The organism is Streptomyces sp. APSN-46.1 (assembly GCF_022815725.1).
Taxonomy (GTDB): Bacteria; Actinomycetota; Actinomycetes; order Streptomycetales; family Streptomycetaceae; genus Streptomyces.
Genome location: NZ_JALGRF010000006.1, coordinates 223,945 through 281,615 on the forward strand (window position 1 = coordinate 223,945; position 57,671 = coordinate 281,615).

The following is a 57,671-nucleotide window of genomic DNA, read 5'->3' on the forward strand; positions in this document are numbered from 1 at the left end:
TGATGTCGCAGTTCGTGGGCTCGGTGCGGGACGAGACGACCGTGCGCGACCTGCTGGTCTCGGTGGCCCAGCCGCGGATCCGGGAGGCCGCCGAGGCCGTGGACCGCGCCGAGCACCTGATCCTGACGGTGGACGACGAGGCCGCGCAGATGGCGTACGCGCAGGCGCTCAGCGACTGGGCCGACGTGCGGGGCTACGAGGCCGAGACGCTGTGGGACGTCTGCACGATGGCCGCGCTGGCGATCCCGTACGACGCGGCGCAGTTCCGCGAGGTGCGCACGCTGTCGGGCGGTGAGCAGAAGCGCCTGGTGCTGGAGGCGCTGCTGCGCGGGCCGGACGAGGTGCTGCTGCTCGACGAGCCGGACAACTACCTGGACGTTCCGGGCAAGCGGTGGCTGGAGGAGCAGCTGAAGGCCACCCGCAAGACGGTGCTGTTCGTCAGCCACGACCGGGAGCTGCTGTCCCGCGCCGCCGAGAAGATCATCAGCCTGGAGCCGAGCCCGATGGGCACGGACGTGTGGGTGCACGGCGCGGGCTTCGACACGTACCACGAGGCCCGCAAGGAGCGCTTCGCGCGCTTCGAGGAGCTCAAGCGCCGCTGGGACGAGGAGCACGCCCGTCTGAAGGCGCTGGTGCTGCGGCTGCGGAACCAGGCGGCGAGCAGCCCCGACATGGCCTCGCGCTACCGGGCGATGCAGACCCGCTTCCAGAAGTTCGAGGAGGCCGGGCCGCCGCCGGAGCCGCCGCGCGAGCAGGACATCCGGATGCGGCTCAAGGGCGGCCGTACGGGCGTCCGCGCGCTGACCGTCGAGAACCTTGAGCTGAGCGGCCTGATGAAGCCGTTCTCGCTGGAGGTGTTCTACGGCGAGCGCGTCGCGGTGCTCGGCTCGAACGGCTCCGGGAAGTCCCACTTCCTGCGGCTGCTGGCCGGCGAGGACGTCGAGCACACGGGCACGTGGAAGCTGGGCGCCCGCGTGCTGCCCGGGCATTTCGCGCAGACCCACGCCCACCCGGAGCTGTTCGGCCGCACGCTGGTCGACATCCTGTGGACGGAGGCCGCCAAGCCGCTGGGCGCTGCGATGGGCGTGCTGCGCCGCTACGAGCTGGAGCGCCAGGGCGACCAGCTGTTCGACCGGCTCTCGGGCGGCCAGCAGGCGCGCTTCCAGATCCTGCTGCTGGAGCTGGCGGGGACCACGGCGCTGCTGCTGGACGAGCCGACGGACAACCTGGACCTGGAGTCGGCGGAGGCCTTGCAGGACGGGTTGGAGTCGTACGAGGGCACTGTGTTGTGTGTCACGCACGATCGCTGGTTCGCGCGCACATTTGACCGTTACCTGGTCTTCGGTTCGGACGGTGTCGTGCGGGAGACTCAGGAGCCCGTCTGGGACGAACGCAGAGTCGAACGCAAGCGGTAAGCGGCAGGAGCGAGGGGGAGGCGTGGTGGGCCTGCGGCCTAGCATCTGGCTCATGAAGTGGGACCACACCTCCGGCAACCGGCTCGTCGAACGGCTGCTGCGGCCCGCGTCCCGGCCCTGGCAGCTCGTCTCTCTCGCGGTGGTCCTGGGGATCTGCGTCTCGACGAGCCTGCGGGAGAACTGGGGCTCGGACAACGCCTTCGTGGTCAAGGCCGCGCAGACGCTGCTGGCGGGCGGCTCCCCGTACGAGGACAAGCGCTTCCTGTACCTGCCGAGCGCGGTGCTCATGGCGGTTCCGGAGGCGCTGCTGCCGCAGACGGCCCTGAGGTGGCTGCTGCCGGTCGGGATGTCCGGGCTGCTGGGCGCCGGCTGGCTGGCCGCGCTGCGGCTGTTCTCGGTGCCGCTGCGCTCGCGCCTGGCGGTCGGCGGCTTCGCGGTCCTGGCCCTGGCCTACAAGCCGTACGTGAACCTCGTGCTGATCGGGAACTGGACGGCCATCTCGGCGGCCGCGCTGCCGGTGGCGCTGCTCCTCGCGCACCGCAGGGCGTGGGGGGCGGCCGGCCTGGTGGTCGGGCTGGCGATCGCCTGCAAGCCGATGCTGGTGCCGATCGGGCTGCTGTTCCTGCTGGCCCGGCAGTGGCGGGGGCTGGCCGCGGCCGTGCTGGTGCCGCTGGGACTGTCGCTGGCCGGCGCGCTGATCATGCCGAGCCCTTCGCTGTTCTTCACCAAGACGCTGCCGTTCCTGCTGAACGGGCAGGACGCCTACGCGCTGCCCTGGGACGCCTCGCCGATCGCGGTGCTGCCACGGCTGGGGGTGCCGGAGCCGCTGGCCGCGCTGGTCGCCTTCGTGGGGGCCGGGGTCGGGCTGTGGGGCGCCTGGCAGCGCTGGCGGCGCCCCGACGAGTCCGACGAGGGGCAGCTGCGGCTGGCGGAGACGGCCTGCATGGTGATGCTCGCCGCATTCCTGGTCTCCCGGCCGTCCTTCGACCACTACCTGCTGGTGGTGCTGCCGCTGCTGCTGGCCTCGGTGGTGCGGGCGGGCTCGATGCCGCGCTCGCCCTGGTTCTGGCTGGCGCTGACGCCCCAGGTGGCCCTGATCCCGTGGCCCTCGGAGCTGGCCCACAAGCGGCGCGCCTTCAAGGACTGCGCCACCCTGTGCGGGCTCGCCATCCTGCTGGCGCGTCGTGCGCTGCGCTCCGGTCGGGTTACTCTGGGACCCGTAACAACTGCGGGGTCCCCACCCAGGACCGAACCGGAGTGCGCCGCGACGCCAGCAGAATCGGCATCGCGGACCGCGTTTTGACCCGTAAGGGTCTGCTTGGGTACCCTGCTGGTTTGTTATGCGTATTGGCTTTCTCATTCTCACGTGAAAGGGCCTTACGCCGGTCCACCGGACCGATGACCAGCGGTTCACACGGGTTGCGTCCCCGATGTGGACGAGGGCTGTCGTGATCGTCCGTGGTGACCCTGTCAGGACCTTCCCGCTGGGCTTGCGCCCTTGGGATACCACCACTGAAGAAGCGAAGGCATACGCGTGCGTACGTTCAGCCCCAAGCCCGGCGACATCTCGCGCCAGTGGCTCGTCATCGACGCCCAGGACGTTGTCCTCGGCCGTCTGGCGACCCAGGCCGCTGCCCTCCTGCGGGGTAAGCACAAGCCGACTTACGCCCCCCACATGGACATGGGCGACTTCGTCATCATCGTCAACGCCGACAAGGTTCACCTGTCCGGCAACAAGGCGTCCCAGAAGATGGCGTACCGCCACTCGGGCTACCCGGGCGGTCTGCGTTCGGTGCGCTACGACGACCTCCTGGCGAACAACCCGGAGAAGGCCGTCGAGAAGGCCATCAAGGGCATGCTCCCCAAGAACACCCTGGGCCGTCAGATGCTCTCGAAGCTGAAGGTCTACTCGGGCGACCAGCACCCCCACGCTGCCCAGCAGCCGGTGCCGTTCGAGATCACCCAGGTCGCGCAGTAGTTCCGGCCACACCCCCTAAGACGTAGAAAATTCTGAGGAGCATCGTGGCCGAGACCACCGCCGAGACCCCCGTCGAAGAGTTCGAGGGCGTCGAGGAGTACACCACCGAGTCCGAGGTTGTCGTCGAGGGCGACTACACCTCCGAGTCCCTTGCCGGCCGTTTCGGCGAGCCCCAGCCGGCCGCCGGCCTGGGCCGTCGCAAGAACGCCATCGCCCGCGTCCGGATCGTTCCGGGCACCGGCAAGTGGAAGATCAACGGTCGCACCCTTGAGGACTACTTCCCCAACAAGGTGCACCAGCAGGAAGTCAACGAGCCGTTCAAGCTGCTCGAACTCGACGGCCGCTACGACGTCATCGCCCGCATCGCGGGTGGCGGCGTCTCCGGCCAGGCCGGCGCCCTGCGCCTCGGTGTGGCCCGCGCGCTGAACGAGGCGGACGTGGACAACAACCGCCCGGCGCTGAAGAAGGCCGGCTTCCTCTCCCGCGACGACCGTGCGGTCGAGCGCAAGAAGGCCGGTCTCAAGAAGGCCCGTAAGGCTCCGCAGTACAGCAAGCGTTAATCTGCGCCTGCTGTTCTGCAACGAAACCGCCCCGGCAGCACGCTCCGTGCTGCCGGGGCGGTTCGTTTACCGCCACAAGCGGCACATACCTTTCACAGCGGTCACAGACAATGAGTGAACTCGGGAGGACAACAGTGGGACGACTCTTCGGGACGGACGGTGTACGAGGCGTTGCCAACGCGGATCTGACGGCTGAGCTCGCGCTCGGCCTCTCCGTGGCGGCGGCGCACGTACTGGCCGAAGCGGGCACCTTCGCGGGCCACCGGGCGACGGCCGTGGTCGGCCGTGACCCGCGGGCCTCCGGCGAGTTCCTTGAGGCCGCGGTCGTCGCGGGCCTCGCGAGCGCGGGCGTGGACGTCCTGCGCGTCGGTGTGCTGCCCACCCCGGCGGTGGCGTATCTCACCGGTGCGCTGGGCGCCGACCTCGGCGTGATGCTGTCGGCCAGCCACAACGCGATGCCCGACAACGGCATCAAGTTCTTCGCGCGCGGCGGCCACAAGCTCGCCGACGAGCTGGAGAACCGCATCGAGTCCGTCTACGAGGAGCACCGCACCGGCGCTCCCTGGGTCCGGCCCACCGGCTCCGGCGTCGGCCGGGTGTCCGACTACACCGAGGGCTTCGAGAAGTACGTCGCCCACCTCATCGGGGTCCTCCCCAACCGCCTCGACGGCCTGAAGGTCGTCCTGGACGAGGCGCACGGCGCGGCCGCGTACGTCTCGCCCGAGGCCTTCGCCCGGGCCGGCGCGGAGATCGTCACCATCGGCGCCGAGCCGGACGGCCTGAACATCAACGACGGCTGCGGCTCCACCCACCTCGGCCTGCTCAAGGCGGCCGTGGTCGAGCACGGCGCCGACTTCGGCATCGCGCACGACGGCGACGCCGACCGCTGCCTCGCGGTGGACGGCACCGGCGCGGAGATCGACGGCGACCAGATCCTCGCGGTGCTGGCCCTGGCCATGCGCGAGGCGGGGCAGCTACGCGGGAACACCGTGGTCGGCACCGTCATGTCCAACCTGGGCTTCAAGCTGGCCATGGAGGGCGAGGGCATCCAGGTCGTGCAGACCGGGGTCGGCGACCGGTACGTCCTGGAGTCGATGAAGGAGCACGGCTACGCGCTGGGCGGCGAGCAGTCCGGCCACGTGATCATCCTCGACCACGCGACCACCGGTGACGGCACCCTGACCGGCCTGCTGCTGGCGGCCCGCGTCGCGGCCACCGGCCGGTCCCTGGCCGACCTGGCCGGGGTCATGCAGCGGCTGCCGCAGGTCCTGGTCAACGTCCCGGACGTGGACAAGTCCCGTGTCACGACCTCGGCCGAGCTGGCCGTGGCCGTCACCGAAGCCGAGCACGAGCTGGGCACCACCGGCCGGGTGCTGCTGCGTCCGTCCGGTACGGAGCCGCTCGTACGGGTGATGGTCGAGGCCGCCGACATCGAGCACGCCCGCGCGGTGGCCGGGCGGCTCGCGGACGTCGTGAAGTCGGCGCTGGGCTGACCTGGCCCTGACGTCGGTGTGGTGCGGAGGAGGCCGGGGGCTCAGCCCCCGGCCTCAGCTGTTGGCCTCAGCCCTTGGCCCCGCGGACCCAGCGGCCCTGCTGCGTCCGCCACAGCGCTTTCTGCCCGTACAGGGTCAGGATGCCCGCCAGCATGATCCCGCCCAGGTTCAGCAGGAGCTGCTCCGCCGAGCCCCACATCTGGCCGAACTCTCCGTAGCTGAGGGCCACGGCGGCGTTCGCGCCGGCCGGGACGGTGGTCACGGAGATCGCCACGCCGACCAGCGCCCCGGACTTCGCCGAGGTCAGGGAGAGCACCCCGGCCATGCCCGCCAGCAGCGAGACCACGAAGGAGAACGGGTCCGGCTGCCAGATGAAGCCGGTGTTCGGGCGGGGCCTGTCGAGCATGCCCGCGTGGAACTGGCCGATCGCGTCCATGCCGAGGCTGAAGACGGTGGTGGCGATGATCGCCGCGGCGAAGCCGATCAGCAGGGCGCTCAGCGACCGCAGGGCGAGCCGCGGCTCGCGCTGCACGACCCCGACGCACACCCCCGCGAGCGGGCCGAACTCCGGGCCGACCGCCATCGCGCCCACGATCAGGATCGCGTTGTCGAGCACCACACCGCAGGCCGCGATCATGGTCGCGAGGATCATGAACGCGCTGTAGGTGATGGTGAGGGTGGACTCCTCGTGGGTGGCCTCGGTCAGCTGCTCCCACAGCACGGCGTCGGCGGCCTCGCCCGGTGCCTCCTTCTCGGCTTCGTCGGCCCGCCGGGACATGGACAGGTCGATGTTCTCGACGGCGATCGAGCCGTCCTTCTCGATGCCCAGCTCCTGGAGCTCGTGGAGCAGCTCGTCCCCCGCCTCCCGCGCGACATCGCACAGCACCAGGTCGCCCCGGGGGTCGCGGGCGGCGCCGGGCAGCACGACGAGATGGGCGGTGCCGACCGTCGACTCGATGACCGATACGGCGGCCTCGGTCCGGTCTGCCGGGATGATCAACCGAAGGTGCAGCATGCCCGCACCCTAAAGGGTGAGCGGTCAGAGCTTGCGGAGGCTGAGCTTTTGCACCTTGTGGTCCGGACCCTTGCGGACGACGAGCGTCGCGCGGCCGCGGGTCGGGGCCACGTTCTCCAGCAGGTTGGGCTTGTTGATGGTGCGCCACATGGTCTGCGCGTACTCCAGGGCCTCCTCCTCGGAGACCTGGGTGTACTTGCGGAAGTAGGAGAAAGGATTCTGGAACGCGGTCTCGCGGAGCTTCCGGAACCGGTTGAGGTACCAGCGCTCGATGTCCTCGGGACGCGCGTCCACGTACACGCTGAAGTCGAAGTAGTCGGCGAGGCCGACGCGGGTCCGGCCGTCCGTGCCGGGCAGGGCCGGCTGGAGGACGTTGAGCCCCTCGACGATGAGAATGTCGGGGCGGCGCACGACGAGCCGCTCGCCCGGGACGATGTCGTAGATCAGGTGCGAGTAGACCGGGGCCGTGACCTCGTCCTTGCCGGCCTTGATGTCGGCGACGAAACGGGTGAGCGCGCGGCGGTCGTAGGACTCGGGGAAGCCCTTGCGGGCGGTCAGGCCGCGCCGCTGGAGCTCCTTCATGGGGTAGAGGAACCCGTCGGTGGTCACCAGCTCGACACGGGGGTGCTCGGGCCAGCGGGCGAGCAGGGCCTGGAGCAGACGGGCCACGGTGGATTTGCCGACGGCCACGGAGCCGGCGACGCCTATGACGAAGGGGGTGCCCTGCTGGGCGCCGTGGCCGTTGCCCGCGTCCCCGAGGAAGGTGTTCAGGGTGCCGCGCAGATTGCTGGTGGCGCCCACGTAGAGGTTGAGGAGGCGGGAGAGCGGGAGGTAGACGTCCCGGACCTCGTCGAGGTCGATGACGTCTCCGAGCCCGCGCAGCCGCTCGACCTCGTCGGCGGTGAGGGGCAGCGGGGTCCGCTCGCGCAGGGCGCTCCACTCGGCCCGGGTGAGGTCGACGTAGGGGGAGGCGTCGGGCGTCCGGCGGGGACCGGGGCGCTCGGGCCGGTCGGGACGCTCCGTTGCGCTGTCCGACGTGCTTCGTGGCGGCGAAGTGATCACAGGGCCATTGTCGGGGCTCGCGGGCGGTTGTGGGTGGTGGGGTCTGTCACGTACGGGGGCCCTGTGGGGCCCCGCGGGTGGGTGGTAGGGGGTGGGTCTCGATGGGGAAGCCGCTGGATCTCGCGTGCATCACGATTGAGGGGGATGGACGGAAATCGGCCACCTGGGGTCCGGTTTTACCCGTACATTGCGATCACCGCAGCTCAGAGGGCGCCCCCGCCGTGCGTGGGGTGGTGCTCACGGCTGCCCGGTCGCTGTCATGCCGCTGTTCTGTCGCCTTTTCGCGCCTTCCGGGGGAGATCTTCCGTGCGTACCGCTCTTGTCCGTCGTGCCGTCCTGACCGCTTCCGCGGCCTCGCTGGCGCTGCTCGCCACCGCCTGCACCTCCTCCGGCGAGGCCGGCCCCAAGGCCGACGCCAAGGCCTCCGCCAAGCCGTCGCCCTCCGCCTCGCCGACGCCCGAGGCCAAGGCGCTCACGGCCGCCGAGCTGGAGAAGGCCACGCTGGCCGACGGCGACGTCCCGAAGGTGAAGATCGAGAAGGCCGGCGCCGACGACGTGGCCAAGGCCGCCGAGGTCAGCAGCGACAAGCCGGAGTGCCAGCCGATCGCGCTGGTCGGCAGCCTGGCTCCGGTCGGCAAGCCCGTCACCACCACGGAACGCGTCGGCGCGACCGAGCCGACCGACCCCACCAACCTGTTGAGCATGACCATCACGGCGGTCCAGCTCCAGTCGTACGACGGCAAGGGCGCCGAGGAGGCGCTGGCCTCCCTGAAGACGGCCGGCCAGGCCTGCGCCGGCGGGTTCGTCGTCACGGCCAAGGGCGAGAAGACCACGATCAAGTCGCTGGTCCCGGCCACCGACGCCGCCGGCGACGACTCCGTGGCGTGGACCGTCACCATGGTCCAGGACGGCGAGACCATGAACAGCCGGCTGGTCGTCCTGCGCAAGGGCAACAACCTGGCGTCCATCCAGCAGGTCAAGTTCGAGGGCAAGGCCCAGACGCCGCAGGACTTCATCGACGCCCAGCTCAAGAAGCTCGGCTGACCTTTCCCAACTGGGCGTCAACCCCGCTCCGGCGCATTCGCCGGGCGGGGTTTTCGTCTTGTTCAGGTACCTGGCCAGAGCCCAACGGGGGCGTACCCTGCGGCGTATGTGCGGAATTGTGGGTTACGTGGGGGCGCAGTCAGCGCTCGATGTGGTCGTCGCCGGACTCAAGCGGCTGGAGTACCGCGGCTACGACTCGGCCGGGGTCGCCGTGCTCGCGGACGGGGAGCTCGCCACCGTCAAGAAGGCCGGAAAGCTGGTCAATCTGGAGAAGGAACTGGTCGTGCACCCGATGCCGGCCAGCTCCACGGGCCTCGGGCACACCCGGTGGGCGACCCACGGTGGGCCCACCGACCTCAACGCCCATCCCCATCTCGACAACGCGGGGCGGGTGGCCGTCGTCCACAACGGCATCATCGAGAACTTCGCCGCGCTGCGCGCCGAACTGGCCGAGCGCGGGCACCGGCTGGAGTCCGAGACGGACACCGAGGTCGTGGCCCACCTGCTGGCGGAGCGCTTCTCCGCCAGCGGGGACCTGGCGGAGGCCATGCGGCAGGTGTGCCGGCGGCTGGAGGGCGCGTTCACGCTGGTCGCGGTGCACGCCGACGCGCCGGACGTGGTGGTCGGCGCGCGCCGGAACTCCCCTCTGGTGGTGGGCGTTGGAGAGGGTGAGAACTTCCTCGCCTCGGACGTGGCCGCGTTCATCGCCCACACGCGGTCCGCGATCGAGCTGGGGCAGGATCAGGTCGTCGAACTCCGCCGCGACGGGGTCTCGGTGACCGACTTCGACGGTTCGCCCGCGTCGGTTCGGGCGTACCACGTGGACTGGGACGCCTCGGCGGCCGAGAAGGGGGGTTATGACTACTTCATGCTCAAGGAGATCGCCGAGCAGCCGAAGGCTGTCGCCGACACCCTCCTGGGCAGGATCGACGCGAGCGGCCTGCTGACCCTGGACGAGGTGCGCATCCCCACCTCGGTGCTCCGGGAGGTCGACAAGGTCGTGATCGTGGCGTGCGGTACGGCGTACCACGCGGGCATGATCGCGAAGCTGGCCATCGAGCACTGGACCCGCATTCCGTGCGAGACGGAACTGGCGAGCGAGTTCCGCTACCGCGACCCGATCCTGGACCAGCGGACGCTGGTGATCGCGATCTCGCAGTCCGGCGAGACCATGGACACCCTGATGGCGCTGCGGCACGCGCGCGAGCAGGGAGCCAAGGTGCTGGCCGTCTGCAATACGAACGGGTCGACGATCCCGCGCGAATCGGATGCCGTGCTGTACACGCACGCCGGTCCGGAGGTGGCCGTCGCCTCGACCAAGGCGTTCCTGACGCAGCTGGTGGCCTGCTACTTGGTCGCGCTGTACCTCGGGCAGGTGCGGGGTACGAAGTGGGGCGACGAGATCGAGGCGGTGATCCGGGAGCTGTCGGACATCGCCGGCGCGGTGGACACCGTACTGGAGACCATGGAGCCGGTGCGGGCGCTGGCGCGGTCGCTGGCGGACAAGAACACGGTGCTGTTCCTAGGGCGGCACGTCGGGTACCCGGTGGCGCTGGAGGGCGCGCTCAAGCTCAAGGAACTGGCGTACATGCACGCCGAGGGATTCGCGGCGGGCGAGCTCAAGCACGGGCCGATCGCGCTGATCGAGAAGGACCTGCCGGTGGTCGTCGTCGTGCCGTCGCCGCGCGGGCGCTCGGTGCTGCACGACAAGATCGTGTCGAACATTCAGGAGATCAGGGCGCGCGGGGCGCGGACCATCGTGATCGCGGAGGAGGGCGATCAGGCGGTGGTGCCGTACGCCGACCACCTGATCCGGATCCCGGCCACGCCGACACTGCTGCAACCGCTGGTGGCGACGGTGCCGTTGCAGGTGTTCGCATGCGAGTTGGCGACGGCGCGGGGGAACGAGGTGGACCAGCCGCGTAATCTCGCGAAGTCGGTGACCGTCGAATAGAGGCTTGTTGTTGTGATTATCGGTGTGGGGATTGACGTTGCCGAGATCGAGCGGTTCGGCGCCGCCCTGGAGCGGACGCCTCATCTGGCGCAACGGCTGTTCATCGACGCCGAGTTGACGCTGCCGAGCGGCGAGCGGCGCGGAGTCGCCTCGCTCGCCGCCCGGTTCGCGGCGAAGGAGGCCCTGGCCAAGGCGCTCGGCGCGCCCGCCGGGCTGCTGTGGACGGACGCCGAGGTGTACGTCGAGGACAGCGGGCAGCCGAGGCTGAGGGTGTCGGGCACGGTCGCGGCGCGGGCGGCGGCGCTGGGCGTGAAGTCCTGGCACATCTCACTGAGCCACGACGCCGGGGTGGCCTCCGCCGTGGTGATCGCCGAGGGGTAAGCGGCCTCGGGGAAGTGGGGCACGCCTCCACGCCGGACGACGCGGAAACGCACCCCACTTCCCCGAGGGGGCTTGGCGGTTCGGGCAGGCTGGTGGCATGCGTACTGCTTACAGCGTGGAGACCGTACGGGCCGCCGAGCGCGAGCTGATGGCCAGGCTGCCGGAGGGCGCCCTGATGCGGCGGGCGGCGGCCGGGCTGGCCGCCGTGTGCGCGGGGCTGCTGCGCAGGGTGTCCGGGGCGCGCGTCGTCCTGCTGGTGGGGCCCGGGGACAACGGCGGGGACACCCTCTTCGCGGGGGCCCGGCTGGCGCGGCGCGGGGCTGGGGTGACGGCCGTCCCCATGGATCCGGAGCGGATGCACGAGGGCGGGCTACGGGCGCTGCTGGCCGCCGGGGGCCGGGTGGCGCCGGCGGTTCCCGGGCGGGCGGACCTCGTACTGGACGGGCTCGTCGGGATCGGCGGGCGGGGCGGGCTGCGGCCGGCGGCCGGGGCGCTGGTGGAGCGGATTCCGCAGGGCGCGGTGGTGGTGGGCGTGGACCTGCCGAGCGGGGTGGACGCGGACACCGGGGAAGTGCCGGGGGCGGCGGTGCGGGCCGATGTCACGGTGACCTTCGGGGCGTACAAGCCGGGGCTGCTGATCGACCCGGGGGCCTCGCGGGCGGGGGCGGTGCGGCTGGTGGACATCGGGCTGTCGCTGCCGGAGCCGGAGGTGGAGGCGTTGCAGCACGCCGAGGTGGCGGGGCTGCTGCCGGTGCCGACGGCGTCGAGCGACAAGTACCGGCGCGGTGTGGTCGGGGTCGTCGCCGGGTCGGCGCAGTACCCCGGGGCGGCGGTGCTGGCCGTGGCGGGGGCGCTGCGGGGCGGCGCGGGCGCGGTGCGGTACGTGGGGCCGGCGGCGGACGCGGTGCTCGCGCGGTACCCGGAGACGCTGATCGGGCGGGGCCGGGTGCAGGCGTGGGTGGTCGGGCCGGGGCTGGGGGCGGAGCGCGCCGCGGAGGTCGCGCGGGCCCTTTCGGACCCGGTGCCCGTGCTGGTGGACGCGGACGGGTTGCGCGGGCTGGACCCGGAGGTGCTGCGGGGGCGGCCGGCGGCGACGCTGCTGACCCCGCACGCGGGGGAGGCGGCGGCGCTGCTGGGGGTGGCGCGGGAGGCGGTGGAGTCCGCGCGGCTGGCCTCCGTACGGGACCTGGCCGCGCGGTACGGGGCGGCGGTGCTGCTGAAGGGCTCGACGACGCTGGTGTCCGGCGGCGGGGTGGTCCGGGTGAACCCGACGGGCACGCCGTGGCTGGCGACCGCCGGGAGCGGGGACGTGCTGTCGGGGCTGGCGGGGGCGCTGCTGGCGACGGGCCTGTCCGCGGTGGACGCGGGGTCGGTGGCGGCGTACCTCCACGGCCTGGCGGCCCGCCACGCGGCCTCCGGCGCGCCGGTCCTGGCTCAGGAAGTGGCCGCCACCCTGCCGGAGGCCTGGCGCCAATTGAGCCTCGCCGGCGTCTGAGCCGCGAGCCCGCACTTATCAGCCCCCGCCGGGCACACCCAGCCTCGCCGGCGTTCGAGGCGCGAGCCCCGGCAATTTCAGCCCCCGCCGGGCATCTTCAGCCTCGCCGGCGAGGCTGGATTTGGCGGACCCCCGGTCAAACACCGGCGAGGCTGGATTTGGCGGAGCCCCGGTCAAACGCCGGCGAGGCTGATTTGGTCGGCGAGGCTGGATGTGCCCGGCGGGTCTCGAACGTTGGCCGGCGGGGCTGGTGGGTTGGTTCGGGCTGTGCGGAGGCGGGGGGCGGGGGTTCTGAGAGACTGTGGGGGATGAACGAGACAGCGACGCGCGTGTACGCCGAGATTGATCTTGATGCCGTACGGCGAAACGTGCGCGCCCTGCGCGAACGGGCGCCCCGGGCCCAGGTGATGGCCGTCGTCAAGGCGGACGCCTACGGGCACGGGGCGATCCCCTGCGCCCGCGCCGCCCTGGACGCCGGAGCGGCCTGGCTCGGGACCGCGACCCCCGACGAGGCGCTCGCCCTGCGCGCCGCCGGGATCGACGCACCCGTCATGTGCTGGCTGTGGACCCCCGGCGGGCCCTGGCGGGAGGCCATCGAGGCCGGCATCGACGTCTCCGTCAGCGGCATGTGGGCCCTGGAGGAAGTACGGGCTGCCGCCCGCGCCGCCGGGCGCCCCGCACGCGTCCAGCTCAAGGCCGACACCGGCCTCGGCCGCAACGGCTGCCAGCCCGCCGACTGGGCCGAACTCGTCGGCGCGGCCGTCGCCGCCCAGGCCGAGGGCACCGTCCACGTCACCGGCGTCTGGTCCCATTTCGCCTGCGCCGACGAGCCCGGCCACCCCTCCATCGGGCTCCAGCTGGCCGCGTTCCGCGAGATGCTCGCGCACGCGGAGAAGGAGGGCGTCGAGCCCGAGGTCCGGCACATCGCCAACTCGCCCGCGACTCTCACCCTCCCCGAGAGCCACTTCGACCTCGTGCGGTGCGGACTGGCCGTGTACGGGGTGTCGCCCGCCCCCGAGATCGGCACCCCCGCCCAGCTCGGGCTGCGCCCGGCCATGACCCTCAAGGCCTCCGTGGCCCTCGTCAAGGCCGTGCCCGCCGGACACGGCGTGAGCTACGGGCACCACCACGTCACGGCGGCGGAATCCCACCTCGCGCTGATTCCCGCCGGATACGCCGACGGCATCCCCCGGCACGCCTCCGGGCGCGGGCCCGTGCTGGTCGGCGGGAAGACCCGTACCGTCGCCGGGCGCGTCGCCATGGACCAGTTCGTCGTCGATCTCGGATCCGACCAGGTCAGAGAGGGTGACGAGGCCGTCATCTTCGGGCCCGGGGACCGCGGCGAGCCCACCGCCGAGGACTGGGCACAGGCGGCCGGGACCATCGCGTATGAGATCGTCACCCGTATCGGGGGCCGGGTGCCCCGGGTGTACCGCAACGGCTGAGTGAGGACGGCGTGGGCGACGGTGTGAGCGAGAACTGGCGCAAGGCCGGCTGGGCCGGCTGGGCCGGCGCCGCCATCGGCGTCATCGCCGCGGGCGCGGCGGCCGGTGTCGCCGTCGAACGGCTCACCGTCGGCCGCGGCATGCGCGTGAAGGCCCGCCTCGCGCTCGACGCCGCCGGGGACTACGGATCCCTGCGCGGCACCGAGGGCATCACCCGCGCCGAGGACGCCACCGAGCTCTACTACGAGATCGACGAGCTGCCCGAGGAGAGCCGGAAGCGGCTGCTGCGCCGCAAGGCCCCGGCCGCGCCGACCGCCGTGTTCTGCCACGGCTACTGCCTCAGCCAGGACGCCTGGCACTTCCAGCGCGCCGCCTTCCGCGGCGTGGTCCGCTCCGTGTACTGGGACCAGCGCAGCCACGGCCTCTCCGCGCGCGGCCTCGCGCAGGCCGACGGCGAGCCGGTGACCATCGAGCAGCTCGGCCGCGACCTGAAGACCGTCATCGACGCCGCCGCCCCCGAGGGCCCGCTCGTGCTGATCGGTCACTCCATGGGCGGTATGACGATCATGGCGCTGGCCGAGCAGTTCCCCGAGCTGGTACGGGACCGCGTGCTCGGCGTGGCCCTGGTCGGCACCTCCAGCGGGGGGCTGGGCGAGCTCACGTACGGGCTGCCGCTGCCGGCGGCCGGGTTGAGCGCCGTACGCCGGATGCTGCCCGGGGTCCTCAAGGCGCTCGGTTCGCAGGTCGAGCTGGTCGAGAAGGGCCGCCGGGCCACCGCCGACCTCTTCGCCGGGACGATCAAGCGCTACTCGTTCGGCTCCCGGGACGTGGACCCGGGCGTCGCGCGGTTCGCCGAGCGGCTCATCGAGGCCACCCCGATCGACGTGGTCGCGGAGTTCTACCCGGCCTTCCAGGTCCACGACAAGTCCGCCGCGCTCCAGCTGTTCGCGGACCTCCCCGTCACCGTCATCGCCGGGGACAGCGACATGATCACCCCGGCCGCGCACAGCGAGGCCATCAAGGCGGAGCTGCCGACCGCCGAGCTGACCGTCCTGGAGTCCGCCGGGCACCTGATGATGCTGGAGTACCCGGAGACCGTGACCGGGCTGCTGGCCGACCTGCTGGCGCGCACCGGAGCCGTGGCCGCAGCGACTAACGTTGGCGGGCATGGAAGAAGTACCGCGAGAAGCACAGCAGGAACCGCAGAAGCAGCAGGAACCGCAGGAGCAGCGGGAACACCAGGTGCCGCCGACAACTCAGGCACCGCAGGGCCCTCAGGCGCCTCAGGCACCTCAGGCGGCGCTGGAAGTACCGCGCAGCCAGGCTCCTGACGCCGCCGCCCAGGCGCGCGTCACCGTCGACTCCCCGGACTCCATGCGGGAACTCGGCCGCAGGATCGCGGGCCTGCTGCGCCCCGGCGACCTCGTGCTGCTGACCGGTGAGCTCGGCGCCGGCAAGACCACCCTGGCCCGGGGCCTGGGCGAGGGCCTGGGCGTGCGCGGGGCCGTGACCTCGCCGACCTTCGTGATCGCCCGGGTGCACCCGCCGCTGGGTGACGGGCCGCCGCTGGTGCACGTGGACGCGTACCGGCTCGGCGGCGGGCTGGACGAGATGGAGGACCTGGACCTCGACGTCTCGCTGCCCGAGTCGGTGATCGTCGTGGAGTGGGGCGACAACAAGGTGGAGGAGCTCTCCGACGACCGGCTGCACGTGGTGATCGCGCGGGCGGTCGGCCACGAGGAGGTCCTGGACGACGTACGGGAGGTCTCGCTGCACGGGGTCGGCGCGCGCTGGGCCGACGGGGCAGGGCTGGAGAGCCTCTCCGTCTCCGTAGCGCTCTCGGAGCAGGCGCCGTCCGCGTAAACGTACCGACAACTCGTCGGGAAGATATTGCGCTGGTGGCAGGCGCCGTGGTCACATGGTACCGAGAGTTCCTTAGGTATACCTAAGTGAGGCGTCCCGGGCCCCCAGGAGGCAGCCATGTCGGCAGACGCAGCAGCGCACGGCGACGCTCGTCCATCCGTTCGGTCCGTTCGGTCCGTTCCGTCCGTGGTGTCCATGAGGGCGCTGCTCGCCGCGGGCACGGCCGCCAGCGCCGTGTCGACGCCGCCCGCGCGGGAGCGGGCATGCGCAGAGGCCGCCGAGGGCACTGCGGGCGCCGAGGGCGCCGAAGGCGGCCCGGAGACGGATCAGGCCGCCTCGGAGTCCGAAGCGGCCTGACGCGTTCCGAAACCCACGTACGGGTGAAGGCCGGTGATGAAGGCCGGGGGTCAAGCCCGGCCGGGCGGCGGCGGGGTCATCCGTCAGGGAACGACAACGATCTTCGAGTTGATCGTCGCGAAGGACCACATCGCGTCGCCGTCCGCGCGGGACATGCGGATGCCGCCGGTCTTCTTGCTCCGGTCGGGCTCCGGCATCGAGCCGTCCACGCGGGCGCTGAACCCGAGCACGACGCCCTCGGCCGTGCCGAACCGTACGACGTGCTCGATCGGCACCCCGTCCGAGCCGGTGCCCGCGCCCGCGCGCGAGCCGACCATGTAGCTGCCCGGCTTCGGGTGCACCGTGCTCGGCATCACCGCGAAGGACTTCGGCTCCCGGCCCGCCTCGCCCACCAGCCACACCCGCCTCAGGCTCACCGAGTACACGACGCGGTGCCCGGTGCCCGAGCCCTCCGGCACCGGCACCGCCTCGGCCGCCGGGCCCGGCTGGGGGGCCGCCGCGGCGGGCTGGCTCGGGGCGGGGCTCGCGGACTGTCCGGCGGCCTTCGGAGGGTGCGCGGGGGCCGAAGCGGAGGCCTGGTAGCCGAGGAAGCCGACGGCGGCGAGTGCCGCGACGGTGAGCCCGGCCACGATTCCCGAGCTGCTGCGTGCCACCTTGCTCCACCTCTCCACGCTGTTCTGCCTTGATCGAGTACCGCACCCGGCACCTCGGTCGAAAGGTAGCAGCCGGGGTGCCCCACGACCGTCCGCGCGGGCACCGGGCCCCGGAGTCGTAGGCTGTTCGCGTGCTCTTGCTCGCTGTAGATACCGCCACGCCCGCCGTCACCGTCGCCCTGCACGACGGCGAGTCCGTCCTCGCCGAGTCGAACCAGGTCGACGCCCGCCGCCACGGGGAGCTTCTGCTGCCCTCCGTGGACACGGTCCTCGCCGAGGCGGGAGTGAAGCTCGAAGCCGTCACCGGCATCGTCGTCGGCGTCGGCCCCGGCCCCTACACCGGGCTGCGGGTCGGCCTCGTCACCGCCTCCACCTTCGCCAGCGTCCTCGGCGTCCCCGTCCACGGCCTGTGCACCCTCGACGGCCTCGCGTACGCCGCGGGCGCCGCCGGCATCGAGGGCCCCTTCATCGTCGCCACCGACGCGCGGCGCAAGGAGGTCTACTGGGCGCGGTACGAGGACCCGCGCACGCGCGTCGGCGACCCCGCCGTGGACCGGCCGGCCGACATCGCCGAGCGGGTCGCGGGCCTGCCCGCCGTCGGCCAGGGCGCACGCCTGTACCCCGAGGTCTTCCCGGACGCCCGCGGGCCCGAGCACACATCGGCCGCCGCCCTCGCGGCCCTGGCGGCGGAACGCCTCGCGGCCGGGGCGGCGTTCGAAAACGCCGACGGCCTGCCCCCGACCCCGCTGTACCTGCGCCGGCCCGACGCCCAGGTGCCCAAGAACTACAAGGTGGTCACCCCGCAGTGACCGCCCAGCCCCCGTCCCCGGCCGTCCTGCTGCGCGAAATGCGCTGGTGGGACATCGAACCCGTGCTGGAACTGGAGCACGAGCTCTTCCCCGAGGACGCCTGGTCCGCCGGGATGTTCTGGTCCGAGCTCGCCCACGCGCGCGGCCCCGGGGCCACCCGCCACTACGTCGTCGCCGAGACCCCGGACGGCCGCCTGGTCGGCTACGCCGGGCTGGCCACCGCCGGCGACCTGGGCGACGTACAGACCATCGCGGCCGCGCGCGACCAGTGGGGCACCGGGCTCGGGGCCCGGCTGCTCACCGACCTGCTGCGCGCCGCCACCGCGTTCGAGTGCGCCGAGGTGCTCCTGGAGGTACGGGTGGACAACACCCGCGCCCAGAGGCTGTACGAGCGCTTCGGATTCGAGCCGATCGGCTTCCGGCGGGGCTACTACCAGCCCGGCAACATCGACGCGCTCGTGATGCGCCTTTCCGATCCCGCCTCCTCCCTCTCCCCGCCCCCGACATTCCAAGACGCCGTAAGAAGTGAGACCCATGGCTGACGAACCGCTCGTCCTCGGCATCGAGACCTCCTGCGACGAGACCGGCGTCGGCGTCGTCCGCGGCACCACCCTGCTCGCCGACGCGGTCGCGTCGAGCGTGGACGAGCACGCGCGCTTCGGCGGGGTCGTGCCGGAGGTCGCCTCCCGGGCGCACCTGGAGGCGATGGTCCCGACCATCGAACGCGCCCTGAAGGAGGCCGGGGTCAGCGCCCGCGACCTCGACGGCATCGCGGTCACCGCCGGCCCGGGCCTCGCGGGGGCGCTGCTGGTCGGCGTCTCGGCGGCCAAGGCGTACGCGTACGCGCTGGGCAAGCCGCTCTACGGGGTGAACCACCTGGCCTCGCACATCTGCGTGGACCAGCTGGAGCACGGGCCGCTGCCGGAGCCGACGATGGCGCTGCTGGTGTCGGGCGGGCACTCCTCGCTGCTGCTGGCCCCGGACATCACCAGCGACGTACGGCCGCTCGGCGCGACCATCGACGACGCGGCGGGCGAGGCCTTCGACAAGATCGCGCGCGTGCTGCAGCTGGGCTTCCCCGGCGGTCCGGTCATCGACCGGCTCGCGCGCGAGGGAGACCCGAGGGCGATCCACTTCCCGCGCGGGCTGACGGGGCCGCGCGACGCGGCGTACGACTTCTCCTTCTCCGGGCTGAAGACGTCGGTGGCCCGTTGGATCGAGGCCAAGCGGAACGCGGGCGAGGACGTGCCGGTGCGCGACGTGGCGGCGTCCTTCCAGGAGGCCGTGGTGGACGTGCTGACGCGCAAGGCGATCCGCGCGTGCAAGGACGAGGGCGTCGACCACCTGATGATCGGCGGCGGCGTGGCCGCCAATTCCCGGCTGCGCTCGCTCGCGCAGGAGCGGTGCGACGACGCGGGGATCATCCTGCGGGTGCCGCGGCCGAAGCTGTGCACCGACAACGGCGCGATGGTGGCGGCGCTGGGCGCGGAGATGGTCAAGCGGAACCGGCCGGCCTCGGACTGGGACCTCTCGGCGGACTCCTCGCTGCCGGTGACGGACCCGCACGTGCCGGGCACCGCCAACGCGCGGGAGCAGGGGGACGGGAACGGTGACGGTCACTCGCACGGACACGGCCACTCTCACGACCATGACCACGTGCACGAGTTGAGCAAGGACAACCTGTACTCATGAGCACCGTCGCGCTGATGTGGGAGGCCCGGGCCGCCGACGGCCGGGGCAACGAGCTGCTGGAGTGGGCCCGTTCCCAGGTCCTCGCCCGGGAGCCGGTGCGCCGCGAGGTGTTCCGGGCCCCGCAGGACCGGGTGCTCGTGCTCACCTGGTGGGAGGCGCCCGAGGGGGTGGCGGCGGAGCTGCCCGAACTCCCCGAGCCCGCCCCCGACTTGATCGCCCGGGCGGTGCACCGCTGGCGCTTCGAGTCGGTGGAGGTCGACGAGGGCTGACGGCCCGGGATGTGGATATGGTCATGCGCATGCCTCGCCGTGACCTGCCGCCTCCGCCGCCCCCCGCGCACCTGCGCGCCTGGCTGGACGGGAACGCCGTACGGGCCGACCGTGCCCGCTTTCTGCGGGACCTCGGGCAACGCGCCCTGGGTGTCGGCCCGTTGCTGCTGCTCTGGGCCGTCTCGGCGGTCTTCGCGTTCGGCTGGTCCTTCGTCGGCATGGCCCTGATGGCCTTCGAGCAGGGGGACCCGTCCTCGTACCTGCTCGGTCTCGTCTTCGCCGCGCTCGGGGCGGGCGTCCTGGTCCCGGCCGGGTTCTGGTTCGCCTGGGGCGCCCGGCGGGACCGGCAGGTCCGGCAACTGCTGTGCGCCTGGGCGGAATCGGACCGGGATCCGGCCGTCGACGCCCTGGTGCGCGCTCCCTGGCGGAGCCTGACCTGGCTGCTGGCCTCCCTCGGGCCGGCCGCGCTCGGGCTCTGGCTGACCTTCGGCGTCGCCGTGTCGGCCCGGCCCGGCTCGGAGACGTACGCCGAGGTCACGTACTACATGGGCCTCGGCATGATCCTGTGGATCACCGGCCTGCTGGGCCTCGGCAAGGCGGGCGCCCACTACCGCTGGGCGGTTCGCGCCTTCGGGGCCCCTACGAGGTAGCCGCGGGAGCGGGGCCGGACGCGGACGCGGGCGCGGGCGATCCGATGAGCATCGACGGCGCCCCCGCCACCCTGGTCAGGAACACGGTCGCGGAGTTCGGGCCCTGCGGCTTGACCTTCTTGCGCAGCTCCTCGGGCTCGATGGCCGAGCCGCGCTTCTTCACCGTCAGGATGCCGACCTCGCGCTCGCGCAGCAGGGCCTTCAGCTTCTTCAGCCCGAAGGGCAGTACGTCGGTGATCTCGTACGCCGTCGCGTACGCCGTCGCGCGCAGCTCGTCGGCGGTGATGTACGCGATGGTCGGGTCGATGAGCCGGCCGCCGAGCTCCCGGGCGACCTCGGCGACCAGGTGGGCGCGGATCACGGCGCCGTCCGGCTCGTAGAGGTAGCGGCCGACCGGCCCGGCCTCGGGGTCGGGCAGCGGGTCGGCGGTCTCCAGGGTGCGCGGCCCGGGGAGCAGGGTGGCGCGTACGGTGCCGGGCGCGGTGCCGAACCAGAGCACGGCCTCCTTGACGTCCCCGGCGTCGGAGATCCACTCGGCCTCGGCCTCCTTCGGCACCGCCTCGTGCGGGATGCCGGGGGCGATCTTGATGGCGGCGTGCCGGGCCGTCAGGGCGGCCCCGACGGCCCATGACAGCGGCGGGGAGTAGCTCTCCGGGTCGAAGACGCGGCCGCGCCCGCCGCGCCGGGCGGGGTCGATGAAGACGGCGTCGTACGCGGAGGTGTCCACCTCCGTCACATCCGCCTCCCGGACGTCGATCAGGTCCGCCAGCCCCAGCACCTCGGCGTTGGCGCGCGCGACGGCGACGGTGAGCGGGTCGTGGTCCACCGCCAGCACCCGGATGCCGAGCCGGGCCAGGGCGAGGGCGTCCCCGCCGATGCCGCAGCACAGGTCGGCGAGCGACCGTACGCCGAGGGCCGCGAGCCGCTCGGCGCGGTACGAGGCGACCGACGCGCGGGTGGCCATCTCGCCGCCGCCGGGCGTGAAGTACATCCGGAAGGCGTCCTCGGCCCCGAACTTCGGCACCGCCCGCTCCCGCAGCCGGGCCTGCCCGAGCGCGGCGGAGACCAGGCCGGCGGGGTGCTCGCGGCGCAGCCGGGTGGCGACGGCCAGTTCCTGGGCGGGGTCGTAGTCGCGGAGCGAGTCGAGGAGGGCGCGGCCCTCGGGGGCGAGGAGCGCGGCGAAGTCTTCGGGGGTCACGGGTTCATTGTGGGCCAGCCGGTGGAAGGTCGGCGTCCGCTCGCGGTGTCGCCGGTGCCGCGTCGGAGGGTGGTGTAAGGATCCGCTGCTATGCAGCTAGTAGGACAAACGGGAAATCACAGGCAGTCTGGTCACCGGTCCGCAGCGCGCACGCGCGGCCGGTTCGGGGTGGTCTTGGCCGCGCTGCTGGTCGCCGGCCTGGGAACGGCGTGCGGATCCGCGGAGTCCGGAACGCCCGGCAAGGTCGAGAAGGCGAAGGCCGGCAAGGGCGCGGAGGCGGGCGAGGAGGCGGGGGCGGCCGGCGCGCTCGGCAACGCCGCGGAGCGGGCGAAGGCCAGGGCCGCCCTCGCCCAGCGCTGGGGCCTGGCCAAGCCGCCGCTCCTGGCCCCGGCGGCGCCGAAGACGAAGCCCCAGATCACCACGCGCGAGGGCTTCGAGGTGGAGGACGGCGAGGACCTGCCGCCGGTCTTCACCACCGTCCCGACCGAGGAGAAGGTCGTCTTCCTGACGATCGACGACGGCGCCGAGAAGGACCCCGAGTTCCTGAGGATGATGCGGGAGCTGAAGATCCCGTACACGGCGTTCCTCAGCGACTACCTCGTACGGGACAACTACCCGTACTTCAAGGAGATGCAGGCGGCGGGCGTCACCCTGAACAACCACACGCTCAACCACCGGTACCTGCCGGGGCTGTCGTACGAGAGGCAGCGCGCGGAGATCTGCGGTCAGCAGGACACGATCCAGAAGCAGTTCGGCAAGCGGCCGACGCTCTTCCGGCCGCCGTACGGGAACTACAACGAGGACACGCTGCGCGCGGCGAAGTCCTGCGGCATCAAGGCGGTCCCGCTGTGGAACGCCGAGGCGTTCACGAAGCGGATGGACTACCGCGAGTGGGACCGCGAGCTGCACCCCGGTGACATCATCCTCACGCACTTCCGCGGCAAGGAGGACTGGAAGGGCACGATGCCTGACATGATCCGTCATGTCATGAAGACCGTCACGGACAAGGGGTACGCCGTGGCTCGCCTGGAGGACTACTTGTGAGGTACGCGCGCCGGTTGGTAGCCGGAACGCTGGCGGCCGGCGCGCTCGCGCTGTCCCTGACGGGGTGCGGGAACAGCGTGGACCCGATTGAACGCCTGGGCCGCGAGGCCACGCAGAAAGCTTCGGAGGGCGCGGCCTCGCCCGGGCCCTCCGCTTCGGCCTCGCCGTCCGCGCCGGTCGCGGCGGCGGGGGACGAGGCGTACAGGAAATGGGGCCTCACGGCGCCGTTGACGTTCGCGCCGAAGCCCGACCGGAAGCCGCACGCTCCGTCGGCGGCGCCGGGGAAGGCCGCGGTGGTGGACCGAATACCCGTCCCGGCCGGGGAGAAGGTCGTCTTCCTGACCTTCGACGACGGCGCGGAGAAGGACCCCGAGTTCCTGAAGATGGCGGCCGACCTGAAGCTGCCGATCAGCATGTTCCTGACGGACAGCGTGGCCTCGTCGGATTACGGGCACTTCGAGCAGCTCCGCGACAACGGCAGCGGCAGCACGATAAACAACCACACGCTGACCCACCCGAACCTGAGGACCCTCTCCTTCGCGGCGCAGAAGAAGGAGATATGCGGTCAGCAGGACCGGCTGGAACAGCGCTTCGGCCACCGCCCACCGCTGTTCCGCCCACCGTTCGGCAACTACAACGACGACACCCTCAAGGCGGCGTCGGAGTGCGGCATATCGACGGTGGCGCTGTGGAAGGTGTCGATGCAGATCAACAACTTCCAGTACGCCGAGGGCTCGGCATTGAAACCCGGGGACATCATCCTGGCCCACTTCCGCGGCAAGGCGGAGCTCAAGGGCTCGACGGAGACCCAGATGACGACGCGGATGCTCCAACGGATCCAGGAGCAGGGCTACGCGATAGGACGCCTGGAGGACTACGTGTAGGGGGCGGGGCGGGAGTTCGACGGACGGGGGTGGGGCGGGATGTGGATGGTCGAGCGGGGTGAGGGTTGTCGGGGTGCGGGTGGGGCGGGGTTGGACAGTGAGACTGACGGGAAACCCCCAGCACTGTCCAATCCCGGCCCACCAGCACCCCGCCCCCCAACCCCGCCCCACCCGTTGAAACCCGCCCCCTCACACCCCGCCCCCCACCGCCACCGGCGTGATCGTGGTCTCCGCCGGGCCGCGGGCGTCTGCCTGGCGTTGGCGTTCCGTGCTGTCGCTGATGCGGAGCAGGAGGGCGATCATGATCCAGTTGGCCAGTAGGGACGATCCGCCCTTCGCCAGGAAGGGCAGGGCCTTGCCCGTCAGGGGGATCAGGCCCGTCACGCCGCCCGCGACCACGAAGACCTGGAGGGCCAGCGCCGCGGACAGGCCCACCGCCAGCAGCTTCCCGAACGGGTCGCGCGCGCCCAGCGCCATCCGCAGGCCCCGCTGCACGAGGAGTGCGTAGAGGATCAGGACGGCCATGACCCCCGCCAGGCCGAGCTCCTCGCCCACCGTCGTCAGGATGAAGTCGCTGCGGCCCGCGAATTTGATCAGCTCAGGGTGACCCATGCCGAGGCCAGTTCCGGATATTCCTCCTGTGCCGAAGCTGAACAGCGCCTGCGCCGACTGGTCCGAGGTGACCCCCGGCGGCCGGTCCTTCCAGTAGTAGGACAGCGGATTGAGCCAGGCGGCCACGCGCGCCTTGACGTGCGGTTCGGTCGAGCCCACCGCGAAGGCGCCCACCGCCGCCATGAACAGCCCGCACACGATCCAGCTGGTGCGCTCGGTGGCGACGTACAGCATCACCACGAACACGCCGAAGAAGATCAGCGAGGTGCCGAGGTCGCGTTCGAAGACCAGGACGAGCATGGACAGGATCCATACCGTGACGATCGGCCCGAGCTGGCGCATCGGGGGCAGCCGCACGCCCAGGAATTTCCGGCCGGTCAGCGCGAGCGAATCCCGGGTCATGACCAGATAGCCCGCGAAGAAGATCGCGATCATGATCTTCACGAATTCGCCGGGCTGGAGCGAGAACCCGAACAGGATGATCCAGCGCTTGGCGCCGTACGTGTCGGCCCCGAAGAACGCCGGCGCGATCAGCAGCACCAGTGCCACGGCCATCGTGATGTAGATGAACCGCTGCAGCAGGCGGTGATCGCGCACCAGCGCCAGCACCAGGATGCAGGCGGCGACCCCGACCACCGTCCACATCAGCTGGTCGGGGGCGTTCGCCTCGCCCCCGTACCGCTCGATGTAGCTCTGGTCGAGCCGGTGGATCAGCACCAGCCCTAGCCCCGTCAGCAGCATGGCGAGCGGGAGGATCAGCGGATCCGCGTACGCCGCGAACCGGCGTACGCCCAGGTGTCCCACCAGGGACAGCAGGGACATGCTGATCGTGAAGTCGGAGAGGTTGGGCGGCAGCTCGCCGTTCATCGCCAGGCCCGCGGCGGCGTTCCCGAAGACGGCGATGCCGGTGACGAAGACGAGGAGCAGGGCTTCGGTGCGGCGGCGCGCGCCGGCCGCCGTCAGGGGCCTCAGGCCACGCACGGGATGCCGCCGCCACCGTCCACGGCGCTCTTCGGCGAGGCGCTGGGGGAGGGTGACGGGGGAGGTGACGCCTCACGGGACGGCCGGGAGTTGCCCGGGCCGCCGCTCGGGCCGGAGGCCTTGGGCCAGATCTGCTCGGCAATGAGGCGCTTTATTTTCATACCATCTACGACGGTTGCGCCCTCCCCGTGGTTCCTCCCGACGGTCAGCTCAGCTGCCGTTGCACTCGCTGTTGTCCCCGCCGCTGCGGCACTGGCGGCTGGGGCCCGAGGTACCGGGGTCGCTGGGGCGCTCCTCCTGCGGGTGGGCGGCACGGTACGCGGCCGTTCCCATCACGACGAGCAGGATCGCGAGCAGCGCGGCGGCCATGCCCTGCGTGCTGCCGGAGAACGGGGCGCGGGCGCGGAAGAGGCCGTACGAGGCGAGCGCGGCGAGGAGGCCGAGTACGCCGACGTAGACGAAGAGCCAGGCGTCCGAGCCCCAGGAGAACGGGGGTGGCCCGGGGGTGGTGTCGTCCCAGTTCGCGAACGCGGCGTAGAAGAAGCCGCCGAGGAGGGCCGCGGCCTCCAGTGCCACCAGGAGGACGGCCAGGACGGCGTCGGCGGCCCAGTGCACGGGTGTGCGGGGGGTGGCCGTCTCGGTGGTGGGGGCGGGCTCCGTGGTCATGCGGACCAGCGTCGCCGAGCCGGGGCCGGGCCGCCTGAGTACGCGTACTCAGCCCTGCCGCCGGGGGTCGTGCCGGGGGCCGCGCCCGGGGCCCCGCCCGGGGCCCCGCCCGGCATCTTCGGCCCCGCCGGGCACTTTCAGCCCCGTCGGCGTTTGAGTGGGGGTTCCCCCCGGACGGAGTCTGGGGGAGGGTCCGGGCGGAGCCCGGTGCCCGGCCGAGCCGGGTTTGCTGGGGCGCCGCCCCAGACCCCGCGCCTCAAACGCCGGCGAGGCTGAATGTGGCGGGCCCGCGCCTCGACCGACCGGCGGCATTGGCCGGAGGGCATCGACCGGGGGGGAGTGGCCGGACCGCAGTGGCCGGAGGGGAGCGGCCGGCCGGGACCGACCGGCGGCAGTGGCCGGACCGTAGTGGCCGGAAAAGGGTGGCTGGATGGCGACCCGCGATCAGCGGGATTGGCACTCCGCTTGACCGAGTGCTAATCGCCGGAATAGTGTCACACCTGGCACTCGCCACCGGTGAGTGCCAACACAGCGACAGGCAGATCCGGCACCCGCGACGACGGATCGACCTGGTCGCCACCTCAGACAGTTAACCCCGGATCTCCGAAGGGGGAGGTCGGATCGTGACGACCGCCAGCTCCAAGGTTGCCATCAAGCCGCTTGAGGACCGCATTGTGGTCCAGCCGCTCGACGCCGAGCAGACCACGGCCTCCGGCCTGGTCATCCCGGACACCGCGAAGGAGAAGCCCCAGGAGGGCGTCGTCCTCGCCGTGGGCCCGGGTCGCTTCGAGGACGGCCAGCGTCTCCCGCTGGACGTCACCGTCGGCGACATCGTGCTGTACAGCAAGTACGGCGGCACCGAAGTGAAGTACAGCGGCGAGGAGTACCTCGTCCTCTCGGCTCGCGACGTGCTCGCGATCGTCGAGAAGTAAGTCACTTCACCAGTTTTGCTTTGAGCTGCGCCCCTGGTCACCCTGCTGATGCCGGGCGGCGAGGGGCGTAGTTCGTTCTAGGCGGTGGCGGTCGCGGTGAGCGGCCGAGGATCGCAACGAGAGGACTGAACCGCTCCCATGCCGAAGATTCTGAAGTTCGACGAGGACGCCCGTCGCGCCCTCGAGCGCGGCGTCAACAAGCTTGCCGACACGGTGAAGGTGACGATCGGCCCCAAGGGCCGCAACGTCGTCATCGACAAGAAGTTCGGCGCCCCCACCATCACCAACGACGGTGTCACCATCGCCCGCGAGGTCGAGCTGGACGACCCGTACGAGAACCTGGGCGCGCAGCTCGTGAAGGAGGTGGCGACCAAGACCAACGACATCGCGGGTGACGGCACCACCACCGCCACCGTGCTGGCCCAGGCGCTGGTCCGCGAGGGTCTGCGCAACGTCGCCGCCGGTGCCTCCCCGGCCGCCCTCAAGAAGGGCATCGACGCCGCGGTCAAGGCCGTGTCCGAGGAGCTCCTCGCGACCGCCCGTCCGATCGAGGACAAGTCCGACATCGCCGCCGTGGCCGCGCTCTCCGCGCAGGACCAGCAGGTCGGCGAGCTCATCGCCGAGGCGATGGACAAGGTCGGCAAGGACGGTGTCATCACCGTCGAGGAGTCGAACGCCTTCGGCCTGGAGCTCGAGTTCACCGAGGGCATGGCCTTCGACAAGGGCTACCTCTCGCCGTACATGGTCACCGACCAGGAGCGTATGGAGGCCGTCCTCGACGACCCGTACATCCTGATCAACCAGGGCAAGATCTCGTCCATCCAGGACCTGCTGCCGCTGCTGGAGAAGGTCATCCAGGCGGGTGGCTCCAAGCCGCTGCTGATCATCGCCGAGGACGTCGAGGGCGAGGCGCTCTCCACCCTCGTCGTCAACAAGATCCGTGGCACCTTCAACGCCGTGGCCGTCAAGGCCCCCGGCTTCGGTGACCGCCGCAAGGCGATGCTCCAGGACATGGCCACCCTCACCGGTGCCACCGTCATCGCCGAGGAGGTCGGCCTCAAGCTCGACCAGGCCGGTCTGGACGTCCTGGGCGGCGCGCGCCGCGTGACCATCTCCAAGGACGACACCACCATCGTCGACGGTGGCGGCAACTCCGCGGACGTCCTCGGCCGCGTCAACCAGATCAAGGCCGAGATCGAGTCCACCGACTCGGACTGGGACCGCGAGAAGCTGCAGGAGCGCCTGGCGAAGCTCGCCGGCGGCGTCTGCGTCATCAAGGTCGGCGCCGCCACCGAGGTGGAGCTCAAGGAGAAGAAGCACCGCCTTGAGGACGCCATCTCGGCGACCCGCGCCGCGGTCGAGGAGGGCATCGTCTCCGGCGGTGGCTCCGCGCTCGTCCACGCCGTGAAGGTGCTGGAGGACAACCTCGGTCTGACCGGCGACGAGGGCACGGGTGTCGCGGTCGTCCGCCGCGCCGCCGTCGAGCCGCTGCGCTGGATCGCCGAGAACGCCGGCCTTGAGGGCTACGTCATCACCTCGAAGGTCGCCGAGCTCGACAAGGGCCAGGGCTTCAACGCCGCCACCGGCGAGTACGGCGACCTGGTCAAGGCCGGCGTCATCGACCCGGTCAAGGTCACCCGCTCCGCGCTGGAGAACGCCGCTTCCATCGCCTCCCTGCTGCTCACGACCGAGACCCTGGTCGTCGAGAAGCCGGCCGAGGAAGAGGCCGACGGCCACGGGCACGGCCACGGTCACAGCCACTGATCGCGCCCCGCGCAGAGAAGGCCCCGTCCCGCGTTTCGTGGGACGGGGCCTTCCCCGTGGGACGGGGTCTTCCCCGTGGGACGGGGTCTTCCCCGTGGGACGGGGTCTTCCCCGTGGGACGGGGTCTTCCCCGTGCCGTGCTCAGGATCCGGACACGCCCATCTCGCGCATGAGGCGTCCGACGTCGAAGTGCCACCAGCCTTCCATTATCTCGCCGTTCATACAGCGGAAAGTGGTGGTCCCGGTGATGTCGTAGGTCTTCCCGGTCGGCGCGACCCCCATGAACTCTCCCTTGTGGGTGCCGTGCCAGGTCCACACGGTGGTGACGAAGTCGCCCTCGGCCAGCTGGGCCGTCACGTCGAACGTCATGTCGAAGGCCCCGCGCCACATCTGGACGTCCTCGTGCATGACGCCCCGCCCGATGACGGTGGTCTCCTCCTTGATGAGGTCGTGGTCGATGTAGTTCGTCTCGAAGCACTCGTCGATGAGCGCCATGTTGCCGCCCTGGAGGATCTCCTCGAACACCCGGTTCACGAGCATCTTGTTGAGGTTCTCGTCGCGGACCACGTCGAGGTTGGTGAAGGTGGGCATCCCCTCGCACAGCGCCACCATCTCCTGGAACATCTTGTCCGTCTCCGGGAGTTGGGAGTTCTTCATGGCGTCTTCGTACGAGGGGAACTCGACCACGTCCACGTAGTGGTTCTCGGCTTCGCGGTCCTTGCCCACGACGCTGTGGGTGACGGTGCGCTTGCCCTGGCTCTGCGCGATGTAGCGGTCCAGCAGCTGGTTGAGGTCGTCCTGCCGACGGGTCTTGTAATCGATGATCTGTACGAATGTCATGGTGGTCTCCCGGGCTGGTTGGGACATGTCCATTTTAGGTAGATTTCGCCCATCCGGCCGGGTTACCGGCGCGTTGCGGAGGCCTGTACCGCGCCTGTTACCGGGGCCCGTACTTGCGGCCCGTACGCGAGGACACCCCGCCCAGCAGGCCGCGCGGCGTCAGCTTCACCACGCCCATCAACGCCTTGTAGCGCGGGTCCGGGATCGACACCGTCTTGCCGCGCGCCAGGTCGGCCAGAGCCGCGGCCACCAGCTTGTCGGCGTCGAGCCACATCCAGCCCGGGATGTTGTCCGTCCCCATCCCGGCCCGCTGGTGGAACTCCGTGCGCACGAAGCCGGGGCACAGCGCCATCAGCCGCACCCCGGACCCGGCCAGGTCCCTCGCCGCACCCTGGGTGAACTGCACGACCCAGGCCTTGCTGGCCCCGTACGTGCCGCGCGGCACGAACGCGGCGACGGAGGCCACGTTGATCACCCCGCCGCGGCCGCGCGAGCGCATCGACTCGGTGGCCGCCGAGGTCAGCCGCAGCACCGCCTCGATGTGCACCTTCAGCATGGACAGCTCGTCGGCCATGGAGACCTCCAGGTAGCGGCCCTTGTTGCCGAAGCCGGCGTTGTTGACCAGCAGGTCCACCGGGTGCTTGCGGTCGCCGAGGCGCTGTTCGACCGCCGCGATGCCCTCCTCGGTGGAGAGGTCGGCGGCCAGCACCTCGGCCTCGATGCCGTGCCGGTCGTGCAGCTCGGTGGCCTGTTCGCCGAGCCGCTCGGTGTCGCGGGCCACCAGTACGAGGTTGTGCCCCTGGGCGGCGAGCCGCCGGGCGAAGGCGGCGCCGATGCCCGCCGTGGATCCCGTAATCAACGCAGTCGTCATACGCGCAACCTAGCCGCCCGGGGTGACGGCGCCGAGTGAACCCGTCCCGGACGCCTCAGGGGGCGTCGTGCGAGCCGTACTTCTCGACGTAGCGCCGGACGGTGTCGTGGGCCTGCGGCTCCATCGCCGCGCCCGCCGCCGCCGTGCGCGGGAGCAGCGCCCGCTCCGTGGTGAAGGCGCGGAACCAGAACTCCACCGTCACCTCGTGGTCCGGACGGTGCAGGACCTCGACCGGGTCGCCGGGGGAGACCGAGCCCTCCTCGATCACCCGCAGGTACGCGCCGGGCCGGGCCTCCCGGGTGAACCGCCGGACCCAGGCGGGCTCGCCGAGCGCGCCCTGGAAGGTCCGGCACGGGATGCGCGCCGAGGCCACTTCGAGGACGAGGTCCGCGCCGACCCGCCAGCGTTCGCCGAGCAGGGCGGCGTTCACGTCGATGCCGGCGGTGGTGAGGTTCTCGCCGAACACCCCGCCGGGCAGCTCGCGTCCCAGCTCGCGCTCCCACCAGTCCAGGTCCTCGCGGGCGTAGGCGTACACGGCCTGGTGGTCGCCGCCGTGATGGCGCAGGTCGCAGACGGCGTCGCCCTCGACGCCCCCGCCCGCCGTGCCCTTGGGGCCGGGCGCGAAGACGCGGACCGGGCCGGGGACGGGCCGCTTGCCGATGCCCGTCACCCCGCCCTCCGCGTCCGTGTACGCGACGGCCGTCGCGCGGCCCAGGTTCACGGAGACGAGGTGCATGGCGAGAAGGCTAGCCGGACCTTCCGGTTCCGGGTCCCTCCCAGCGGCTCTCCGTGGCCCTCCCGGCGACCGTCTCAAAGGTACGGGGGGACATTCGCGGCGAGGTCAAAGCGGGGCTTATGCTCAGAGGGTGATCGAGGCACGTCATCTCCGGGTACTGCGCGCTGTCGCCGGGACCGGGTCCTTCTCCGCCGCCGCCCGCGAGCTCGGCTGCACCCAGCCGGCCGTCTCCCAGCAGATGAAGGCGCTGGAGCAGTCGGCCGGCACCCCGCTGCTCATCCGCACCGGGCGCGAGATGCGGCTCACCCAGGCGGGTGAGGCGCTGGTCCGGCACGCCGCCGGGATCCTGGCGGGGCTGACCGCCGCCGAGGAGGAGGTCGCCGCCATCGCCGGGCTGCGCGCGGGCCGGGTCCGGCTCGTGTCCTTCCCGAGCGGGAGCTCCACCCTGGTGCCGACCGCGCTCGCGGCGATGCGCGCCGAGCACCCCGGTACCCGTATCTCGCTGGTCGAGGCCGAGCCGCCGCGTTCCGTGGAGATGCTCCGCGAGGGTGAATGCGATCTGGCGCTGGCCTTCCGGTACGGCGGGTCGGCCGGGTCGGCCGCCGAGTGGGAGGACCTCGTGGTGCGGCCGCTGCTGACCGACCGGCTCGTCGGGCTGGTTCCCGAGGCGCACCGGCTGGCCGGCGCCGAGCGGGTGGGCATGGCGCAACTCGCCGACGAGCCCTGGATCGCGGGCTGTCCGCGCTGCCGCCGCCATCTGGTGGAGGTGTGCGAGGGCGCGGGCTTCACCCCGCGCATCGACTTCGCCACCGACGACTACCCCGCGGTGGTCGGCCTGGTGGGCGCGGGGCTGGGGGTCGCGGTGCTGCCGGAGCTCGCGGTGGAGTCCGTACGGGCCAAGGGTGTGAGCACCCTGATCGTGGAACCGGCCGTGGAGCGGGAGGTCGTGGCGCTGACCTTGCCCGACCTGGCCAGGGTCCCGGCCGTGGCCGCGACCCTGGCCGAGCTGGAGCGGGCCGCCACGCGCTGACGGCGACACGCCGACAGTCGTGGGCCGCCACGCGCCGGCGGCGACACGCCGAAGGCCGTGCGCCGTCGGCTGTGCGCTCCAGTCGGCGCGCTCCAGTCAGATCGCTCCAGTCAGATCGCTCCGGTCAGCGAGCTCCAGTCAATGCGCTCCGGTCAGTGGCGAGTGGTTGGTCCGATCGCGCTCGACGCGGGGATCAGGCGATGCCGCGCCCGGCCCATCAGCTCTTCGCGTTCGTCCTCGGTGAGGCCGCCCCAGACCCCGTAGGGCTCGCGGACGGCGAGTGCGTGAGCGGCGCATTCCGAACGCACCGGGCAACGCATGCAGACCTCTTTAGCCGAGGCCTCACGCGCGCTCCTGGCCGCGCCCCGCTCGCCTTCCGGGTGGAAGAACAGGGAGCTGTCGACCCCGCGGCAAGCTGCCAGCAGCTGCCAGTCCCAGAGGTCGGCGTTCGGTCCGGGGAGGCGGGAGAAATCTGCCATGGGTAGTCCCTCTTGGTGCCGGTACTGAGGCGGATACGGGCATGTCTCCAACGGGTTTCCACACCTACTGTCGTAGTAGATGTAAATATGACTCATTGGGAATCTAGCCTCAGACACGTGGCAAACGGAAGGAAAGCCGCCAAATAGGGCATAGCTCCAGATGGACGACAGATGGCGCGCGCCTCCCGCGTGGTGATCGGTTCCTCACGTAGAGTGCCGAAGGTGCCTGTCCGACCCGTAACTCTTTCGAGTGACCATCGTTGAGAGTGCGAAGGCGGTTGAAAGAAGAAGTTCCCGGACATGTGTCCGAGAGCATCGACCGCACAGGTGACGATACGTACCAGCCTGGAGGCTCAAGGTGACGCGCATCAGCAGCTGCGGAGGGCGGTCATGACATCCGTCCTCGTCTGCGACGACTCCCCGCTTGCCCGAGAGGCGCTCCGTCGCGCGGTTGCCACCGTGCCCGGCGTCGAGCGTGTGACGACGGCTGCCAACGGCGAGGAAGTCCTCCGCCGCTGGGGTGCCGACCGCTCCGACCTGATTCTGATGGATGTACGGATGCCCGGGCTGGGTGGTGTGGAGACGGTTCGCCGACTGCTCTCGGCCGACCCGGGCGCCCGCATCATCATGCTGACGGTGGCCGAGGACCTGGACGGCGTGGCCCTCGCGGTCGCCGCCGGCGCCCGGGGCTATCTGCACAAGGACGCCTCGCGCGCCGAACTGCGGGCCACGGTCACCCAGGCTCTCGCCGACCCGACCTGGCGACTGGCCCCGCGCCGGCTCCGCTCGGCCGAGATGGGCGCCGCGCCCACGCTCACCGCGCGCGAGATCCAGGTCCTGGAGGGCATGAGCCACGGCCGGTCCAACGCCGAGATCGGGCGCGAGCTCTTCCTCTCCGAGGACACGGTCAAGACCCATGCCCGCAGGCTGTTCAAGAAGCTGGGCGCCTCGGACCGGGCGCACGCCGTGGCGCTCGGGTTCCGCTGGGGCCTGGTCCGCTGACCGCACGTCCGCCGGCCGGCTCGTGGGAGCGGTCCCGCCCGCCACCGGCGGGCGGGGCGGCGCGCCGCCCGTTCCGCTGCCGCCGCGCGTGTCCCGCCGTACCCGGTGCGCGCCCGGGGGTTGGCGGGGCACAATCCGGGGGACGTGTCGCTTCGTGCGCGATGCCGCATCCTTGAGTGTGTGGCCGCAATACGGAGATGGGGCATCGGGGACCATTCGGGCCGAGCGGAGGGGGGGTGCAGACCATGAGTTCCGGCGCACCCGCTCACAACGCTTCGATGCACAACAGTGACGACCGTGGTGCCACGAACGCTCCGGCGTCAAGGCACCATGGATTGATGCGCGACGACGAGGCCCTGGGGTCACCCGCGGCCACAGGCCCGACCGGCACCGCCAAAGGCGGCGGGACCGGGGGCGTCAGCGCGCTCGTACGCCGTGCGGTGGAGGGCGACGAGCAGGCCACGCACGATCTGCTCGCCTTCGTGCACCCGCTCGCCATCCGCTACTGCCGCACCCGGCTCTCGCGGCTCCCCGGTGACGCTCGTCACTTCGTGGAGGACCTTGCGCAGGAAGTCTGCGTCGCCGTCCTGATGGCCCTGCCGCGCTACCGGGACACCGGGCGGCCCTTCGAAGCCTTCGTCTTCGCCATCGCCGCACACAAGGTCGCCGACCTCCAGCGGGCCGCCATGCGGCACCCGGGCAGTACGGCCGTGCCGTCCGACGAGATGCCGGAGCGGCCGGACGACTCGCTGGGTCCGGAGGAGCGGGCACTGCTCAGCAGTGACGCCGCCTGGGCCAAGAAGCTGCTGGCCAACCTTCCGGAGAACCAGCGCGAGCTCCTCGTCCTGCGGGTGGCCGTCGGGCTGACCGCCGAGGAGACCGGACAGATGCTCGGGATGTCCCCCGGTGCGGTGCGGGTGGCCCAGCACAGGGCGCTCAGCCGGCTCCGCGCGCTCGCCGAGCAGTAGATCCCCTCGGATCTCTCGGATCTCTCCGGATCTCCGCGGATCTTTCGTAGGAACAGACGAATCTTCTGCTTGGCCTTGGTCGTGGAATGAGACGCGTCGGGATCCCGTTAGCATGGACATCCGCGCTGAGCAAGACCATTTGGGAAGGTGTCATGACCGACAGCGGTTCGACCGGAGTACCCGACAAATTCGCCACGCTCGGACTGACCTACGACGACGTGCTGCTGCTGCCGGGCGCGTCGGACATGTCGCCTGACGCGATCGACACCTCCTCCCTCATCTCGCGCAACGTGCGTGTGAACGTCCCGCTGCTGTCCGCCGCCATGGACAAGGTCACCGAGGCCCGCATGGCCATCGCGATGGCCCGGCAGGGCGGCGTCGGTGTACTGCACCGCAACCTTTCGATCGTCGACCAGGCCAACCAGGTGGACCTGGTCAAGCGCTCCGAGTCCGGCATGGTCACCGACCCGATCACGGTGCACCCGGACGCGACGCTGCGCGAGGCCGACGCGCTCTGTGCCAAGTTCCGCATCTCCGGCGTCCCGGTCACGGACCCGGCGGGCAAGCTCCTCGGCATCGTCACCAACCGCGACATGGCCTTCGAGTCGGACCGCAGCCGCCAGGTGCGCGAGGTCATGACCCCGATGCCGCTGGTCACCGGCAAGGTCGGCATCTCGGGCGTGGACGCCATGGAGCTGCTGCGCCGCCACAAGATCGAGAAGCTTCCGCTGGTCGACGACGCGGGCATCCTCAAGGGCCTCATCACGGTCAAGGACTTCGTCAAGGCCGAGAAGTACCCGAACGCCGCCAAGGACAAGGAAGGCCGGCTGCTCGTCGGCGCGGCCGTCGGCGTCGCCGGCGACGCGTACGACCGCGCGCAGGCCCTGATCGAGGCGGGCGCCGACTTCATCGTCGTCGACACCGCCCACGGCCACTCCCGGCTGGTCGGCGACATGGTCGCCAAGATCAAGTCGAACTCCTCGGTCGACGTCATCGGCGGCAACATCGCCACCCGCGACGGCGCCCAGGCCCTGATCGACGCCGGCTGCGACGGCATCAAGGTCGGCGTCGGCCCCGGCTCCATCTGCACCACCCGTGTGGTCGCCGGCATCGGCGTCCCGCAGGTCACCGCGATCTACGAGGCCTCGCTCGCCGCCAAGGCCGCGGGCGTCCCGGTCATCGGCGACGGCGGCCTGCAGTACTCCGGCGACATCGCCAAGGCCCTGGTCGCGGGCGCCGACACGGTGATGCTCGGCTCGCTGCTCGCGGGCTGCGAGGAGTCCCCGGGCGAGCTGATGTTCATCAACGGCAAGCAGTTCAAGTCGTACCGCGGCATGGGCTCGCTCGGCGCGATGCAGTCCCGCGGCGACCGCAAGTCCTTCTCCAAGGACCGCTACTTCCAGGAGGGCGTGGGCGGCGACGACAAGCTCATCCCCGAGGGCATCGAGGGCCAGGTCCCGTACCGCGGCCCGCTCTCCGCGGTCGTGCACCAGCTCGTCGGCGGCCTGCGCCAGTCGATGTTCTACGTCGGCGGCCGCACGGTGCCGGAGCTCCAGGACCGGGGCCGGTTCGTCCGGATCACCTCGGCGGGCCTCAAGGAGAGCCACCCGCACGACATCCAGATGACGGTGGAAGCACCGAACTACTCCCGCAAGGGGTAGCAGGTGAGCTGAACCGAGGTGGGCGGGCCCGGGGCAACCGGGCCCGCCCATCGCCGTTGAGGCGGGGATCCGGCGTCCGTGAGTCGTCCGTAAGGCGTCCGTACAGCGGTCACCGGAACGCGGGCCCCCGGGGTTCGGGGATACTGGACGGGCAGACCCAGAGGAAAGGCCACCACACGTGACTGAGATCGAGATCGGGCGCGGCAAGCGCGGCCGCAGGGCGTACGCGTTCGACGACATCGCCATCGTCCCGAGCCGGCGTACGCGGGACCCGAAGGAGGTCTCGATCGCCTGGCAGATCGACGCCTACCGCTTCGAGCTGCCGTTCCTCGCCGCCCCCATGGACTCGGTCGTCTCCCCGCAGACCGCGATCCGCATCGGCGAGCTCGGCGGCCTCGGCGTGCTGAACCTCGAAGGCCTGTGGACCCGGTACGAGGACCCGCAGCCGCTGCTCGACGAGATCACGGAGCTGGACGAGGAGTCCGCGACCCGCCGCCTCCAGGAGATCTACTCCGCGCCGATCCAGGCGGACCTGATCCGCCGGCGGATCAAGGAGGTGCGCGACTCAGGCGTCGTCACCGCCGCCGCGCTCTCCCCGCAGCGCACCGCCGAGTTCTCCAAGGCCGTCGTGGACGCCGGCGTGGACATCTTCGTGATCCGCGGCACCACCGTGTCGGCGGAGCACGTCTCCGGCGCCGCCGAGCCGCTGAACCTGAAGCAGTTCATCTACGAGCTCGACGTCCCGGTCATCGTGGGCGGCTGCGCCACCTACACGGCGGCCCTGCACCTGATGCGCACCGGCGCCGCGGGCGTCCTGGTCGGCTTCGGCGGCGGCGCCGCGCACACCACGCGCAACGTGCTCGGCATCCAGGTTCCGATGGCGACCGCCGTCGCGGACGTGGCCGCGGCCCGCCGCGACTACATGGACGAGTCCGGCGGCCGCTACGTGCACGTCATCGCCGACGGCGGCGTGGGCTGGTCCGGCGACATCCCGAAGGCCGTCGCCTGCGGCGCCGACGCCGTGATGATGGGCTCCCCGCTGGCCCGCGCCACCGACGCGCCCGGCAAGGGCAACCACTGGGGCATGGAGGCCGTCCACGAGGACGTGCCGCGCGGCAAGAAGGTGGACCTCGGCACGGTCGGCACCACCGAGGAGATCCTCACCGGCCCGTCGCACTCCCCGGACGGCTCGATGAACCTCTTCGGCGCGCTGCGCCGCTCGATGGCCACCACCGGCTACAGCGAGCTCAAGGAGTTCCAGCGGGTCGAGATCACGATCGCGGACTCGCAGCACAGCCGCTGACCGTTCTCCCGTACGTACGCCGGAGGGCCGGCACCCCGAGTGGGGGTGCCGGCCCTCCGGCGTACGCGCAGGCTCAGAGCCCGAAGTACAGGCACACGGCATGCTCGACTTCAGCCAGTTCGTCCCGGTCGAGGTAGTGGACCGGGTCGCCATGGATGTACGTGATGTCGACCGTGCGGATCTGGTCGACGAGCAGCCGCGTGAGAACGCCGGCCATTTCCAGCTGGGGCCGGAAGGCGGCGGGCTGGGCGCTGGTCGAAGTAGGGATGACCGTCACCACGTTCCAGGGCATCGAGCTCGGGCTCAGGACGAGTCCGTACCGTTTGCCTCGCTGTTCGTGCCCGCGCTTGGCGTCTCCGAAGTCGACCCGGTAGACAGCGCCCCGGATCACCAGGCGTCCGCTTCGTCGTTCAGGTCCTCGTCAGCGAGTCGCTCGGCGTCCGCACGCGCCCTGACGAGCCACGCCTCCCGCTCCAGCAGCCGCAGGGCGCGCCGGATCACGTCACTCGTGCGTTCACCCTCGCGGATGGCCGCGGCGATGATGCGCTCGTCTTCTTCGGTGGGCCGAAACCCTATGGTCGTCGCCATACAGCCAGGCTAGCGCGCTGTGCAACATTCGTCCAACGGATGTTGCACACTCGCGTGTCAGAGGCGGTGGGCCGCTCCCGGGGGGCTGGCGCCGCGGGTGTCCAGGAGCAGTTGGGCCTTTACCGCGAGACCTTGCAGGTCGTACGTGCGGTGGTGCTGGAGGAGGATCGTCAGATCGGCGTTGGCGGCGGCCTCGTACAACGATTCGGCCCGGGGGACCGGCTGGTCCCGGACCCGCCAGCCCGTGATGTACGGGTCGTGGTAGCTGATCAGCGCCCCCAGGTCGAGGAGGCGGCTGGCGATCTCGCGGGCCGGGGAGCCCTCCTGGTCGGCGAGGTCGGGCTTGTACGTCACGCCCAGGAGCAGGACGCGGGCGCCGCGGGCGGACTTGCCGTGTTCGTTGAGCAGGGTGGCGGAGCGCTGGATGACGTACTGCGGCATCCGGTTGTTGATCTCCTGCGCCAGGCCGACCATGCGCAGCGGGTGGCCGGGGGTGCGGGTGGTGTGGGGGAGGTAGTTGGGGTCGAGGGGGACGCCGTGGCCGCCGACGCCGGGGCCGGGGCGGAAGGCCTGGAACCCGTACGGCTTGGTCTCGGCGCAGCGGATGACGTCCCAGAGGTCCACGCCGAGGTCGTGGCAGAGGACCGCCATCTCGTTCATCAGGGCGATGTTGACGTGCCGGTAGTTGGTTTCGAGGAGCTGTACGGTCTCGGCCTCGCGCAGACCGCGGGCCCGGACGACCTTCTCGGTGAGGCGGGCGTAGAAGGCGTGCGCCGATTCGGTGCAGGCGGGGGTGAGGCCGCCGATCACCTTGGGGGTGTTGGCGATGCCGTGCGTGCGGTTGCCCGGGTCGAGGCGGCTGGGGGAGTAGGCCAGGTGGAAGTCCCGGCCGGCGCGCAGTCCCGAGCCCTCTTCGAGGATCGGGCGCAGGTAGTCCTCGGTGACGCCCGGGTGGGCGGCCGATTCGAGGATGACGGTGGTGTGCGGGCGCAGCCGGGCGGCGAGGGCGTGGCCGGCCACGCCGACGGCCGAGAGGTCGAGCGCGCGGTCCGCGCCGAGCTGGGTGGGGGCGCAGATGACGGCGGTGCGGACCCGGCCGAGTTCGGCGGGGTTGGTGGTGATCCGGAAGCCGGCCGCCGACATGCGGCGGATCTCGGCGGCGGTGAGGGTGCTGTCCGTGGCCGGACCGCTGTCGTAGCCGACGGTCTCGATTCCGGCGGCTACGGCCGCCTGGGCGAGGGGGAGGCCGAGGTGGCCGAGTCCGATGACGGCGAGATCTGCGGGCATTGGGGGGCCGTCCCTTCCCTTCCCTGACGTGCGCGAGGGGGCTGGGCGCGCACGTCCTGTCGACCGGGGGAGTCGGCGGAAGCCTCGACGGAAGCCTCGACGGAACTGGCGCTATGTCAGACTAGGCATATATATGACAGAAATGTCGCATTGCGGGGCGGTGGCCACCGTTGTGTTGTCCACAGGCGGTGGCCGATGTCGGTGCGGCAGGTCAGAATCGTGAACGGGGACGTGAGCGGGATCACTCGCACGACGCGGGGATTCCGCCCCCGCACCAACGGGAGGCAGTCGTGAGGACAGCGGCACTGGGACCGGTCCAGCGCGCCGAGGCGCTCGCCCTGATGGCCGAGCGGGAGCTGGACGTGCTGGTGGTGGGCGCGGGCGTGGTGGGCGCCGGCACCGCGCTGGACGCCGTCACCAGAGGGCTGTCCACCGGGCTGGTGGAGGCGCGCGACTGGGCCTCGGGCACCTCCAGCCGGTCCAGCAAGCTGATCCACGGCGGCCTGCGCTATCTGGAGATGCTCGACTTCGCCCTCGTACGGGAGGCCCTCAAGGAGCGCGGGCTGCTGCTGGGGCGGCTGGCCCCGCACCTGGTCAAGCCGGTGCCGTTCCTCTACCCGCTCCAGCACAAGGGGTGGGAGCGGTTCTACGCGGGCTCGGGCGTCGCCCTGTACGACGCCATGTCGGTGTCCAGCGGGCACGGCCGCGGCCTGCCGGTGCACCGCCACCTGTCGCGCAAGCGGGCCCTGCGGGTGGCGCCGGCGCTGCGCAAGGACGCGCTGGTGGGGGCCCTGCAGTACTACGACGCCCAGATGGACGACGCGCGGTACGTCACCACGCTAGTGCGGACGGCCTCGGCGTACGGGGCGCACTGCGCCAACCGGGCGAGAGTGGTCGGGTTCCTGCGCGAGGGCGAGCGGGTGGTCGGCGCGCGGGTGCGGGACGTGGAGGGCGGCGGAGAATACGAGATCCGCGCGAAGCAGGTCGTGAACGCGACCGGGGTGTGGACGGACGACACGCAGGCGCTGATCGGGGAGCGCGGGCAGTTCCACGTGCGGGCGTCGAAGGGGATCCACCTGGTCGTGCCGAAGGACCGGATCCACTCGTCCACGGGGCTGATCCTGCGGACGGAGAAGTCGGTGCTGTTCGTGATCCCGTGGGGGCGGCACTGGATCGTGGGGACCACGGACACGGACTGGGACCTGGACAAGACGCATCCGGCGGCGTCGAGCGCGGACATCGACTACCTGCTGGAGCACGTGAACTCGGTACTGGCGGTGCCCCTCACGCGGGACGACGTGCAGGGGGTGTACGCGGGCCTGCGGCCGCTGCTGGCCGGGGAGTCGGACGCGACGAGCAAGCTCTCCCGGGAGCACACCGTGGCGCACCCGGTGCCGGGGCTGGTGGTCGTCGCGGGCGGCAAGTACACGACGTACCGGGTGATGGCGAAGGACGCGGTGGACGAGGCGGTGCACGGGCTGGACCAGCGGGTGGCGGAGTGCGTGACGGAGGACGTGCCGCTGGTGGGGGCGGAGGGGTACCGGGCCCTGTGGAACGGGCGGGCGCGGATCGCCGCGCGGACGGGGCTTCATGTGGCGCGGGTGGAGCACCTGTTGAACCGGTACGGGTCGCTGACGGAGGAACTGCTGGACCTGATCGCGGCCGACCCCGGGCTGGCGGAGCCGTTGGGCGGGGCGGAGGACTATCTGCGGGCGGAGGTCGTGTACGCGGCGTCGCACGAGGGCGCGCGACACCTCGACGACGTGCTGACGCGGCGGACGCGGATCTCGATCGAGACGTTCGACCGGGGGACGCGGTCGGCGCGGGAGTGCGCGGAGTTGATGGCTCCGGTTCTGGGGTGGGACAAGCAGCAGATCGAGAAGGAAGTGGAGCACTACGAGAAGCGGGTGCAGGCGGAGCGGGAATCGCAGCGCCAGCCGGACGACCAGACGGCGGACGCGGCGCGGTTGGGGGCGCCCGACATCGTTCCGTTGTAACTCCGGAATGTGGAAGGGGGAACCGCGGACCCGGGGCGCCCGTCCGTTGCGGAGTGAGGAACAATGAGGGTTCTGCCGGGGCGGGTTCTGCCGGTTCTGCCGGGGCGGGTCACCTGACACCCCGGCCGCTGCCGGGGCTGCCGGGGCAGCCGGAGCAGGCGGCACGATCGCAGGGGGGACGCATGTCGAAGCCGGAGCACACCGAGTCGCCGGAGCCGTCTGTCGGGGCCGGTACGCCTTCGGCCGAGCCGCGCCCGGCCACCGACCCCGCCCGTGGTGGCGCCGCCGGGGACGTGAAGCCGGCGCCTGCGGCGGGGCCGCGCAAGTCCGCGGCGGACGCGGGTGACGAGCCGGCGGGCGCGAAGCCCTCGCCTGCGGCGGCCGGGTCCGCCGGCGGTGTTGCGGGCGGAGCCCGTAGCGGTGCGTCCGGGGGCGCGGAACCCGCTTCCGCGCCGGGGCCGCGCAAGCCGGCGACCGCCGGTCCGGACCCGGCCGGCACGCCTGCGGCGGGCGCGGCCGGGGGTGGCGCGGCCGGGGGCGTGAAGCCCGCTTCTGGGTCTGGGTCTGGGTCTGGGGCTTCGGCGAAGCCGGGGTCGGGCAAGGGCGCGCCCGTTGGTGACGAGCCGGTGGACGCGAAGTCCGCGCCCGCGGCGGGCCAGGCCCGCAGTGGTGCGGCCGGGGACGCGAAGCCCGCGCCCGGGGCGGGGCCGCGTAAGGCCGTGGAGGATGCGAAGCCGGTGGCAGGGGGCAAGGGGAATCCCGTTGCCGAGAAGGCCGATGCCGTGGCCGCCGAGGTCAAGGCGAGGGCCGAGGCGGCGAAGGCGGCCGGGAACGGGCAGGACAAGGGGCGGCTGCTCGCGGGCCGGTACCGGCTCGGGGCGGTGCTCGGCAAGGGCGGCATGGGCACCGTGTGGCGCGCCGAGGACGAGACCCTCGGCCGGACGGTCGCCGTCAAGGAACTCCGCTTCAGCACCGGCGTCGACGAGGACGAGAAGCGCCGGCTCATCACCCGTACCCTCCGCGAGGCCAAAGCCATCGCGCGGATCCGGAGCGGCGGTGCCGTCACCGTCTACGACGTGGTCGACGAGGACGGCCGCCCCTGGATCGTCATGGAGCTCATCGAGGGGCCCTCGCTCGCCGAGTTCGTGCGCGAGCGCGGCCCGCTGACGCCCCGCCGCGCCGCCGAGGTCGGGCTCGCGGTGCTCGACGTACTCCGCGCCGCGCACGGCCAGGGCATCCTGCACCGCGACGTGAAGCCCTCCAACGTGCTCATCGCCGGCAACGGCCGTGTCGTCCTCACCGACTTCGGCATCGCGCAGGTGGAGGGCGACCCCTCCGTCACGTCCACCGGCATGCTCGTCGGCGCGCCCTCGTACATCTCCCCCGAGCGCGCCCGCGGCCAGCGGCCCGGCCCGCCCGCCGACATGTGGTCGCTCGGCGGGCTGCTGTACGCCGCCGTCGAGGGCGTACCCCCGTACGACAAGGGGTCCGCGCTCGCCACCCTCACCGCGGTGATGACCGAACCGGTGGACCCGCCCAAGAACGCCGGTCCGCTGACCGACGTCATCTACGGCCTGCTCGCCAAGGACCCGGCCCGGCGCCTCGACGACGAGCGCGCCCGGGCGATGCTCAACGCCGTGATCAACGCCCCCGACGAGCCGGCCCCCGCGCCGGCCCCGGCCGCCGCCGACGAGACCCGGCAGATCTCGCTCGTCGAGGCCAAGCAGGCCGCCGAGATGGCCGCTGAGAAGGCCGCCGCCGAGAAGGCCGCCGAAAAGGCCGAGAAGGCCGAGAAGAAGGAGCGCGAACGCCGCGAGCGCGAGCAGCGCGAGCGGGCCCGGGCCGCGCTGAAGGCGGCCCGCAAGGCGGCGGCGGTCACCGCCGCCTCGGCGGCCGAGTCCCCGTCCCCCCGCCCCGCGCCGGTCGTGGCGCCGCTCACCGACGTCATGCGGCGCCGCACCATCGCGCTCGCGATAGCCGGCATGGTCGTCGCCCTGGCCGTGATCGGCTCGCTCGTCGTCTACGCGTTCAGCGGTGACGACGCGGAGGGCCGTAAGAACGAGGGCAAGGGCGGCCCGTCCACGAGCGCGTCCGGCAGCCCGTCGCCGAGCGGGTCCGGGAACGGCGCCGTGAAGGGCGGCGGCGCTGCGCAGGGCAGCGGGGAGCCCGGCCAGGGGCAGTCGCCCAGCGGCCAGCAGAGCAGTCAGGGGCAGGGCGAGAGCCAGGGGCAGAGTCAGGGACAGAGCCAGGGGCAGGGTGCGAGCCAGGGCCAGGGGGCCTCTCCGGGGACTCCCGGAGGCGCGCTTCCCGCCGGATACGCCATGGTGACGGACCCTCGGTTCCACTTCAGCATGGCGATGCCCGAGGGCTTCCACCAGACCGACACCGCCGGTGAGAACTCCGGCGCGATATACACCCGCGACGGCGGCTTCCCGCGCATCCAGGTCGACTTCAACGACAGTCCGCGCGCCGACGCCCGCGCCGCGTGGGCCGCGCTCGCCCCCGCCGTGGCGGGCAGCAGCAAGGGCTACCGGCTGATCAGGATCGACTCGGTGGACTACCGGGGCTATCCGACCGTCGCGGACTGGGAGTTCGAGCGGGACCAGAAGGGCATCCGGGTCCGGGTGCTCAACCGCGGCTTCAAGGTGGACTCGAAGCACGGCTACGCCATCATGATCAGCTGCGCCGCCGATCAGTGGGACGGCGCGGAGTGCACTCAGCTGCGCGCGACGGCCTTCGAGACCTTCCAGCCGCTGGGCTGACCCGGACCGCCCTCGCGGCACGGGCCTTTGGCGGCATGGGCCTTGGCGGCATGGGCCTTTGGCGGCATGGGCCTTTGTAAGGCCCGGGACGCGGGCGCCCCGCGCGACGTATCGTGTCAGAGGGGGCGTGGCCAAGGGGAGCCCGTCCCCGAGCGCTCGGGGGAGGCGATGTGGAGGACTACGCGGGCCGGATCCTCGCCGATCGCTACCGTCTGCCGCTGCCGCCGTCGGACGCGTACGAACTGGTCGAGACCCGGGCCTTCGACACGCGCAGCGGGCAGGAAGTCCTGGTACGGCAAGTGCCGTTGCCGGAGGTCGTGGACGCGGAGCTGCTGGACGGCTCGCGGACCCCGGCGGCCGGGCGGCGCCCGGCGGAGGAACTCCCGGCGGTGCGGCGGGCGATCGCGGCCGCGCAGGCGGCGGCGTCCGTTCCGGACCACCCCCGGCTGGACCAGGTCTTCGACGTGTTCGCGGAGGACGGGTCGCTGTGGATAGTGAGCGAACTGGTCCCCGCGAGGCCGCTGGCCGCGCTGGTCGCCGATGAACCGCTGAGCCCGTACCGGGCGGCGGAGGTGGCGGCCGATGTGCTGACCGCTCTGCGGGTGTTGCACGCGCACGGGTGGACGCACCGGAACATCACGGTGCGGACCGTGTTGATATGCGATGACGGCCGGGTCGTCCTGACGGGCCTGGCGGCGGGCGCCGCCGAGGAGGCCCTGTGCGGCTACGACCCCCTCCCGCCGGATGGCTCCGCCGGTGAGCTGACCTGGGACGCCCCGCCCACCCCGGAGGCCGCCCCCCCGCCCCCCGCCAGAACCCTCCCCCCGGCACCCCCCGGCGGCGTCGCCCCTGCCGTGCGCGTCCCGGGGCCGGCCGACGGCGGCTTCGCACCCGTGACGGGTGGTCCCGGGGTTGCCGGGGGCGGCTTCGAGCCGTCTACGGGTGTTCCCGGGGTGGGCGGCGGCTTTGATCCCGTTGCGGGTGGTCCGGGGGTTGCCGGGGGCGGCTTCGGGTCGTCTACGGGTGTTCCTGGGTCGGGCGGCGGCTTTGACCCCGTTACGAGCGTCGGTGGGGTGGGCGGCGGCTTTGATCCCGTTGCGGGTGTCGGTGGGGTGGCCGGTGGCGGTGTTGCCCCGGCCGGGGGTGGTCCCGGGGTGGCCGGGGGCGGCTCCGAGCCCCCTACGCGTGGTCCCGGGTCGGGCGGCGGTGGCTTGGGCCCCGGTGCGTTCGGGGGCGGGCGGGGCTTCGATCCGCTGGGCGGGGATACCGGTGGCGGCCGCGGTTCCGGGGCCGGGGGTTACGCTCCGCTTGTCGCGCCCGGGTACGACACCGGGCCTCGGTACTCCGACCACATCACCCCCGGGCGGGCGCCGGAGCAGCACGATCCGAAGGCCGCCGCGCGCGCCGGAGCCATTGCCGCCTACCGGGCCGGGGCGCAGGCCGCCGCCCGCAGGGAGGTCCGGCCCGAGGGGTCGAACCTGCCGGAGGGGTACTCGTACCCCTACGGCGGCCCGGACACCAACCCGACGGCCCCCGAGTCGCGGCCGATCCTCCCAGAACCCCGGCCCGCGCCGCAGGCCCCGGCCTTCGACCCCGTGCCCGCGCCGCAGGCTTCGGCTTCCGCCCCCGTATCCGCGCCGCAGGCTTCGGCCTTCGACCCCGCACCCGCGCCGCAGGCACCGGCACCCGACCCTGTACGCGCGCCGCAGGCACCGGCACCCGACCCCGTATCCGCGCCGCAGGCACCGGCCCCCGTGCGGCTTGCGCTTCCGCAGGGCTACCGCCCCGCCGATGCCGCCGAGGCTCCCCGGGTGGCGCCGCCGCCGGTCGGCGGCGGCTGGGGCGGCGGCGGGCCGCGTACCGGGCTGGATGCCGAGCGGGCGCGGCAGACGCGGATGGCCGTCGTCGGGGCCGTCACCGAGCGCTGGGCCCCCGAGCAGGCCCGCTCCGTACACGGGCCCTGGCAGATCGCCGCCCCCGTCGGGCCAGCCACCGACCTGTGGGCGCTCGGCGCGCTGCTGTACCGCGCCGTCCAGGGACACGCCCCGTACCCCGAGGACAGCGCCGCCGAGCTCGTAGAGATGGTGTGCTCCGAGCCCCCCGCCTTCGCCGAGGAGTGCGGGCCGCTGCGCCCCGTCGTGGAGTCGCTGCTGCGCCAGGACCCCACCGAGCGCCCCGACTTCGAGGAGCTGCGCGGCTGGCTCCGCTCCCTCGTACGGTCGGCCCCCGAGCCCGACGCCGGGCTCGGGCTCGGCATGCTCCCGATGGCCGAACCCGATCCCGCGAAGCTGCCCGTCGTACGCCGGCGCGGCGACCTCCACGGGCGGCACCGCAACGCCGCGGCCCCCCGCAACCGCAAGCCCCGCTCCCTCGGGCGGACGCTGCTCGTCGGCATCCTGGTGCTCCTCGCCGGAGCGGTGGCGTACGCGGTGCTCTTCATGCCCCGCTCGGGCGACGGCGGCGACGGCGACCGCGACGCGCGGGAGCCGCAGAACGCGGCCAAGCCCGTACCGCAGCAGTCCCGGACCCCGACGAAGCAGCCGCAATCCCAGCAACCGCAGCCCCAGCCGGAACAGAGCACCGGCGCGCCCCAGTCCAAGCCCGCCCCGCAGACCGCCCCGCCCGGCTACACGATCCAGCGCGACCCGGAGCACTTCGAGATCGCCACACCCAACGGCTGGGAGCGCCACGGCGTCAACGAGGCCGGCCAGGTGCGCTACACCGACGGCCCGTTCACCCTGACCGTCGTCCCGGGCCGGGACAGGGTACGGGGCAATCCGGATCCGGCGACGTACCAGAAGGACAAGGAGCCGGAGTTGAACGCGTACCGCAACTCCACGTGGACGACCAGCGGGGACATCAAATCCACCACCGTCGGCCAGCAGTTGCGCGTCACCGGCCGGTACACCTGGCACGACGCCAACGGCCGCAGCGTGTTCGCCCGCAACTTCGTCGTGGCGCTCGGCGACAGCTACCACGTCGTCATGGTCACGGGCCCGGAGGACGAGCAGGACAAGGTCACCGAGGTCTTCGAAAAAGCCACGGGGAGTTACAAGTCGGGTGGGTGAACGCCGCCTGACGGGCGGTCAAGTACGGCAATTGCGTCACAGTGCGGTCTCACCGGCCCCGCGTGGCTCCGGCTTCGCCCGCAGGCTCCGTAATCTGGCCGGAAGTGCAAAAGGCGGCGGGGATTCGTGGAACAGCAGACAGGCGGGGGTGCGGTGCTCGCGGGCCGGTACCGGCTCGTCGAGCCCATCGGCAGTGGCGGCATGGGCAAGGTGTGGCGCGCACATGACGAGCTGCTGCACAGGACCGTCGCCGTCAAGGAACTGACGGCGGGTCTGTACGTCGCCCAGGCCGATCGGGACGTCCTGCACGCCCGGACGCAGAAGGAGGCCCGGGCGGCTGCCCGGATCCAGCACCCCGCGGTGGTCACCGTCCACGACGTGCTGGAACACGACGACCGGCCGTGGATCGTCATGGAGTACATCGACGGCCCCTCCCTGGCGGAGGCGGCCAAGTCGGCGGGCCGGATCGAGCCCCGCGAGGCGGCCCGGATCGGGCTGCACGTGCTGGGCGCGCTGCGCGCCGCGCACGCGGTCGGCGTCCTGCACCGGGACGTGAAGCCGGGCAACGTGCTGCTCGCCAAGGACGGCCGGGTGCTGCTCACGGACTTCGGGATCGCCGCGATCGAGGGCGACTCCTCCATCACGCGCACCGGTGAGATCGTCGGCTCCATCGACTACCTGGCCCCCGAGCGGGTCACCGGCGGCGCGCCCGACCCGGCCTCCGACCTGTGGTCGCTCGGCGCCACCCTCTACACGGCCGTCGAGGCCCGCTCGCCCTTCCGCCGTACGTCGCCCATCTCCAGCCTCCAGGCCGTGGTGCACGACGAGCCGCCCGCCCCGCGCCAGTCCGGCGCCCTGGGGCCGGTCATCACCGCGCTGCTGCGCAAGGACCCGGCCCATCGCCCCTCGGCCGCCGAGGCCGAGCGGATGCTGCTGGAGGCGATGGAGGGCCGGGAGCCGAAGGCGGCGCAGGCGTACGTGCCCACGCGTGCGGTGACGTCGGAGGAACTCGCCCCGGCGCAGGAGTGGTCCGAGGGGCCGGCCGCGCCGGCGGAGACCGCCCGGGCGGCCTCGCTGCCGGCGCCCGCGGCGCCCGCGGCGCCTGCGGCCGCGCCCGCGTCTGCGCCCGCGTACGCTTCTGTGTCCGACCGGCCGGCGAAGGGCCGGCTCAAGCGCGCCGTGGGCATCGCCCTGGTGGCGGCGCTCATCGGCGGTGGAGGTGTCTTCGGGGTGCTCAAGCTCACCGGGGGCGACGGCGGCAAGGGCGGCGGGGCCGACCGGGACGCGAGCGCCCCCGACGCGAAGCCGGGCGACGACACGAAGCCCGCGGCGCAGGCCCCGCCCGGCTGGAACAAGGTCACCGACCCCACCGGCTTCACCCTCTTCGTCCCGGACGGCTGGAGGCGCCAGATGAACGGCGACCAGATCGACTACACCCCGGACAACGGGAAGCACTTCATCCGGATCGCCGCCGACTCGACCCCGGACTACGTGAACCCGTACACGCACCTGCTCGACCTGGAGAAGCAGGTGCAGAAGCGGACGGACTACAAGAAGCAGCTCCTGAACCAGAACACCTTCCGGGACAGCACCCGGGCCGCGCTCTGGGACTTCACGTGGACCGAGAAGCAGAACCACCCCGGTCCGCGCCGGGCCATCGAGCAGATGTACATCGCCCCGGACGGCACCGAGTACGCGATCTACATGGCGGCCCCCACCGCCGGCTGGAACACGACCCGGCAGCAGTTCGACATCGTGCTCAGCGGTTGGGAGCCCCCGGCCGGGAAGCCCTGATCCCGCCACTCTGCCAGCAATCACTGGCGGATATCGCAAAATCCGGTTACCGACGGGTACCCAAAGGCCTCCCGGCGGAATACGCTCACCGCCATGACGGACTCGCAGGCCCCCGCCGCCCCCCTCCGCGCCGCACCGCAGCCCACCAACCCGGTCGCCCCGGCCCCGGCCGGCGCCCGGACCGCCGCCGACGTGGTGACCGTCGGGCTGGTCGCCCGGCTGACCCGCGGAGTGATCGGTTCCGGCCGCACCGCCAACCACACCCCCTTCACCGGGGACAAGCTGGCGGATCTGCCCGAGGCCACCCCCGAGGACGTGGCCGCGGCCTTCGAGAAGGCCCGCGCCGCCCAGCCCGCCTGGGCCGCCGTCCCCGTACGCAAGCGTGCGGCGGTCCTGCTCCGCTTCCACGACCTGGTCCTGTCGCGCCAGGCCGAGGTGCTCGACCTCATCCAGCTGGAGACCGGCAAGGCCCGGCTGCACGCCCACGAAGAGGTCCAGGCGGTCGCCGTCGCCGCGCGCCACTACGGCCGCAAGGCCCCCTCGTACCTGCGTCCCAAGGGCCACGCGGGCGCCATGCCCACCCTCACCAAGGTCACCGAGCTGCGCCAGCCGCGCGGGGTCGTGGGTCAGATCGCCCCCTGGAACTACCCCCTCGAACTCTCCGTCGGCGACGCCCTGCCCGCCTTCGTCTCCGGCAACGCCGTCGTCATGAAGCCCGACACCGAGACCGCGCTCACCGCCCTGTGGGCCCGCGACCTGCTCATCGAGGCCGGACTGCCGGCCGAGGTCTTCCAGATCGTGCTCGGCGAGGGCCCGGTCGTCGGCCCCGAGGTGGTCCGGCACGCCGACTACGTGTCGTTCACCGGCTCCACGCGTACCGGCCGCGAGGTCGCGCAGGGCGCCGCCGCCCGCCTCGTCGGGGTGTCCCTCGAACTCGGCGGCAAGAACGCCATGCTCGTGCTGAGCGACGCCGACGTGGAGAAGGCCGCCGCGGGCGCCGTCCGTGCCTGTTTCTCCTCCGCCGGCCAGCTGTGCATCTCGATCGAGCGGCTCTACGTCCACGCCTCGGTCGCGGACGAGTTCGTCGCCCGCTTCGCCGCCCGGACGAAGGCCATGCGGCTCGGCAACTCCCTCGCGTACGGAGCCGACATGGGCTCCCTCGTCGGCGAGCGCCAGCTGGAGACCGTGCGGCGGCACGTGGACGAGGCCGTCGCCAAGGGCGCGACCCTCGTCGCGGGCGGCGTGGCCCGCCCCGACATCGGCCCCCTCTTCTACGAGCCCACCATCCTCGACGGCGTCGAGGCGCCGATGGCGGTGTGCGGCGAGGAGACCTTCGGCCCGGTCGTCTCGATCTACCGCTTCACCGACGAGGACGAGGTCATCGCGCAGGCCAACGGCACCGCGTACGGGCTCAACTCCAGCGTGTGGACCAAGGACGCCCGCCGCGGCCACGCCGTCGCCGCCCGCCTGCGCACCGGCACCGTCAACATCAACGAGGGCTACGCCCCCGCGTACGGCAGCGCCCAGGCGCCCATGGGCGGCATGAAGGACTCCGGCCTCGGCCGCCGGCACGGCTCCGAGGGCATCCTCAAGTACACCGAGGCCCAGACCGTCGCCCACCAGCGGCTGCTCCCGATGGCGCCCTCGCTGGGCATGGACGACGAGAAGTACGCGGCGTTCATGACCCGCAGCCTCCAGGTCATGAAGGCATTCCGATTCCGTTGAGGGGCAGCACCGTGTCTGAGTCTGAGTCTGAGTCGTACGACTACGACGTCATCGTCATCGGATCCGGCTTCGGAGGGTCGGTCTCGGCACTGCGGCTCACCGAGAAGGGCTACCGGGTCGGCGTCCTGGAGGCCGGGCGCCGCTTCACCCGCGAGAGCCTGCCGAGGAACAGCTGGGACCTGCGGAACTACCTGTGGGCCCCGGCACTCGGGCTGTACGGGATCCAGCGGATCCACCTGCTCGGCAATGTGATGGTGCTCGCCGGCGCCGGCGTGGGCGGCGGTTCCCTCAACTACGCCAACACCCTGTACGTGCCGCCCACCGCCTTCTTCGAGGACCGGCAGTGGGCGTCCATCACCGACTGGCGCGAGGAACTCGCCCCGTACTACGACCAGGCCAAGCGGATGCTCGGCGTACGCCTCAACCCGACGCTGACCCCCTCGGACGTCCACCTGAAGGCGGCCGCCGAGAAGATGGGCGTCGCCGACTCCTTCCACATGGCCCCGGTCGGCGTGTTCTTCGGAGACGGCCAGGACGCCGAAGGCCACGCGAAGGTCCGCCCCGGCGACGAGGCCGCCGACCCGTACTTCGGCGGCGCCGGCCCCGCCCGCAAGGCCTGTACCGAGTGCGGCGAGTGCATGACCGGCTGCCGCCACGGCGCGAAGAACACCCTGAACGAGAACTACCTGCACCTCGCCGAGCGCGCGGGCGCCGTCATCCACCCCATGACCACGGTCACCACCGTCGCCGAACACCCGGGCGGCGGCTACCGCGTCCGTACGGTCCCCACCGACGGCCGCCGCAAGGGCAAGGTGAGGGTGCTGCGTGCCCGCTACGTCGTGGTCGCGGCGGGCACGTACGGCACCCAGACCCTGCTGCACACGATGAAGGACTGCGGCGAGCTCCCGCACCTCTCCGACCGGCTCGGCGAACTGACCCGGACCAACTCGGAGGGTCTGGTCGGCGCGCAGACCGACGACCGCCGCTACCGGAGGCGGCACGGCGCGGGCCCCGGCAAGGAGCAGCGGGCCGACTTCACCCGGGGCGTGGCGATCACCTCGTCCGTGCACCCCAACGCCGACACCCACATCGAGCCCGTCCGCTACGGCAAGGGTTCCAACGCGATGGGGTTCATGACCATCCTCCAGGTGCCCTTCGCCAAGCACCGGGTCCGGGCCTGGCTGGCCCGGACCGCGACGCACCCGGTGCAGCTGCTGCGTTCGCTGTCCAACCGGCGCTGGTCGGAGCGGACCATCATCGGCCTGGTCATGCAGTCGCTGGACAACTCCCTGACGACGTACCGCAAGCCCGGCGGCCTCGGCAAGGGCCTGCTCACCGCCCGCCAGGGCCACGGCGCCCCCAACCCGGTGCAGATCGCGGAGGCCACCGAGGCCGCCATGCTGCTGGCCGAGGAGATCAACGGCTTCCCGGGCAGCAACATCGGCGAGCTGATGGGCACCCCGCTGACCGCGCACTTCCTCGGCGGCTGCCCGATCGGCGCCTCCCCGCGGGAGGGCGTCGTGGACCCGTACCACCGGCTCTACGGGTACCCGGGCATCTCGGTCGTCGACGGCTCGGCGGTCTCCGCGAACCTCGGGGTCAACCCGTCGCTGACGATCACGGCGCAGGCGGAGCGGGCCATGGCGTACTGGCCGAACAAGGGAGAGCGGGACGAGCGGCCCGCGCAGGGCGAGGCGTACGCCCGCCTCGCGGCGGTGGAACCGGTCAGTCCGGCGGTCCCGAAGGAGGCCTTCGGCGCGCTGCGGCTGCCGTTCCTGGCAGTCCCGGAACTTCCGCCGCGGAAACCGGAAGCGGAGCTCTGACCCCGATGTGCGCCTGATGTGACGGCGGCGAGTACCGCGCTCCCCCTCCGAGCGCGGTACTCGCCGCAGTACTGAAGTGACAGACGGTCAAGGCGGAAGGTTGTACCGGAATCCGGAGAGCGGGCCTGTGGTGTCCGTCACACGGTGACGTGCGCAACTGCGACGCGTGTTCGAGGGTCAAGGGGATCATGAGAAAGCGCATCTCCTTGCTTGCCGCGAGCGGCCTGGTGGCACTGGCCCTGGGCACCGCCCCCGCGCAGGCCGCGGACCCCGTCTTCACCCTGACCGGTCCGTCCGAGGTCGGCCTGCGTCCGCACCCCGGACAGAGCGGTGAGCCGCACAAGACCTCGCTCAAGTACCGGGTGGACGACGACTTCGGCGCGACGTTCAGCAGTGTGGGCACGCTCACGATCGACCTGAGCGGGCTCAAGGGCATCGCCGACATCTCACTCGGCGCGGGGCAGGATCGCGCCTGCGTGCTGAACGCCGCCCTCGTGACCTGCCGGTTGTGGGGGCAGCCGATGCCGGACGGGCACACCGTGGTGGCCCTGGACCTCACGGCCGCGAAGGACAGCAAGGCCGGCGCGATCGCGGACCTCACGATCACCGGCGCGGCCCCGGGCACCACCTTCAAGCCGGCCACCACCAAGGTCAAGGTCGGCGGCCCCGACCTGGTCGTGGAGAAGGCCGAGCTCAAGTCGAAGCAGAACCCGGGCGACACCCAGGGCCTGCCGATCGTCTTCGCCAACGCGGGCAAGGAATCCGCCAAGGGCGTGGCGCTGGAGATCAGCACCACGCACGGCATGGACCTGGTCGAGAAGTACGACAACTGCTCGTTCAGCCGGAAGCCGGATCCGGCACAGCCGTGGAACACCCGCTGGAGCACCACGGTGTGCGTCCTCGACGGGGAGTTCAAGCCGGGCGCGGTCTACGAGATCTCCAGCCCGCTGACCCTCAAGGCCGCCCCGCACGCCCTCGTCGACCGGCTTACCTACGGGGTGTACACGGCGGGCGAGCAGCCGAAGGCGGCGCAGAAGCTCACCCCGTCCGGCACCGGCCAGAAGCTGGCCTTCAAGGAGCGGGCCGCCAAGCCCGCCCTGCAGGCCCCGGCCACGGACTCCTGGAGCAACACCCAGGAGTTCGACTTCGACACGAAGAACACCGCCGACTTCGTGGTCGGCCCCGTGTCCCTCAAGGGCAAGGCCGGCGAGACGGTGAAGGCGGAGCTGGGCTTCCAGAACAAGGGCCCGGCGTGGGTCGCCAACGTACGTTCCGGTGAGATCGTCGCCGGCACGGAGATCGTCATGCCGCCGGGCGTGAAGATGGTCAAGGTCCCGTACGGATGCCAGCGGGTCGCGCCCAACGGCCTGGGCACCCCGCGCTTCGTCTGCGCCACCGGCAGCGTCGTGGGCGAGAAGGAGAAGGTCTCCTACGCGTTCGAGCTGAAGATCGAGAAGGTCGTGGCGGACGCCAAGGGTTCCGTCACGGTCGGCCAGTGGTCGCTGGACGGCGGCAAGCCTCACGGCTGGGACCCGGAGCACGCCAACAACAAGGCCGCCTTCGTGATCAACGCCAAGGACGGCGGCGTCACGCCGAGCCCGAGCGCCTCCACCGGCACCCCGAGCCCGAAGCCGAGCACCTCCACGAGCCCGTCCGCGTCCGCGTCCGCCAAGCCGAGCAGCACCGCCGGTACGGGCACGGGCACCGGCGCCAAGGCCAACGGCAACCTGGCCTCCACCGGCAGCTCCGCCGGCCCGCTCGCCATCGGCGCGGCCGTGCTGGTCGCCGCGGGCGGTCTGCTGTTCGTGGCGGTCCGCCGCCGCGGCACCGGGCGCGCGTAACGACGTAGCGAAGACGTAGCGAAGCGGTCCGCACACATGAGAACGGCCGGCCCGGGGCGTCCCCCGGGCCGGCCGTCCTTCATGGGCGACCGGGCGGCTGTCCCCTGCCGTCCGGTCGCGCGTTGGAGCGAGGTCCCACGACGCACGCCCTCACGGGCCGTACGCCTCACCGCTCCAGCGGAGCCACGCGTGGTGTCGTGCGACCCGCGCCTGGCTGGCGCGGACACACCGGCATCAACGAAGGGCCGCGAGCCCGGTCACGCTCCGGACGAGTGACGAACGACCGCTCGCAAGGACCGCCCCGTACGTCACACCCGGCCGCGGCACAGCTCCAGCAGCGTCATCGCGAGCGTGGTGCCGGGCTTTCCGAGAGCATCGCTCCAATGCGAGAGCACCTCCATCTCGCGCGACAGGTGCACCCGGCGGCCCCCGGAGGAGATCCGGGCCTCCTGGATGACCGTCGAGACGGCCATCCGCTCCTGGATCAGCCCGATGATCCGGTCGTCGATGGAGTCGATGCGCCCGCGGCAGTCGGCGATCAGCTGCTCGGGGGTGGTGGTGACGCTCATGGTTCTCTCCTGTGGGTGGGGCCCGAGAAGAGCGGAAACGCGGAGCGCCCCGGTCCTGTCGGACCGGGGCGCTCTGGGAAGTCAGCGGCTCAAGCGAGCATCACAAGGACCCATGGCGACCGGACCGGCCGGTGCCATAGGTAAAGAGGAAGCTCAGCTGCTTGCGCATGAAAGCGATTATGACCTTCGGCCCCCCTCCGGGCCAAGCCGGTTCGGATGGTGAGACGACTCAGTGGCGCGTGTGACGCGCGCGTGGTCGGTATACACGCGTCGGAACAGGTCGTGGCCGGTTCGCCCCGTGTGCCGCAGCGCCCAGTCCTGCGCCGCACCGTGCTCGCCTTGTGGCCCGGACTCGGCCCCGCAGCCATATGCCGTGCAGAAGGCCTCGTAGGTGATGCCGCCTTCGGGCGCGTGCCGGATGGTGTGTGCGACGTACCGGAACATCGCTCGTGGGTTCAGCATCGGCTGCGCCCACGATGGGCGACGATCTCCACATTGCAGTCCGACACGGCTGAATAGTCGCCCCGCCGGTGGGCCTCCGAGCGCTGGTTCGCCAGTGCCGCGCACACGTCACAGCCTGCGGCGGGTTTCGGAGCCGCGGAGGGCAGTGACAGATGCACAGGCGGGCTCATGGTGGTCTGGGATGCCATGAACAGCACGCAGGTTGCGCTTCAACGGCACAGGCAGCGGTGAAGGTGGCTGCCCCGCCGTGCATGAGGATCTGGACAGCGGAGAAATCGTCGTTCACCGGATCTCTCCCAGGATGCCCCGGGCTTCAGCCCGGGGAGGAATGGGTCCTTGGGGCGGAGCCGCGTAGCGGCGGAGTTCGTTGCGCGTCTGCTCTGACCTGCACTCTCTTTCGTTGTCAGTGGGGGCGGTTAGGTTGGGGAGCATGCCGACAGCAGCGATGGGCGATGGGGAAGCCGGGCATGCCCGGTACACCTTCCGGCTTCGCGTGTCGTCCACCGCGCTCACCCGGCTTGAGGCGGAGTGGGCGCGGTGCCGGTGGGTGTGGAACGAGTGCGTGGCGATGTCCCGCAAGGTCCACGCCCACAACAAGACGGCCGACGAGAAGGTGACGTGTGGTCCGTCGCAGCTCGACAAGATGCTGACGGGGGCCCGACGCTCGATGGCGTGGCTGCGTGAGGGCAGCAGCGTTCCGCAGCAGCAGATCATCCGTGACTTCGCCAAGTCCCGCGCGAAGGCGCTCAAGGACATCAAGGCCCGACTGCCGATGCGGCAGCGCGCCGGGATGCCGAAGTGCAAGAAGAAGCACGTAACGGACCCCACGCTCAACTACACGCAGCACGGCTTCCGGTTGAAGGACGGGCGTCTGCATCTGGCCGGGGGTATCAGCGCGACCGTGGTGTGGTCGCGGGATCTGCCCAACCCGCCGTCGTCGGTACGTGTGTACAGGGACAGCCTCGGGCACTGGTACGCCAGTTTCGTCGTCCCCACGACCACCGAGACACTGCCCTCCACGGGAGCGGTGATCGGCATCGACTGGGGCGTGAGGGAGATTGCGACCACCACGTCCGACGACCACGACCTGCCCCACGCCGAGTACGGCAGGAAAGCCGCCGGTCGCCTTGCGCACTACCAGCGGATGATGGCCCGACGCCGCGCACCCAAGGGCAAGGCCCAGTCGAAGGGCTACCGTCAAGCGCAGCAGCAGGCCGCGAAGGCGCACAAGAAGATCGCCCGGCAGCGCCAGGACACCGCCCGCAAGTGGGCCAAGAAGGTGGTCCGTGACCATGACGCCCTCGCCGTCGAGGACTTCAAGCCGAAGTTCCTCGCCAAGTCCACCATGGCCCGTAAAGCGGCAGACGCCGCGATCGGCGCCACGAAGACGGCCCTGATCCAGATGGGCCGCAAGCACGGTCGCGCCGTGCACCTTGTCCACCCCGCGCACACCACCATGGACTGCGCGCAGTGCGGAGCGAGAACCAAGCACGCACTCCCTCTCTCGGAACGAACCTACTCGTGCACCGCGTGCGGAGCCGTCTCCCCCAGGGACAAGAACTCCGCACACGTGATGCTCGTCCGGGCTGGTCTCAACCCGGCTGGTGCTGATCGTGTAAGAGCGTGTGGACCGCCAGTCCGCAGCCAACGTGAGCCAGGAATCCCCTCCCTTTAGGGAGGGGAGGATTCAAAGTCGGATCTGCCCACCGGTGGTGCTTGCCGCCCAGCTGGACCGCCTCCAGGGCGTGATCGGCCTCGACACCGTGGAACTGGGGATCGTCCCCCTCGACGCGGCCCTGAAGATCCCGCCGGGCCTCGGATTCTGGATCTACGACGACCGGCAGGTGGTCGTGGAAACCTGGCACGCGGAGCTCTGGCTGGACGACGTCGACAGTGTCGCCACGCACCTGCGGGTCTGGAAGTCGCTCCGCGCATCCGCCGTCTTCGGGGCGGACGCACAGCGCGTGATCGTCCGTGCACGCCGAGCTGTGGAGGCCTGATCCCGCGTGGCCGAGGCACTGGCGTGGCCCCGGACTCGGATGGTGAGACGAAGAGGGGTGCGGGTCCCCCGGTAGAATCGACAAAACAACCCCCTCTTCCGCCGGAAGGCCTGCCCCGTGCCAGAAGCCACCTCCGCCAGTCACGACAGCGCCCCGGACACGGTTCTCGTCGTCGACTTCGGCGCCCAGTACGCCCAGCTCATCGCCCGCCGCGTCCGCGAGGCACGGGTCTACAGCGAGATCGTGCCCAGCACCATGCCCGTGGCCGAGATGCTGGCCAAGAACCCCAAGGCGATCATCCTCTCCGGCGGCCCGTCCTCCGTGTACGAAGAGGGCGCCCCGCGCCTGGACGACGCCCGCGGCCTCTTCGAGGCCGGGGTACCCGTCTTCGGCATGTGCTACGGCTTCCAGCTGATGGCGACGACCCTCGGCGGCGCCGTCGACAACACCGGCGCCCGCGAGTACGGCCGGACCGCGCTGGCCGTCTCCAAGGCCGGCTCCACCCTCTTCGAGGGCACCCCCGATCAGCAGTCGGTGTGGATGTCCCACGGCGACGCCTGTTCCGCCGCCCCCGAGGGCTTCACCGTCACCGCGTCCACCGACGTCGTCCCGGTCGCGGCCTTCGAGAACGACGAGAAGAAGCTGTACG

At 71.8% G+C, this 57,671-nt stretch carries 50 protein-coding genes and 1 pseudogene (2 of these 51 only partly in view); 37 read left to right on the plus strand and 14 right to left on the minus strand.

Annotated features, from left to right (window positions below; all coding sequences use genetic code 11):
- The 5 genes from MTF65_RS19170 to glmM all read left to right on the plus strand — a co-directional run.
- A protein-coding gene (locus MTF65_RS19170; RefSeq protein ID WP_374207255.1) for an ABC-F family ATP-binding cassette domain-containing protein crosses the window boundary here: on the plus strand, positions 1 to 1,415 show its 3' portion. The gene continues 205 nt to the left of window position 1, outside the view; only the last 1,415 of its 1,620 coding nucleotides appear in the window; the start codon falls outside the window, past its left edge; its stop codon occupies positions 1,413 to 1,415.
- Positions 1,416 to 1,467: 52 nt separating this feature from the next.
- Positions 1,468 to 2,718, plus strand: coding sequence for a glycosyltransferase family 87 protein (locus tag MTF65_RS19175; protein ID WP_243629940.1), 1,251 nt, complete (start codon positions 1,468 to 1,470; stop codon positions 2,716 to 2,718).
- A gap of 231 nt (positions 2,719 to 2,949) precedes the next feature.
- A complete protein-coding gene (gene rplM, locus MTF65_RS19180) occupies positions 2,950 to 3,393 on the plus strand; it encodes a 50S ribosomal protein L13 (RefSeq protein ID WP_008739660.1) in 444 nt (147 codons plus the stop codon).
- Positions 3,394 to 3,437: 44 nt separating this feature from the next.
- Positions 3,438 to 3,953, plus strand: coding sequence for a 30S ribosomal protein S9 (rpsI, locus tag MTF65_RS19185; protein ID WP_243629941.1), 516 nt, complete (start codon positions 3,438 to 3,440; stop codon positions 3,951 to 3,953).
- Between the two features lie 134 nt (positions 3,954 to 4,087).
- Positions 4,088 to 5,446 (plus strand): phosphoglucosamine mutase, encoded by a 1,359-nt coding sequence (glmM, locus tag MTF65_RS19190; protein WP_243629942.1) that lies wholly within the window; start codon positions 4,088 to 4,090, stop codon positions 5,444 to 5,446.
- A 67-nt stretch (positions 5,447 to 5,513) separates the two neighbouring features.
- Here the strand turns inward: glmM and MTF65_RS19195 are convergent, their stop codons facing one another.
- Positions 5,514 to 6,461, minus strand: a complete 948-nt coding sequence (locus MTF65_RS19195) for a DUF389 domain-containing protein (protein ID WP_243629943.1) — start codon at positions 6,459 to 6,461, stop codon at positions 5,514 to 5,516.
- A 24-nt stretch (positions 6,462 to 6,485) separates the two neighbouring features.
- Complete coding sequence (gene coaA, locus MTF65_RS19200) at positions 6,486 to 7,520, minus strand: type I pantothenate kinase (RefSeq protein ID WP_374207260.1); 1,035 nt, start codon at positions 7,518 to 7,520, stop codon at positions 6,486 to 6,488.
- Between the two features lie 309 nt (positions 7,521 to 7,829).
- Here coaA and MTF65_RS19205 point away from each other — a divergent pair, with 309 nt between their 5' ends.
- The 8 genes from MTF65_RS19205 (at position 7,830) to MTF65_RS19240 (ending at position 16,062) form a co-directional block, all read left to right on the plus strand.
- Positions 7,830 to 8,567 carry a hypothetical protein gene (locus MTF65_RS19205; protein WP_243629945.1) on the plus strand — a complete coding sequence of 246 codons (738 nt, stop codon included), beginning with the start codon at positions 7,830 to 7,832 and terminating at the stop codon, positions 8,565 to 8,567.
- A gap of 106 nt (positions 8,568 to 8,673) precedes the next feature.
- A complete protein-coding gene (glmS, locus tag MTF65_RS19210; protein ID WP_243629946.1) occupies positions 8,674 to 10,521 on the plus strand; it encodes a glutamine--fructose-6-phosphate transaminase (isomerizing) in 1,848 nt (615 codons plus the stop codon).
- Positions 10,522 to 10,533: 12 nt separating this feature from the next.
- Positions 10,534 to 10,902 (plus strand): holo-ACP synthase, encoded by a 369-nt coding sequence (locus MTF65_RS19215; RefSeq protein ID WP_243629947.1) that lies wholly within the window; start codon positions 10,534 to 10,536, stop codon positions 10,900 to 10,902.
- Positions 10,903 to 10,999: 97 nt separating this feature from the next.
- The gene (locus MTF65_RS19220) at positions 11,000 to 12,397 is read left to right on the plus strand and encodes an NAD(P)H-hydrate dehydratase (protein ID WP_243629948.1); all 1,398 of its coding nucleotides are present in this window, start codon (positions 11,000 to 11,002) and stop codon (positions 12,395 to 12,397) included.
- 308 nt (positions 12,398 to 12,705) lie between these two features.
- A complete protein-coding gene (gene alr / locus MTF65_RS19225; protein ID WP_243629949.1) occupies positions 12,706 to 13,842 on the plus strand; it encodes an alanine racemase in 1,137 nt (378 codons plus the stop codon).
- The gene (locus MTF65_RS19230; protein ID WP_279399292.1) at positions 13,839 to 15,173 is read left to right on the plus strand and encodes an alpha/beta hydrolase; all 1,335 of its coding nucleotides are present in this window, start codon (positions 13,839 to 13,841) and stop codon (positions 15,171 to 15,173) included. The genes alr and MTF65_RS19230 overlap by 4 nt, the downstream gene beginning before the upstream one ends.
- Positions 15,145 to 15,705 carry a tRNA (adenosine(37)-N6)-threonylcarbamoyltransferase complex ATPase subunit type 1 TsaE gene (gene tsaE, locus MTF65_RS19235; RefSeq protein WP_374207261.1) on the plus strand — a complete coding sequence of 187 codons (561 nt, stop codon included), beginning with the start codon at positions 15,145 to 15,147 and terminating at the stop codon, positions 15,703 to 15,705. Before MTF65_RS19230 ends, tsaE begins: the two co-directional genes overlap by 29 nt.
- A gap of 186 nt (positions 15,706 to 15,891) precedes the next feature.
- Complete coding sequence (locus tag MTF65_RS19240; protein WP_243629952.1) at positions 15,892 to 16,062, plus strand: hypothetical protein; 171 nt, start codon at positions 15,892 to 15,894, stop codon at positions 16,060 to 16,062.
- Between the two features lie 83 nt (positions 16,063 to 16,145).
- Here the strand turns inward: MTF65_RS19240 and MTF65_RS19245 are convergent, their stop codons facing one another.
- Positions 16,146 to 16,715 (minus strand): hypothetical protein, encoded by a 570-nt coding sequence (locus tag MTF65_RS19245; protein WP_243629953.1) that lies wholly within the window; start codon positions 16,713 to 16,715, stop codon positions 16,146 to 16,148.
- 131 nt (positions 16,716 to 16,846) lie between these two features.
- Between MTF65_RS19245 and tsaB the strand changes: the two genes are divergently transcribed.
- From tsaB to MTF65_RS19270, 5 genes are read left to right on the plus strand one after another with little or no spacing between them, the layout of a single operon-like run.
- A complete protein-coding gene (tsaB, locus tag MTF65_RS19250) occupies positions 16,847 to 17,524 on the plus strand; it encodes a tRNA (adenosine(37)-N6)-threonylcarbamoyltransferase complex dimerization subunit type 1 TsaB (RefSeq protein ID WP_243629954.1) in 678 nt (225 codons plus the stop codon).
- Positions 17,525 to 17,562: 38 nt separating this feature from the next.
- Complete coding sequence (rimI, locus tag MTF65_RS19255; RefSeq protein ID WP_243630034.1) at positions 17,563 to 18,066, plus strand: ribosomal protein S18-alanine N-acetyltransferase; 504 nt, start codon at positions 17,563 to 17,565, stop codon at positions 18,064 to 18,066.
- Positions 18,059 to 19,216 (plus strand): tRNA (adenosine(37)-N6)-threonylcarbamoyltransferase complex transferase subunit TsaD, encoded by a 1,158-nt coding sequence (tsaD, locus tag MTF65_RS19260; RefSeq protein ID WP_243629955.1) that lies wholly within the window; start codon positions 18,059 to 18,061, stop codon positions 19,214 to 19,216. Before rimI ends, tsaD begins: the two co-directional genes overlap by 8 nt.
- Positions 19,213 to 19,485 (plus strand): hypothetical protein, encoded by a 273-nt coding sequence (locus tag MTF65_RS19265; RefSeq protein WP_243629956.1) that lies wholly within the window; start codon positions 19,213 to 19,215, stop codon positions 19,483 to 19,485. Before tsaD ends, MTF65_RS19265 begins: the two co-directional genes overlap by 4 nt.
- 29 nt (positions 19,486 to 19,514) lie before the next feature.
- On the plus strand, positions 19,515 to 20,135 hold the full coding sequence (locus MTF65_RS19270; protein WP_243629957.1) for a hypothetical protein: 621 nt from the start codon (positions 19,515 to 19,517) through the stop codon (positions 20,133 to 20,135).
- Here MTF65_RS19270 and MTF65_RS19275 read toward each other — a convergent pair.
- Positions 20,125 to 21,333, minus strand: a complete 1,209-nt coding sequence (locus MTF65_RS19275; RefSeq protein WP_374207256.1) for a THUMP-like domain-containing protein — start codon at positions 21,331 to 21,333, stop codon at positions 20,125 to 20,127. The genes MTF65_RS19270 and MTF65_RS19275 overlap by 11 nt on opposite strands.
- Before the next feature lie 90 nt (positions 21,334 to 21,423).
- Here MTF65_RS19275 and MTF65_RS19280 point away from each other — a divergent pair, with 90 nt between their 5' ends.
- Both MTF65_RS19280 and MTF65_RS19285 read left to right on the plus strand, forming a co-directional pair.
- On the plus strand, positions 21,424 to 22,377 hold the full coding sequence (locus MTF65_RS19280) for a polysaccharide deacetylase family protein (RefSeq protein WP_374207257.1): 954 nt from the start codon (positions 21,424 to 21,426) through the stop codon (positions 22,375 to 22,377).
- 14 nt (positions 22,378 to 22,391) lie between these two features.
- On the plus strand, positions 22,392 to 23,261 hold the full coding sequence (locus tag MTF65_RS19285; protein ID WP_279399294.1) for a polysaccharide deacetylase family protein: 870 nt from the start codon (positions 22,392 to 22,394) through the stop codon (positions 23,259 to 23,261).
- Between the two features lie 189 nt (positions 23,262 to 23,450).
- Here MTF65_RS19285 and MTF65_RS19290 read toward each other — a convergent pair whose 3' ends face one another.
- Positions 23,451 to 24,854, minus strand: coding sequence for an FtsW/RodA/SpoVE family cell cycle protein (locus MTF65_RS19290; protein ID WP_243629960.1), 1,404 nt, complete (start codon positions 24,852 to 24,854; stop codon positions 23,451 to 23,453).
- Between the two features lie 210 nt (positions 24,855 to 25,064).
- Positions 25,065 to 25,520, minus strand: coding sequence for a DUF6234 family protein (locus MTF65_RS19295; protein ID WP_243629961.1), 456 nt, complete (start codon positions 25,518 to 25,520; stop codon positions 25,065 to 25,067).
- A 623-nt stretch (positions 25,521 to 26,143) separates the two neighbouring features.
- Between MTF65_RS19295 and groES the strand changes: the two genes are divergently transcribed.
- On the plus strand, positions 26,144 to 26,452 hold the full coding sequence (groES, locus tag MTF65_RS19300; RefSeq protein ID WP_030011064.1) for a co-chaperone GroES: 309 nt from the start codon (positions 26,144 to 26,146) through the stop codon (positions 26,450 to 26,452).
- A gap of 138 nt (positions 26,453 to 26,590) precedes the next feature.
- Positions 26,591 to 28,216, plus strand: a complete 1,626-nt coding sequence (gene groL / locus MTF65_RS19305) for a chaperonin GroEL (protein ID WP_243629962.1) — start codon at positions 26,591 to 26,593, stop codon at positions 28,214 to 28,216.
- Positions 28,217 to 28,357: 141 nt separating this feature from the next.
- Here the strand turns inward: groL and MTF65_RS19310 are convergent, their stop codons facing one another.
- The 3 genes from MTF65_RS19310 to MTF65_RS19320 form a co-directional block, all read right to left on the minus strand.
- Positions 28,358 to 29,056: an ester cyclase gene (locus MTF65_RS19310; protein ID WP_243629963.1), complete on the minus strand. Its 699-nt coding sequence runs from the start codon at positions 29,054 to 29,056 to the stop codon at positions 28,358 to 28,360.
- Between the two features lie 97 nt (positions 29,057 to 29,153).
- Positions 29,154 to 29,927: an SDR family oxidoreductase gene (locus tag MTF65_RS19315; RefSeq protein WP_243629964.1), complete on the minus strand. Its 774-nt coding sequence runs from the start codon at positions 29,925 to 29,927 to the stop codon at positions 29,154 to 29,156.
- Between the two features lie 55 nt (positions 29,928 to 29,982).
- On the minus strand, positions 29,983 to 30,663 hold the full coding sequence (locus MTF65_RS19320; protein ID WP_243629965.1) for an MOSC domain-containing protein: 681 nt from the start codon (positions 30,661 to 30,663) through the stop codon (positions 29,983 to 29,985).
- Between the two features lie 130 nt (positions 30,664 to 30,793).
- Here MTF65_RS19320 and MTF65_RS19325 point away from each other — a divergent pair, with 130 nt between their 5' ends.
- Positions 30,794 to 31,693, plus strand: a complete 900-nt coding sequence (locus MTF65_RS19325) for a LysR family transcriptional regulator (protein WP_243629966.1) — start codon at positions 30,794 to 30,796, stop codon at positions 31,691 to 31,693.
- A 152-nt stretch (positions 31,694 to 31,845) separates the two neighbouring features.
- Here MTF65_RS19325 and MTF65_RS19330 read toward each other — a convergent pair whose 3' ends face one another.
- Positions 31,846 to 32,172 (minus strand): WhiB family transcriptional regulator, encoded by a 327-nt coding sequence (locus MTF65_RS19330; RefSeq protein WP_243629967.1) that lies wholly within the window; start codon positions 32,170 to 32,172, stop codon positions 31,846 to 31,848.
- Positions 32,173 to 32,562: 390 nt separating this feature from the next.
- On the opposite strand from MTF65_RS19330, the gene MTF65_RS19335 reads away from it, so the two are divergent.
- The 4 genes from MTF65_RS19335 (at position 32,563) to MTF65_RS19350 (ending at position 37,106) form a co-directional block, all read left to right on the plus strand.
- Positions 32,563 to 33,174 (plus strand): response regulator transcription factor, encoded by a 612-nt coding sequence (locus MTF65_RS19335; RefSeq protein ID WP_003948568.1) that lies wholly within the window; start codon positions 32,563 to 32,565, stop codon positions 33,172 to 33,174.
- A 338-nt stretch (positions 33,175 to 33,512) separates the two neighbouring features.
- Positions 33,513 to 34,142, plus strand: a complete 630-nt coding sequence (locus MTF65_RS19340; RefSeq protein ID WP_243629968.1) for a sigma-70 family RNA polymerase sigma factor — start codon at positions 33,513 to 33,515, stop codon at positions 34,140 to 34,142.
- A 152-nt stretch (positions 34,143 to 34,294) separates the two neighbouring features.
- Positions 34,295 to 35,803 (plus strand): IMP dehydrogenase, encoded by a 1,509-nt coding sequence (guaB, locus tag MTF65_RS19345; protein ID WP_243629969.1) that lies wholly within the window; start codon positions 34,295 to 34,297, stop codon positions 35,801 to 35,803.
- A 178-nt stretch (positions 35,804 to 35,981) separates the two neighbouring features.
- Positions 35,982 to 37,106 (plus strand): GuaB3 family IMP dehydrogenase-related protein, encoded by a 1,125-nt coding sequence (locus MTF65_RS19350; protein ID WP_243629970.1) that lies wholly within the window; start codon positions 35,982 to 35,984, stop codon positions 37,104 to 37,106.
- Positions 37,107 to 37,179: 73 nt separating this feature from the next.
- On the opposite strand, the gene MTF65_RS19355 is transcribed toward MTF65_RS19350, so the two are convergent.
- Genes MTF65_RS19355 through MTF65_RS19365 form a run of 3 tightly spaced genes read right to left on the minus strand, consistent with a single transcriptional unit; the run spans position 37,180 to position 38,981 of the window.
- Entirely contained in the window at positions 37,180 to 37,497 is a 318-nt protein-coding gene (locus tag MTF65_RS19355; protein WP_374207258.1) for a type II toxin-antitoxin system PemK/MazF family toxin, read from the minus strand.
- The gene (locus MTF65_RS19360; RefSeq protein ID WP_243629971.1) at positions 37,494 to 37,694 is read right to left on the minus strand and encodes a hypothetical protein; all 201 of its coding nucleotides are present in this window, start codon (positions 37,692 to 37,694) and stop codon (positions 37,494 to 37,496) included. The genes MTF65_RS19355 and MTF65_RS19360 overlap by 4 nt, the downstream gene beginning before the upstream one ends.
- A 57-nt stretch (positions 37,695 to 37,751) precedes the next feature.
- The gene (locus tag MTF65_RS19365; RefSeq protein ID WP_243629972.1) at positions 37,752 to 38,981 is read right to left on the minus strand and encodes a nucleotide sugar dehydrogenase; all 1,230 of its coding nucleotides are present in this window, start codon (positions 38,979 to 38,981) and stop codon (positions 37,752 to 37,754) included.
- 290 nt (positions 38,982 to 39,271) lie between these two features.
- Between MTF65_RS19365 and MTF65_RS19370 the strand changes: the two genes are divergently transcribed.
- From MTF65_RS19370 to MTF65_RS19400, 7 genes are all read left to right on the plus strand, one after another.
- A complete protein-coding gene (locus MTF65_RS19370; RefSeq protein WP_243629973.1) occupies positions 39,272 to 40,978 on the plus strand; it encodes a glycerol-3-phosphate dehydrogenase/oxidase in 1,707 nt (568 codons plus the stop codon).
- A 182-nt stretch (positions 40,979 to 41,160) separates the two neighbouring features.
- The gene (locus MTF65_RS19375) at positions 41,161 to 43,740 is read left to right on the plus strand and encodes a serine/threonine protein kinase (RefSeq protein ID WP_243629974.1); all 2,580 of its coding nucleotides are present in this window, start codon (positions 41,161 to 41,163) and stop codon (positions 43,738 to 43,740) included.
- Positions 43,741 to 43,910: 170 nt separating this feature from the next.
- Positions 43,911 to 46,808 carry a hypothetical protein gene (locus tag MTF65_RS19380; protein ID WP_243629975.1) on the plus strand — a complete coding sequence of 966 codons (2,898 nt, stop codon included), beginning with the start codon at positions 43,911 to 43,913 and terminating at the stop codon, positions 46,806 to 46,808.
- Positions 46,809 to 46,934: 126 nt separating this feature from the next.
- Complete coding sequence (locus MTF65_RS19385; protein WP_243629976.1) at positions 46,935 to 48,602, plus strand: serine/threonine-protein kinase; 1,668 nt, start codon at positions 46,935 to 46,937, stop codon at positions 48,600 to 48,602.
- Positions 48,603 to 48,695: 93 nt separating this feature from the next.
- Complete coding sequence (locus MTF65_RS19390) at positions 48,696 to 50,327, plus strand: succinic semialdehyde dehydrogenase (RefSeq protein WP_243629977.1); 1,632 nt, start codon at positions 48,696 to 48,698, stop codon at positions 50,325 to 50,327.
- Between the two features lie 11 nt (positions 50,328 to 50,338).
- Entirely contained in the window at positions 50,339 to 52,150 is a 1,812-nt protein-coding gene (locus tag MTF65_RS19395; protein WP_243629978.1) for a GMC oxidoreductase, read from the plus strand.
- A 188-nt stretch (positions 52,151 to 52,338) separates the two neighbouring features.
- Entirely contained in the window at positions 52,339 to 53,991 is a 1,653-nt protein-coding gene (locus MTF65_RS19400) for a hypothetical protein (RefSeq protein ID WP_243629979.1), read from the plus strand.
- Between the two features lie 308 nt (positions 53,992 to 54,299).
- Here MTF65_RS19400 and MTF65_RS19405 read toward each other — a convergent pair whose 3' ends face one another.
- Positions 54,300 to 54,560, minus strand: coding sequence for a chorismate mutase (locus MTF65_RS19405; RefSeq protein ID WP_243629980.1), 261 nt, complete (start codon positions 54,558 to 54,560; stop codon positions 54,300 to 54,302).
- A gap of 892 nt (positions 54,561 to 55,452) precedes the next feature.
- Between MTF65_RS19405 and MTF65_RS19415 the strand changes: the two genes are divergently transcribed.
- The 3 genes and pseudogenes from MTF65_RS19415 to guaA all read left to right on the plus strand — a co-directional run.
- Complete coding sequence (locus MTF65_RS19415; protein ID WP_243629982.1) at positions 55,453 to 56,697, plus strand: transposase; 1,245 nt, start codon at positions 55,453 to 55,455, stop codon at positions 56,695 to 56,697.
- 19 nt (positions 56,698 to 56,716) lie between these two features.
- A pseudogene (locus MTF65_RS19420) lies at positions 56,717 to 57,022 on the plus strand (Scr1 family TA system antitoxin-like transcriptional regulator); the annotation flags it as partial.
- A gap of 117 nt (positions 57,023 to 57,139) precedes the next feature.
- Positions 57,140 to 57,671: the start of a glutamine-hydrolyzing GMP synthase gene (gene guaA / locus MTF65_RS19425; protein ID WP_243629983.1), read on the plus strand. Its footprint extends 1,061 nt past the window's final position; only the first 532 of its 1,593 coding nucleotides appear in the window; it begins with the start codon at positions 57,140 to 57,142; its stop codon lies off the right edge, out of view.

Bases quoted from the DNA above. Each gene is read 5' to 3' on its own strand.
- MTF65_RS19220 (WP_243629948.1), top strand. From the start codon at position 11,000: ATGCGTACTGCTTACAGCGTGGAGACCGTACGGGCCGCCGAGCGCGAG.
- MTF65_RS19175 (WP_243629940.1), top strand. From the start codon at position 1,468: ATGAAGTGGGACCACACCTCCGGCAACCGGCTCGTCGAACGGCTGCTG.
- MTF65_RS19405 (WP_243629980.1), bottom strand. From the start codon at position 54,560: ATGAGCGTCACCACCACCCCCGAGCAGCTGATCGCCGACTGCCGCGGG.
- MTF65_RS19295 (WP_243629961.1), bottom strand. From the start codon at position 25,520: ATGACCACGGAGCCCGCCCCCACCACCGAGACGGCCACCCCCCGCACA.
- MTF65_RS19310 (WP_243629963.1), bottom strand. From the start codon at position 29,056: ATGACATTCGTACAGATCATCGATTACAAGACCCGTCGGCAGGACGAC.
- MTF65_RS19365 (WP_243629972.1), bottom strand. From the start codon at position 38,981: ATGCCCGCAGATCTCGCCGTCATCGGACTCGGCCACCTCGGCCTCCCC.
- MTF65_RS19360 (WP_243629971.1), bottom strand. From the start codon at position 37,694: ATGGCGACGACCATAGGGTTTCGGCCCACCGAAGAAGACGAGCGCATC.
- MTF65_RS19335 (WP_003948568.1), top strand. From the start codon at position 32,563: ATGACATCCGTCCTCGTCTGCGACGACTCCCCGCTTGCCCGAGAGGCG.
- MTF65_RS19400 (WP_243629979.1), top strand. From the start codon at position 52,339: ATGAGAAAGCGCATCTCCTTGCTTGCCGCGAGCGGCCTGGTGGCACTG.
- glmS (WP_243629946.1), top strand. From the start codon at position 8,674: ATGTGCGGAATTGTGGGTTACGTGGGGGCGCAGTCAGCGCTCGATGTG.
- MTF65_RS19340 (WP_243629968.1), top strand. From the start codon at position 33,513: ATGCGCGACGACGAGGCCCTGGGGTCACCCGCGGCCACAGGCCCGACC.
- MTF65_RS19315 (WP_243629964.1), bottom strand. From the start codon at position 29,927: ATGACGACTGCGTTGATTACGGGATCCACGGCGGGCATCGGCGCCGCC.
- MTF65_RS19415 (WP_243629982.1), top strand. From the start codon at position 55,453: ATGCCGACAGCAGCGATGGGCGATGGGGAAGCCGGGCATGCCCGGTAC.
- MTF65_RS19270 (WP_243629957.1), top strand. From the start codon at position 19,515: ATGCCTCGCCGTGACCTGCCGCCTCCGCCGCCCCCCGCGCACCTGCGC.
- MTF65_RS19330 (WP_243629967.1), bottom strand. From the start codon at position 32,172: ATGGCAGATTTCTCCCGCCTCCCCGGACCGAACGCCGACCTCTGGGAC.
- rimI (WP_243630034.1), top strand. From the start codon at position 17,563: ATGCGCTGGTGGGACATCGAACCCGTGCTGGAACTGGAGCACGAGCTC.
- guaB (WP_243629969.1), top strand. From the start codon at position 34,295: ATGACCGACAGCGGTTCGACCGGAGTACCCGACAAATTCGCCACGCTC.
- alr (WP_243629949.1), top strand. From the start codon at position 12,706: ATGAACGAGACAGCGACGCGCGTGTACGCCGAGATTGATCTTGATGCC.
- tsaD (WP_243629955.1), top strand. From the start codon at position 18,059: ATGGCTGACGAACCGCTCGTCCTCGGCATCGAGACCTCCTGCGACGAG.
- MTF65_RS19320 (WP_243629965.1), bottom strand. From the start codon at position 30,663: ATGCACCTCGTCTCCGTGAACCTGGGCCGCGCGACGGCCGTCGCGTAC.
- MTF65_RS19390 (WP_243629977.1), top strand. From the start codon at position 48,696: ATGACGGACTCGCAGGCCCCCGCCGCCCCCCTCCGCGCCGCACCGCAG.
- MTF65_RS19375 (WP_243629974.1), top strand. From the start codon at position 41,161: ATGTCGAAGCCGGAGCACACCGAGTCGCCGGAGCCGTCTGTCGGGGCC.
- groL (WP_243629962.1), top strand. From the start codon at position 26,591: ATGCCGAAGATTCTGAAGTTCGACGAGGACGCCCGTCGCGCCCTCGAG.
- MTF65_RS19265 (WP_243629956.1), top strand. From the start codon at position 19,213: ATGAGCACCGTCGCGCTGATGTGGGAGGCCCGGGCCGCCGACGGCCGG.
- MTF65_RS19280 (WP_374207257.1), top strand. From the start codon at position 21,424: ATGCAGCTAGTAGGACAAACGGGAAATCACAGGCAGTCTGGTCACCGG.
- MTF65_RS19195 (WP_243629943.1), bottom strand. From the start codon at position 6,461: ATGCTGCACCTTCGGTTGATCATCCCGGCAGACCGGACCGAGGCCGCC.